Annotated in this window: 60 protein-coding genes and 1 riboswitch (1 of these 61 only partly in view); of the genes, 31 read left to right on the forward strand and 29 right to left on the reverse strand. The window is 64.2% G+C overall.

All coding sequences use genetic code 11. The features are described from left to right. Positions 1-32: 32 nt before the first annotated feature. The 4 genes from dxs to AC0L3J_RS10290 are packed head-to-tail and all read left to right on the forward strand — an operon-like array spanning position 33 to position 4,549. Positions 33-1,961, forward strand: coding sequence for a 1-deoxy-D-xylulose-5-phosphate synthase (gene dxs, locus AC0L3J_RS10275; protein ID WP_027568725.1), 1,929 nt, complete (start codon positions 33-35; stop codon positions 1,959-1,961). Between the two features lie 32 nt (positions 1,962-1,993). Then, positions 1,994-2,548 (forward strand): nucleoside 2-deoxyribosyltransferase, encoded by a 555-nt coding sequence (locus AC0L3J_RS10280; RefSeq protein WP_456765474.1) that lies wholly within the window; start codon positions 1,994-1,996, stop codon positions 2,546-2,548. Between the two features lie 26 nt (positions 2,549-2,574). After that, the gene (locus tag AC0L3J_RS10285; RefSeq protein WP_456769687.1) at positions 2,575-3,309 is read left to right on the forward strand and encodes a TlyA family RNA methyltransferase; all 735 of its coding nucleotides are present in this window, start codon (positions 2,575-2,577) and stop codon (positions 3,307-3,309) included. Beyond that, entirely contained in the window at positions 3,302-4,549 is a 1,248-nt protein-coding gene (locus AC0L3J_RS10290; RefSeq protein ID WP_473346841.1) for a class I SAM-dependent RNA methyltransferase, read from the forward strand. Before AC0L3J_RS10285 ends, AC0L3J_RS10290 begins: the two co-directional genes overlap by 8 nt. Here AC0L3J_RS10290 and AC0L3J_RS10295 read toward each other — a convergent pair whose 3' ends face one another. The 3 genes from AC0L3J_RS10295 to AC0L3J_RS10305 all read right to left on the reverse strand — a co-directional run bounded on the left by AC0L3J_RS10295 (position 4,550) and on the right by AC0L3J_RS10305 (position 7,077). Next, positions 4,550-5,152 carry a hypothetical protein gene (locus AC0L3J_RS10295; RefSeq protein ID WP_456765476.1) on the reverse strand — a complete coding sequence of 201 codons (603 nt, stop codon included), beginning with the start codon at positions 5,150-5,152 and terminating at the stop codon, positions 4,550-4,552. A 247-nt stretch (positions 5,153-5,399) separates the two neighbouring features. Next, positions 5,400-6,032 (reverse strand): hypothetical protein, encoded by a 633-nt coding sequence (locus tag AC0L3J_RS10300; RefSeq protein ID WP_027568720.1) that lies wholly within the window; start codon positions 6,030-6,032, stop codon positions 5,400-5,402. A gap of 175 nt (positions 6,033-6,207) precedes the next feature. Next, positions 6,208-7,077 (reverse strand): DUF1194 domain-containing protein, encoded by an 870-nt coding sequence (locus AC0L3J_RS10305; RefSeq protein ID WP_456765477.1) that lies wholly within the window; start codon positions 7,075-7,077, stop codon positions 6,208-6,210. A 280-nt stretch (positions 7,078-7,357) separates the two neighbouring features. After that, positions 7,358-7,448, forward strand: a riboswitch (Fluoride riboswitch). A 146-nt stretch (positions 7,449-7,594) separates the two neighbouring features. Between AC0L3J_RS10305 and AC0L3J_RS10310 the strand changes: the two genes are divergently transcribed. From AC0L3J_RS10310 to AC0L3J_RS10330, 5 genes are all read left to right on the forward strand, one after another. After that, positions 7,595-8,803 (forward strand): MFS transporter, encoded by a 1,209-nt coding sequence (locus tag AC0L3J_RS10310; RefSeq protein ID WP_456765478.1) that lies wholly within the window; start codon positions 7,595-7,597, stop codon positions 8,801-8,803. A gap of 28 nt (positions 8,804-8,831) precedes the next feature. Beyond that, positions 8,832-9,215: a fluoride efflux transporter CrcB gene (crcB, locus tag AC0L3J_RS10315; RefSeq protein ID WP_247439028.1), complete on the forward strand. Its 384-nt coding sequence runs from the start codon at positions 8,832-8,834 to the stop codon at positions 9,213-9,215. A 137-nt stretch (positions 9,216-9,352) separates the two neighbouring features. Then, positions 9,353-9,658: an ATP-dependent Clp protease adapter ClpS gene (clpS, locus tag AC0L3J_RS10320; RefSeq protein ID WP_456765479.1), complete on the forward strand. Its 306-nt coding sequence runs from the start codon at positions 9,353-9,355 to the stop codon at positions 9,656-9,658. A 546-nt stretch (positions 9,659-10,204) separates the two neighbouring features. Next, positions 10,205-10,456 carry a hypothetical protein gene (locus AC0L3J_RS10325; RefSeq protein ID WP_084462249.1) on the forward strand — a complete coding sequence of 84 codons (252 nt, stop codon included), beginning with the start codon at positions 10,205-10,207 and terminating at the stop codon, positions 10,454-10,456. A gap of 61 nt (positions 10,457-10,517) precedes the next feature. After that, positions 10,518-11,681: an HWE histidine kinase domain-containing protein gene (locus AC0L3J_RS10330; protein WP_456769688.1), complete on the forward strand. Its 1,164-nt coding sequence runs from the start codon at positions 10,518-10,520 to the stop codon at positions 11,679-11,681. 44 nt (positions 11,682-11,725) lie between these two features. On the opposite strand, the gene AC0L3J_RS10335 is transcribed toward AC0L3J_RS10330, so the two are convergent. From AC0L3J_RS10335 to fabI, 4 genes are all read right to left on the reverse strand, one after another. Continuing rightward, positions 11,726-12,916 carry an adenylate/guanylate cyclase domain-containing protein gene (locus AC0L3J_RS10335; RefSeq protein ID WP_456765480.1) on the reverse strand — a complete coding sequence of 397 codons (1,191 nt, stop codon included), beginning with the start codon at positions 12,914-12,916 and terminating at the stop codon, positions 11,726-11,728. A gap of 80 nt (positions 12,917-12,996) precedes the next feature. Continuing rightward, positions 12,997-14,085 carry a chorismate synthase gene (gene aroC, locus AC0L3J_RS10340; protein WP_247290978.1) on the reverse strand — a complete coding sequence of 363 codons (1,089 nt, stop codon included), beginning with the start codon at positions 14,083-14,085 and terminating at the stop codon, positions 12,997-12,999. Positions 14,086-14,173: 88 nt separating this feature from the next. Continuing rightward, positions 14,174-14,773: a histidine phosphatase family protein gene (locus AC0L3J_RS10345; RefSeq protein WP_456765481.1), complete on the reverse strand. Its 600-nt coding sequence runs from the start codon at positions 14,771-14,773 to the stop codon at positions 14,174-14,176. 14 nt (positions 14,774-14,787) lie between these two features. Further along, the gene (gene fabI, locus AC0L3J_RS10350; protein WP_007594677.1) at positions 14,788-15,603 is read right to left on the reverse strand and encodes an enoyl-ACP reductase FabI; all 816 of its coding nucleotides are present in this window, start codon (positions 15,601-15,603) and stop codon (positions 14,788-14,790) included. Positions 15,604-15,776: 173 nt separating this feature from the next. Between fabI and AC0L3J_RS10355 the strand changes: the two genes are divergently transcribed. After that, positions 15,777-16,265 (forward strand): sigma-70 family RNA polymerase sigma factor, encoded by a 489-nt coding sequence (locus AC0L3J_RS10355; RefSeq protein ID WP_375310428.1) that lies wholly within the window; start codon positions 15,777-15,779, stop codon positions 16,263-16,265. A 106-nt stretch (positions 16,266-16,371) separates the two neighbouring features. Then, on the forward strand, positions 16,372-17,142 hold the full coding sequence (locus tag AC0L3J_RS10360; RefSeq protein WP_085361366.1) for an anti-sigma factor family protein: 771 nt from the start codon (positions 16,372-16,374) through the stop codon (positions 17,140-17,142). Positions 17,143-17,471: 329 nt separating this feature from the next. Here the strand turns inward: AC0L3J_RS10360 and AC0L3J_RS10365 are convergent, their stop codons facing one another. Together AC0L3J_RS10365 and AC0L3J_RS10370 are read right to left on the reverse strand one after the other, a co-directional pair. Next, positions 17,472-18,437 carry a DnaJ C-terminal domain-containing protein gene (locus AC0L3J_RS10365; protein WP_456765482.1) on the reverse strand — a complete coding sequence of 322 codons (966 nt, stop codon included), beginning with the start codon at positions 18,435-18,437 and terminating at the stop codon, positions 17,472-17,474. A 109-nt stretch (positions 18,438-18,546) separates the two neighbouring features. Further along, on the reverse strand, positions 18,547-18,948 hold the full coding sequence (locus tag AC0L3J_RS10370; protein ID WP_247290981.1) for an RT0821/Lpp0805 family surface protein: 402 nt from the start codon (positions 18,946-18,948) through the stop codon (positions 18,547-18,549). A gap of 113 nt (positions 18,949-19,061) precedes the next feature. On the opposite strand from AC0L3J_RS10370, the gene pdxH reads away from it, so the two are divergent. From pdxH to AC0L3J_RS10385, 3 genes are all read left to right on the forward strand, one after another. After that, positions 19,062-19,703: a pyridoxamine 5'-phosphate oxidase gene (pdxH, locus tag AC0L3J_RS10375; protein WP_456765483.1), complete on the forward strand. Its 642-nt coding sequence runs from the start codon at positions 19,062-19,064 to the stop codon at positions 19,701-19,703. Between the two features lie 72 nt (positions 19,704-19,775). Next, positions 19,776-20,528 carry an SDR family NAD(P)-dependent oxidoreductase gene (locus AC0L3J_RS10380; RefSeq protein WP_007607375.1) on the forward strand — a complete coding sequence of 251 codons (753 nt, stop codon included), beginning with the start codon at positions 19,776-19,778 and terminating at the stop codon, positions 20,526-20,528. A gap of 16 nt (positions 20,529-20,544) precedes the next feature. Beyond that, the gene (locus tag AC0L3J_RS10385) at positions 20,545-21,312 is read left to right on the forward strand and encodes a class I SAM-dependent methyltransferase (RefSeq protein ID WP_456765484.1); all 768 of its coding nucleotides are present in this window, start codon (positions 20,545-20,547) and stop codon (positions 21,310-21,312) included. A gap of 78 nt (positions 21,313-21,390) precedes the next feature. Here AC0L3J_RS10385 and AC0L3J_RS10390 read toward each other — a convergent pair whose 3' ends face one another. Continuing rightward, entirely contained in the window at positions 21,391-21,609 is a 219-nt protein-coding gene (locus tag AC0L3J_RS10390) for a hypothetical protein (RefSeq protein WP_026233114.1), read from the reverse strand. Positions 21,610-21,795: 186 nt separating this feature from the next. Further along, the gene (locus tag AC0L3J_RS10395) at positions 21,796-22,773 is read right to left on the reverse strand and encodes a magnesium transporter CorA family protein (protein ID WP_275171750.1); all 978 of its coding nucleotides are present in this window, start codon (positions 22,771-22,773) and stop codon (positions 21,796-21,798) included. A 336-nt stretch (positions 22,774-23,109) separates the two neighbouring features. On the opposite strand from AC0L3J_RS10395, the gene AC0L3J_RS10400 reads away from it, so the two are divergent. Next, the gene (locus AC0L3J_RS10400; RefSeq protein WP_456765485.1) at positions 23,110-23,796 is read left to right on the forward strand and encodes a L,D-transpeptidase; all 687 of its coding nucleotides are present in this window, start codon (positions 23,110-23,112) and stop codon (positions 23,794-23,796) included. Positions 23,797-23,833: 37 nt separating this feature from the next. Here the strand turns inward: AC0L3J_RS10400 and AC0L3J_RS10405 are convergent, their stop codons facing one another. Continuing rightward, complete coding sequence (locus AC0L3J_RS10405) at positions 23,834-24,943, reverse strand: extensin family protein (protein ID WP_456765486.1); 1,110 nt, start codon at positions 24,941-24,943, stop codon at positions 23,834-23,836. A 65-nt stretch (positions 24,944-25,008) separates the two neighbouring features. On the opposite strand from AC0L3J_RS10405, the gene AC0L3J_RS10410 reads away from it, so the two are divergent. Both AC0L3J_RS10410 and AC0L3J_RS10415 read left to right on the forward strand, forming a co-directional pair. Continuing rightward, entirely contained in the window at positions 25,009-26,637 is a 1,629-nt protein-coding gene (locus AC0L3J_RS10410) for a fatty-acid--CoA ligase (RefSeq protein WP_456765487.1), read from the forward strand. A 171-nt stretch (positions 26,638-26,808) separates the two neighbouring features. Further along, entirely contained in the window at positions 26,809-27,663 is an 855-nt protein-coding gene (locus tag AC0L3J_RS10415; RefSeq protein ID WP_007594716.1) for a DUF1499 domain-containing protein, read from the forward strand. 7 nt (positions 27,664-27,670) lie between these two features. On the opposite strand, the gene AC0L3J_RS10420 is transcribed toward AC0L3J_RS10415, so the two are convergent. The 4 genes from AC0L3J_RS10420 to AC0L3J_RS10435 all read right to left on the reverse strand — a co-directional run bounded on the left by AC0L3J_RS10420 (position 27,671) and on the right by AC0L3J_RS10435 (position 33,147). Beyond that, a complete protein-coding gene (locus AC0L3J_RS10420; protein WP_456765488.1) occupies positions 27,671-28,594 on the reverse strand; it encodes an MBL fold metallo-hydrolase in 924 nt (307 codons plus the stop codon). A 177-nt stretch (positions 28,595-28,771) separates the two neighbouring features. Further along, positions 28,772-29,986, reverse strand: a complete 1,215-nt coding sequence (locus AC0L3J_RS10425) for an acyl-CoA dehydrogenase (RefSeq protein WP_007594720.1) — start codon at positions 29,984-29,986, stop codon at positions 28,772-28,774. Between the two features lie 181 nt (positions 29,987-30,167). Beyond that, positions 30,168-31,244 (reverse strand): 3,4-dihydroxy-2-butanone-4-phosphate synthase, encoded by a 1,077-nt coding sequence (gene ribB, locus AC0L3J_RS10430; protein WP_473346842.1) that lies wholly within the window; start codon positions 31,242-31,244, stop codon positions 30,168-30,170. Between the two features lie 175 nt (positions 31,245-31,419). Continuing rightward, positions 31,420-33,147, reverse strand: a complete 1,728-nt coding sequence (locus tag AC0L3J_RS10435) for a cation:proton antiporter domain-containing protein (RefSeq protein ID WP_456765489.1) — start codon at positions 33,145-33,147, stop codon at positions 31,420-31,422. A gap of 67 nt (positions 33,148-33,214) precedes the next feature. Between AC0L3J_RS10435 and AC0L3J_RS10440 the strand changes: the two genes are divergently transcribed. Both AC0L3J_RS10440 and AC0L3J_RS10445 read left to right on the forward strand, forming a co-directional pair. Beyond that, positions 33,215-33,742 carry a DUF3124 domain-containing protein gene (locus AC0L3J_RS10440; protein WP_456765490.1) on the forward strand — a complete coding sequence of 176 codons (528 nt, stop codon included), beginning with the start codon at positions 33,215-33,217 and terminating at the stop codon, positions 33,740-33,742. A gap of 65 nt (positions 33,743-33,807) precedes the next feature. Continuing rightward, a complete protein-coding gene (locus AC0L3J_RS10445; protein WP_456765491.1) occupies positions 33,808-35,040 on the forward strand; it encodes an aminotransferase-like domain-containing protein in 1,233 nt (410 codons plus the stop codon). 4 nt (positions 35,041-35,044) lie between these two features. Here AC0L3J_RS10445 and AC0L3J_RS10450 read toward each other — a convergent pair whose 3' ends face one another. Continuing rightward, positions 35,045-35,317: a helix-turn-helix domain-containing protein gene (locus AC0L3J_RS10450; protein WP_219678604.1), complete on the reverse strand. Its 273-nt coding sequence runs from the start codon at positions 35,315-35,317 to the stop codon at positions 35,045-35,047. A gap of 158 nt (positions 35,318-35,475) precedes the next feature. On the opposite strand from AC0L3J_RS10450, the gene AC0L3J_RS10455 reads away from it, so the two are divergent. Together AC0L3J_RS10455 and AC0L3J_RS10460 are read left to right on the forward strand one after the other, a co-directional pair. Further along, a complete protein-coding gene (locus tag AC0L3J_RS10455) occupies positions 35,476-35,928 on the forward strand; it encodes a hypothetical protein (protein ID WP_473346844.1) in 453 nt (150 codons plus the stop codon). A gap of 96 nt (positions 35,929-36,024) precedes the next feature. After that, positions 36,025-36,252, forward strand: coding sequence for a hypothetical protein (locus AC0L3J_RS10460; protein ID WP_026233110.1), 228 nt, complete (start codon positions 36,025-36,027; stop codon positions 36,250-36,252). Between the two features lie 69 nt (positions 36,253-36,321). On the opposite strand, the gene AC0L3J_RS10465 is transcribed toward AC0L3J_RS10460, so the two are convergent. The 8 genes from AC0L3J_RS10465 to AC0L3J_RS10500 form a co-directional block, all read right to left on the reverse strand. Further along, entirely contained in the window at positions 36,322-37,140 is an 819-nt protein-coding gene (locus tag AC0L3J_RS10465; protein ID WP_456765493.1) for an aldo/keto reductase, read from the reverse strand. 148 nt (positions 37,141-37,288) lie between these two features. Next, positions 37,289-38,854, reverse strand: a complete 1,566-nt coding sequence (locus AC0L3J_RS10470) for an alkaline phosphatase D family protein (RefSeq protein ID WP_456765494.1) — start codon at positions 38,852-38,854, stop codon at positions 37,289-37,291. A gap of 118 nt (positions 38,855-38,972) precedes the next feature. After that, on the reverse strand, positions 38,973-39,392 hold the full coding sequence (locus AC0L3J_RS10475) for a hypothetical protein (protein WP_473346846.1): 420 nt from the start codon (positions 39,390-39,392) through the stop codon (positions 38,973-38,975). 107 nt (positions 39,393-39,499) lie between these two features. Beyond that, positions 39,500-40,501 carry an NAD(P)H-dependent flavin oxidoreductase gene (locus AC0L3J_RS10480; protein WP_456765496.1) on the reverse strand — a complete coding sequence of 334 codons (1,002 nt, stop codon included), beginning with the start codon at positions 40,499-40,501 and terminating at the stop codon, positions 39,500-39,502. Between the two features lie 93 nt (positions 40,502-40,594). Then, positions 40,595-42,214, reverse strand: coding sequence for a DHA2 family efflux MFS transporter permease subunit (locus tag AC0L3J_RS10485; protein WP_473346848.1), 1,620 nt, complete (start codon positions 42,212-42,214; stop codon positions 40,595-40,597). Next, positions 42,211-43,365, reverse strand: a complete 1,155-nt coding sequence (locus AC0L3J_RS10490) for an HlyD family secretion protein (protein ID WP_456765497.1) — start codon at positions 43,363-43,365, stop codon at positions 42,211-42,213. Before AC0L3J_RS10490 ends, AC0L3J_RS10485 begins: the two co-directional genes overlap by 4 nt. Before the next feature lie 200 nt (positions 43,366-43,565). Then, the gene (locus AC0L3J_RS10495) at positions 43,566-43,724 is read right to left on the reverse strand and encodes a hypothetical protein (protein WP_456765498.1); all 159 of its coding nucleotides are present in this window, start codon (positions 43,722-43,724) and stop codon (positions 43,566-43,568) included. Positions 43,725-43,748: 24 nt separating this feature from the next. Beyond that, complete coding sequence (locus AC0L3J_RS10500) at positions 43,749-44,123, reverse strand: PRC-barrel domain-containing protein (protein WP_456765499.1); 375 nt, start codon at positions 44,121-44,123, stop codon at positions 43,749-43,751. 156 nt (positions 44,124-44,279) lie between these two features. Between AC0L3J_RS10500 and AC0L3J_RS10505 the strand changes: the two genes are divergently transcribed. The 7 genes from AC0L3J_RS10505 to AC0L3J_RS10535 all read left to right on the forward strand — a co-directional run bounded on the left by AC0L3J_RS10505 (position 44,280) and on the right by AC0L3J_RS10535 (position 49,581). Then, complete coding sequence (locus AC0L3J_RS10505) at positions 44,280-46,067, forward strand: thiamine pyrophosphate-requiring protein (protein WP_456769689.1); 1,788 nt, start codon at positions 44,280-44,282, stop codon at positions 46,065-46,067. 8 nt (positions 46,068-46,075) lie between these two features. Then, on the forward strand, positions 46,076-46,303 hold the full coding sequence (locus AC0L3J_RS10510) for a hypothetical protein (protein ID WP_456765500.1): 228 nt from the start codon (positions 46,076-46,078) through the stop codon (positions 46,301-46,303). Between the two features lie 87 nt (positions 46,304-46,390). Next, positions 46,391-46,942: a DUF4142 domain-containing protein gene (locus tag AC0L3J_RS10515; protein ID WP_027516522.1), complete on the forward strand. Its 552-nt coding sequence runs from the start codon at positions 46,391-46,393 to the stop codon at positions 46,940-46,942. Positions 46,943-47,163: 221 nt separating this feature from the next. Then, positions 47,164-48,054 carry an SDR family oxidoreductase gene (locus tag AC0L3J_RS10520; RefSeq protein WP_456765501.1) on the forward strand — a complete coding sequence of 297 codons (891 nt, stop codon included), beginning with the start codon at positions 47,164-47,166 and terminating at the stop codon, positions 48,052-48,054. Positions 48,055-48,164: 110 nt separating this feature from the next. Then, on the forward strand, positions 48,165-48,749 hold the full coding sequence (locus AC0L3J_RS10525; RefSeq protein ID WP_456765502.1) for a phosphatase PAP2 family protein: 585 nt from the start codon (positions 48,165-48,167) through the stop codon (positions 48,747-48,749). Then, positions 48,746-49,093, forward strand: a complete 348-nt coding sequence (locus tag AC0L3J_RS10530; RefSeq protein WP_456765503.1) for a DUF3147 family protein — start codon at positions 48,746-48,748, stop codon at positions 49,091-49,093. Before AC0L3J_RS10525 ends, AC0L3J_RS10530 begins: the two co-directional genes overlap by 4 nt. Beyond that, on the forward strand, positions 49,093-49,581 hold the full coding sequence (locus AC0L3J_RS10535; RefSeq protein WP_456765504.1) for a DUF3147 family protein: 489 nt from the start codon (positions 49,093-49,095) through the stop codon (positions 49,579-49,581). The genes AC0L3J_RS10530 and AC0L3J_RS10535 overlap by 1 nt, the downstream gene beginning before the upstream one ends. On the opposite strand, the gene AC0L3J_RS10540 is transcribed toward AC0L3J_RS10535, so the two are convergent. After that, on the reverse strand, positions 49,578-49,745 hold the full coding sequence (locus AC0L3J_RS10540) for a hypothetical protein (protein ID WP_473346850.1): 168 nt from the start codon (positions 49,743-49,745) through the stop codon (positions 49,578-49,580). The two genes, AC0L3J_RS10535 and AC0L3J_RS10540, sit on opposite strands and share 4 nt — an antisense overlap. A gap of 175 nt (positions 49,746-49,920) precedes the next feature. On the opposite strand from AC0L3J_RS10540, the gene AC0L3J_RS10545 reads away from it, so the two are divergent. Continuing rightward, a complete protein-coding gene (locus tag AC0L3J_RS10545) occupies positions 49,921-50,169 on the forward strand; it encodes a hypothetical protein (RefSeq protein WP_456765506.1) in 249 nt (82 codons plus the stop codon). A 136-nt stretch (positions 50,170-50,305) separates the two neighbouring features. On the opposite strand, the gene AC0L3J_RS10550 is transcribed toward AC0L3J_RS10545, so the two are convergent. Continuing rightward, positions 50,306-50,512, reverse strand: coding sequence for a hypothetical protein (locus tag AC0L3J_RS10550; protein WP_007594775.1), 207 nt, complete (start codon positions 50,510-50,512; stop codon positions 50,306-50,308). Between the two features lie 314 nt (positions 50,513-50,826). Further along, positions 50,827-51,021, reverse strand: a complete 195-nt coding sequence (locus tag AC0L3J_RS10555; RefSeq protein WP_456765507.1) for a hypothetical protein — start codon at positions 51,019-51,021, stop codon at positions 50,827-50,829. Positions 51,022-51,117: 96 nt separating this feature from the next. Between AC0L3J_RS10555 and AC0L3J_RS10560 the strand changes: the two genes are divergently transcribed. Beyond that, positions 51,118-51,630: a DUF4142 domain-containing protein gene (locus AC0L3J_RS10560; RefSeq protein ID WP_456765508.1), complete on the forward strand. Its 513-nt coding sequence runs from the start codon at positions 51,118-51,120 to the stop codon at positions 51,628-51,630. A 17-nt stretch (positions 51,631-51,647) separates the two neighbouring features. On the opposite strand, the gene AC0L3J_RS10565 is transcribed toward AC0L3J_RS10560, so the two are convergent. Further along, the gene (locus AC0L3J_RS10565; RefSeq protein WP_456765509.1) at positions 51,648-51,929 is read right to left on the reverse strand and encodes a hypothetical protein; all 282 of its coding nucleotides are present in this window, start codon (positions 51,927-51,929) and stop codon (positions 51,648-51,650) included. A gap of 279 nt (positions 51,930-52,208) precedes the next feature. On the opposite strand from AC0L3J_RS10565, the gene AC0L3J_RS10570 reads away from it, so the two are divergent. Next, positions 52,209-54,255 carry the beginning of a HAMP domain-containing protein gene (locus AC0L3J_RS10570; RefSeq protein WP_456765510.1) on the forward strand. 4,241 nt of this gene lie beyond the right edge of the window, so the window shows 2,047 of its 6,288 coding nt (coding positions 1-2,047); the start codon lies at positions 52,209-52,211; its stop codon lies off the right edge, out of view.

The following is a 54,255-nucleotide window of genomic DNA, read 5'->3' on the forward strand; positions in this document are numbered from 1 at the left end:
GATCTTCCGGCGCTGACAAATTGGAAATCGCCGTGAACGCATACAGTAAAACGCCGCTTCTCGACACCATCCGGACGCCGGACGACCTGCGCAAGCTCAAGGTCGAGCAGGTTCGCCAGGTCGCCGACGAGCTGCGTCAAGAGACCATCGATGCCGTCTCGGTGACCGGCGGTCACTTCGGCGCAGGCCTCGGCGTGGTCGAGCTCACCACTGCGATCCATTACGTCTTCGATACCCCGCGCGACCGGCTGATCTGGGACGTCGGCCACCAGGCCTATCCGCACAAGATCCTCACCGGCCGGCGCGATCGCATCCGCACGCTGCGCACCGGCGGCGGGCTGTCCGGCTTCACCAAGCGCAGCGAGAGCGATTACGATCCGTTCGGCGCCGCGCATTCCTCGACCTCGATCTCCGCCGGCCTCGGCATGGCGGTCGCGCGCGACCTCGCCGGCGGCAAGAACAACGTTATCGCCGTCATCGGTGACGGCGCGATGTCGGCGGGCATGGCCTATGAGGCCATGAACAATGCGGGTGCGATGAACTCGCGCCTGATCGTCATCCTCAACGACAACGACATGTCGATCGCACCGCCGGTCGGCGCGATGAGCGCCTACCTGTCGCGGCTCTACTCGGGCAAGACCTACCGCACGCTGCGCGATGCGGCCAAGCAGATCAACAAGCGCTTGCCCAAGATCATCGCCAGCCGCGCCAACCGCGTCGAGGAATATTCCCGCGGCTTCATGATGGACGGCGGCACGCTGTTCGAGGAGCTCGGCTTCTATTACGTCGGCCCGATCGACGGCCATAACCTCGACCATCTCCTGCCCGTGTTGAAGAACGTGCGCGACATGGAGACCGGCCCGATCCTGGTTCACGTCGTGACGCAGAAGGGCAAGGGCTACGGCCCGGCGGAAGCCTCCGCCGACAAGTACCACGCCGTGGTCAAGTTCGACGTTGCGACCGGCACCCAGGCCAAGTCCAAGCCGAATGCACCGGCCTATCAGAACGTGTTCGGCCAGAGCCTCGTCAAGGAAGCGGAGAAGGACGACAAGATCGTCGCCATCACCGCGGCGATGCCATCCGGCACCGGCGTCGACATCTTCAACAAGGCGTTCCCGGACCGCACCTTCGACGTCGGCATTGCCGAGCAGCACGCAGTGACGTTCGCCGCCGGTCTCGCCACCGAAGGCTACAAGCCGTTCTGCGCGATCTACTCGACCTTCCTGCAGCGCGGCTACGACCAGATCGTGCATGACGTCGCGATCCAGAGCCTGCCCGTGCGCTTCGCCATCGACCGCGCCGGCCTCGTCGGCGCCGACGGCGCCACCCATGCCGGCTCGTTCGACAACGCCTATCTCGGCTGTCTGCCGAACATGGTGATCATGGCCGCGGCCGACGAAGCCGAACTGGTGCACATGGTTGCAACTCAGGTCGCGATCAACGATCGTCCGAGCTCGCTGCGCTATCCGCGCGGCGAAGGCCGCGGCATCGAGATGCCCGAAGTCGGCATTCCGCTCGAGATCGGCAAGGGCCGCATCGTCCGCCAGGGCAGCAAGATCGCCCTGCTCTCCTTCGGCACGCGCCTTGCCGAATGCGAGAAGGCCGCCGACGAGCTCGCAGCCCACGGCCTTTCGACCACGATCGCGGATGCGCGCTTCATGAAGCCGCTGGACACCGAGCTGGTGCTCAAGCTCGCGCGCGACCACGAGATCCTCATCACCATCGAGGAAGGCTCGGTCGGCGGTTTCGGCTCGCATGTCGCGCAGTACCTGAGCGACCAGGGCGCGCTCGACAGCGGCCTGGTGCGGTTCCGCACCATGGTGCTGCCCGACGTGTTCCAGGACCACGACACCCCGGCGGCGATGTACGGTCGTGCCGGTCTCGACGCCAAGGGCATCGTCGCCAAGGTGTTCGAGGCGCTCGGCAAGGACGTCAAGGCCGAGACGGTCAAGCTCGCCTGACAGCGAGCTTCGACCTTCCGTAAAGCAGCTCGATGAAAATCTATCTGGCAGGCCCCGACGTGTTCCTGCCAGATGCGGTCGAGATCGGCCGGCAGAAGGCCGCGATCTGTGCTGCGCACGGCCTCACCGGCCTCTATCCCCTCGACAACGAGATCGACCTCGCCGCTCCCGACGCCTCGCGGCAGATCTTTTGCGGTAACGAGGCGATGATGGACGCGGCCGATGCAATCATCGCCAACCTCACGCCGTTCCGCGGCGCCGGCTCCGATCCCGGCACCGTCTACGAGCTCGGCTACATGGCCGGCCGCCGCAAGGTTTGCCTCGCCTATTCCAACGACGGCGCCGACTATGCCGACCGCCTCGGCCGTTTCATGGACGTGACGTCCAAGGACGGACGGCTGGTCGATGCGCAGGGGCTGACGGTCGAGGATTTTGGCCTCGTCGACAATCTCATGATGATCCATGCGCTGGAGCTGCATGGCTGCCCGTTGGTGACGCCGGCGCAGATGCCGATCGACGTCTGGCACGATCTGGCCGCGTTCGAGGCTTGCGTCCAGATGGCGGCCGCGCGATTGATCGCTACATAAGCGCCTCAGGTGTCTTCGGAGAGATGATGTCCCCTGCCCGCAAGCGCGCGGATGTTCTGCTGGTCGAGCGCGGCCTGTTCGAGAGCCGGGCGCGGGCGCGCGCGGCGATCGAGGCCGGGCTCGTCACCGCCGACGACAAGCAGGTCGCAAAGCCGTCGGAGACTATCGCCGAGGACGCCGTGATCCAGGCCGAGCCCGCGCACCCCTACGTCTCCCGCGGCGGCGTCAAACTCGCCGGCGCGCTGGAGCGCTACCCGATCGAGATCGAGGACCATGTCTGCCTCGACGTCGGCGCTTCCACCGGCGGATTCACCGAGGTGCTGCTGGCGAACGGCGCGAGTCTCGTCTTTGCCGTCGACGTCGGCACCAGCCAGCTGCATCCCTCGCTGCGCGGCCACTCCAAGATCGTGTCGATGGAAGAGACCGACATCCGCGCCTATGACGGCAAGCGCCTGCCGGCGCGGCCCGATGTCGTCGTGATCGACGTCAGCTTCATCTCGCTCAAGACGGTGCTGCCCGTGGCGCTGTCGCTGGCGGCCGCTCCGATGAGCCTGCTGGCGCTGATCAAGCCGCAATTCGAGGCGGACCGGAAGCACAACAAGAAGGGCATCGTCCGCGACGCCGCCGTGCACCGCGAGATCTGCGACGACATCGCCGGCTTTGCGGCCTCGCTCGGCTGCACCAATATCGAGGTATTCCCGTCGGCGATCACCGGCGGCGACGGCAACATCGAATTCTTCCTGGGCGCGCGCCGTGGTTGAGCGCGTGACGATCGATCACGTCGGCCATCGCGGCGACGGCGTCTCGCTCGACGCTGGCGATGCCATCTATGTGCCCTACACGCTCGGCGGTGAGACCGTCGAGGTCGATCATGTCGTCGGCAATCATCCTGACCGCCGCAAGCTGCTGGCGGTGGACGTCGCCAGCCCCGAGCGCGTCGCGCCGTTCTGTCCGCATTTCGGCGTCTGTGGCGGCTGCGCGATCCAGCACTGGGCGGCTGAACCTTATCACGCCTGGAAGCGCGGCATCGTGGTCGAGACCCTGGCCCAGGCCGGCATCGACTGCGAGGTGGCGTCGCTGGTCGATGCCCACGGTGCGGGACGCAGGCGCATCACGCTGCATGGCCGGTTCGGCACCCATGACATCCTCAAGGTCGGCTTCTCGGCGGCGAGCTCGCACGACGTCATCCCGATTGATCGTTGCCCGATCCTCGATCCCGGGCTCGAGGGCGCGCTCGATGCCGGTTGGGCGCTCGCCGAGCTGCTGACGTCCAAAATGCCGGTGACGAAACCGCTGGACATCCAGGTCACCGCGACCGCCAACGGTCTCGACATCGACGTGCGCGGCTCCGGCCCGCTGCCAACGCCGCTCGTGACGGCGCTGTCGCGCGTCGCCGAGCAACATCGCCTGGCCCGGCTGACACGGCACGGCGAACTGGTGCTGCAACGCCTGCCACCGACCGTGCGGATGGGCCGCGCCGAGGTGACGCTGCCGCCGGGCTCGTTCCTGCAGGCGACCGTCGCCGGCGAAGAGACGCTTGCGTCGCTGGTCGCCGAGCGCATCGGCAAGGCGAAGAACGTTCTCGACCTCTTCTGCGGCGTCGGTCCGTTCGCGTTGCGGCTCGCCGAGAAGGCCCGCGTCACCGCCCATGACAACGACGCCGGCGCCGTTGCAGCGCTCGAAAAAGCCGCGCGGACGCCGGGGCTCAAGCCGATCAAGGCCGAGCCGCGCGATCTGTTTCGCCGTCCTCTGGTGGGTCCGGAGCTGCGCGATTTCGACGCCGTCGTGTTCGACCCGCCGCGCCAGGGCGCGCAGGCGCAGGCCTTGAAGCTCGCCGCGAGCAGGGTGCCTGTGGTGGTCGCGGTCTCCTGCAATGTCGCGACCTTTGCCCGCGACGCGCGGCTGCTGATCGACGGCGGCTACAAGATGGATCCGGTGGTGCCGGTCGACCAGTTCCGGCATACGCCGCATGTCGAGCTGGTGGCGAAGTTCACGCGCTAGTTAGCGCCTAAGGCCGCCCAGGGCCGGCGACTCGCCGGGCAATATCGACGAGTTGATGTCGCTGTCCATGCGCCCGGATTGCTGCTGGGTGAAGCCGGCGCCGAACGACAGGCTGAGGTTGGAGGTCGGCTTGAACTCGACACCCGCAAATGCGCCATAGCCGGGCGAGGCGCTGGAGGTGAGCGGCGCAAGCGAGCTGCCAATGCCGCCCCCGTATTTCAGCGTGTCGAAACCGGCAAAGAACGTGACGGGCATGCCGCCAGCGGTCTTGGTGTTGTAACCAAATTGCGTGCCATCGTAGGAGAGCGCGCTGAAATTGCCGACGGGCCCGCTCTGGCTGAAACCGTTCAAACCGAGATTGCCGCGCTCGCTTCCGACAAAGAACCCGGGACGAAAATTGTAGCTTCCGTCGGCATCGCCGGCCTTCAAGCTTGGAAAATTGCCGTAGGCATCGGCACTCTGGCCGACACTGCCACCCCAGCCGAAAGGACCACCCGGTATCCAATACCTCACGGGCGCCACCTGCGCATGAGCCGATGCTCCGCCGAGGCAAAGCGCGGCGAAGAGAATTGCGAAGGCGCGGGAATCTGTGAGGCTGGACATTGAGATGACCGTCAAGGAAGTGCGGAAATTATACGCGACGGATGCCCCGAAGGCCAGCGGAGCCGACCGGAAGCGTCGTTTCAATCAACTCCCGCATGCGTTCCCGAGGTCTTGCTCGGTTCCCACGGTGACAAGAAGGTCGAAAGCGTTCCGCCGCCGCGACCGCTCGCTGCCAGATAGGTCGAAAGCGTTCGATTGCAGTACCGTGGCGGCGCTGACTCAAGCCGCGGCAAACGACGGCGGGGCGTTATGCCGTCCTGTCCACCGAGGACGATGTATCCGACGGCGGATATTTCGTCACGGGCACCACGAAGGACTTGTTGCGGACCTGGTAGATGATCTTGCCGTTCTGCCCGTCGTCGGTCGCAATCTGCGCCTGCCCGAACATGATGACGTTCTTGTAGACGGTGCCGGTGCCCTGACGCGTGACGCCATCGGTGGTGACGCTGACCTGCGCTTCGTTGCCGTTGACAGCGAGCACCCTGAAGCTCGCGCTCTTGCCATTGTCACTGGAATAGCCGCCCCAGCTTCCCATCAGGCGGCTGTCGGAGGCTGGCGGCGCCTGCTTCTCGAGAGTCGCGGTCTGCTTGCCCGCGCCTGCAGATGACAACAGCACCAGACTCTTGCCGTCCTTGGTGCCGACCGTGACCGTTCCGAAGGTGAGAAGCGAACCGGCGACCTCGCCAAAACCGCGCTCCGTGCGTCCGTTATGGGTGTACTCGACCTGCGCCCGGGCACCGCGGATGTTCACGACCTTGAAGCTGACGGGCTGGTTGTTGCCCGCCCAATTGCCTTTCCACTCACCGAGCAGGGAGCTCTGGTGATACACCCGCTCGAGAGCGGGAGAAATCTGGCTGGTGCTCGATGAGACGATGGCCATTGGATTGCTCGGCGGATTTGTCTGACGGGCCCGCTTGGTTTGCGCCCCGACAGGAACGTCAGAACAGTATCCGGAAACAATTGGAAGCAGCCGATTAGGGCCACGCAACAGTTAACGCATGGTTAACATTCCATCGCGGGCAAATAGGGCAAAAGGTCTCGTCCGGTGGCAGCGCTCAGCGACCCCAGCGGTCCGACCAGATCTTCTCGCCGATCATGCAGTTCACACGCGGCTCCTTGTCCTTCTCCGCAACCCGCATCACGGGGCGCTCCGGCATACGGCCCGCAACCTCCATCAGGAGCTTGGTGCGGATGGCTTCCTTGAACTTGTCGCGGTCCTTGATCGTGATGACGAAGGAACCGGGACCGCCGATGACGCAATCCTCATAGTAGAAATCGAGATTGTCGATATCCATGGTCGAATAGGACGGCTCCTTGACCATGATCGGCAGGCCGTTGATGACGATGCCCTTCTCGATCGCCGCGTCGCGCGCAATCGTGACCGGAGTGCCATTGTTGTTGGGACCGTCACCGGAAATGTCGATCACGCGGCGCAGCCCCCGATAGGGATCCTCATCGAACAGCGGCATCGCGAAACTGATCGCGCCGGAGATCGAGGTGCGCGAGGCGCGCCGGATCGGCGTCTTCATGATTTCGGCGGCGACGGCGTCGGCGGTCTCCGGTCCGTCGATCAGGCGCCAGGGGATGATGATCTTCTGGTCGGTCGAGGCGGCCCACTCGAAATAGGTCACCGCGATCCGGCCGTTCGGGCCCAGCTTCAGCGCTTGCAGGAATTCCTTCGACTGGATCGCCTGCGCATAGCCTTCACGCTGGATCGCGAGCTCGTCCATGTCCATGGAGTAGGAGACGTCGACAGCGAGAATCAGCTCGACATCGACCGTCTGCGCGTCCCTGTCGGCTGCTTGCCGCTGCGGCTGAATTTTAGGCGACTCAAATTTGGGTCCTGGTGCCGCGATGCCCGCGACGTCCCCTCCGGCGAACATGCCGGTCACCAGCACAGCCCCGATCGAGAACAGCAAGCGCATCGCAGCCTCCCGTCGTATGACGTGATGGTGACATGCAATCGCCTTGCCGCAAAGTCCGAAGATCGCTTGCGCTTCACATTCCAGTTAGGGATTTGCGCGTTGGGATCTGCGGGTCGGGAATTGCGAAGCATTACGTAAAGCTGCCGCGATGTTGCCGCGCTCGCGCCGCTGGACTGCGCGATCGCCAGCACCGGCATGCCGTGGTGCGCTCCCGGACAACGGTCCACTGGACAGCGCGCCCTCGCCCACTTGTCCGGCGCGATTTCCATGTTAGGCTGGCCGGACAGATGGGGATGGAGTCCCCCGACAACCGCCCGGCGGCCTTGAAACCGAATCTTGGACCGTAGTGGGCTGATGACTCCTGCTTGAGGAGGGGCAATTTTCAGGCCTCTGCCTTCGGCGGGAGCATGGACAAACCCGCCGCTGGCGGGTTTTTTGTTGCCTGGATGCGAAGGCCAAGGAGAGGCCAAGCAGAGATCAAGCAGAGGTCAAGCAGAGCCGAGGAGAAGTCCTGGACGTGACGACGACAACACCGAATGCTGCACGTGCGGGGCTGCCCAGGGGGATCTGGGTGCTCGGCTTCGTCTCCATGCTGATGGACGTCTCTTCCGAGATGATCCACGCGCTGCTGCCGGTCTATCTCGTCACCGTGCTCGGCGCCTCCACGCTTACCGTCGGCTTCATCGAGGGCATTGCCGAGGCGACCGCCTCGATCACGAAAATCTTCTCCGGCGCGTTGTCCGACTGGCTCGGCCGGCGCAAATTTCTCGCCGCGCTCGGCTACGGGCTCGCCGCGCTGACAAAACCCCTGTTCCCGCTTGCCCCCAGCGTCGGATGGCTGGTTGCCGCGCGCTTCATCGACCGGGTCGGCAAGGGCATTCGCGGCGCGCCGCGCGATGCACTGATCGCCGATATCGCACCCATCGGTTTGCGCGGCGCGAGCTTCGGCCTGCGGCAGTCGCTCGACACCATCGGTGCGTTCATCGGGCCGCTCATCGCGATCGGCCTGATGTGGTGGACGGCGGACAATTTTACGGCGGTGTTCTGGGTGGCGGTGCTGCCGGCGTTCCTGTCGTTCGGACTGATCGCGTTCGCGGTGAGCGAGCCGGAGCCGGACCCAGGCCGGGAGCCGTCAAGGAATCCGCTGAACATGGCCGCGATGCGCCAGCTCGGGTCCGTGTACTGGCGTGTCGTCGCGGTCGGCGTCGTGTTCACGCTGGCGCGTTTCAGCGAGGCCTTTCTGATCCTGCGCGCGCAGAATATCGGGCTCAATGCGATGTGGGTGCCGGCCGTGCTGGTGCTGATGAACATCGTCTATGCGTTGTCGGCCTATCCAGCCGGCGTGCTCTCGGACCGGATCAACCGCACCGGCCTGCTCGCGCTCGGCCTCGTCTTCCTCGCCGGCGCCGATCTCGCGCTCGCACTGCTGCCAAACCTTGGCGGCCTCGCGCTCGGCGTCGTGCTGTGGGGACTGCATATGGGGCTGACGCAAGGCCTGCTCTCGGCCCTCGTCGCAGACGCAGCGCCACCAAGCTTGCGCGGCACTGCGTTCGGCTATTTCAACCTGTTCACCGGCCTTGCCTTGCTGGCCGCAAGCGTGATCGCCGGTGCGCTGTGGGATGCCTATGGTCCGGCCGGCACGTTCCTGGCGGGGCTCGGCTTCGCGCTGGTCGCGCTGATGGGACTATTTGCCGTCGGCGGGGGGCTGGTAAGGGAGGATACATGATGGAAATGGCAAACGGGGGAACGAGACGTTGAACGTCCAATTCATTCTGGCGGTCGCCGCTGGTGGAGCGCTTGGCGCAGTCGTGCGCTATCTCGTTGCGATCGGTTCAGGCCGAGCGTTCGGCACCGATTTCCCCTGGGGCACCCTGATCATCAACGTGACGGGATCGTTCCTGATCGGGGTTTTCACCGCGATGTTCGCGACGAGGTGGAACCTGCCGCAAGCCGTCCGGATATTCCTGACGGTCGGGATTTGTGGCGGATACACCACATTCTCGACGTTCTCGCTGGATGCCTGGTCTCTGGTCGAGCGTGGACAGACATGGGCCTCGGCCGCCTACATGATTGGATCGGTAGTGTTGTCGGTTGCAGCCCTCATCGCCGCAATGCAACTCGTCCGCGCACTTCCGTGATAGGCGAGCGCAGCGGCGCATTCCTGCTCATCCGGAGCCGCATATGACAAGCGCGCCTACCATCTAGGAGAAGGGCAGCGTCCTGCAATATGATCGGCCGGCTGGAAGCTCAACTGCACCAAGGCGTTTCGGAAGCGATGGCCGACACTGTTGTAAAACCGAAGACCAGAACGAAGACCAAGGTCGAGCGGCCGAAGCTGCACAAGGTCATCCTGATCAACGACGACTTTACGCCTCGCGAATTCGTCACGATGATCCTCAAGGCCGAGTTCCGCATGACGGAGGATCAGGCCTACAAGGTGATGATCACCGCCCACAAGCTCGGCGCCTGCGTGGTCGCGGTTTTCACCAAGGACGTCGCCGAGACCAAGGCCACCCGCGCCACCGACGCCGGCCGCACCAAGGGCTATCCCCTGCTGTTCACCACGGAGCCGGAGGAATAGTTGCACCGGTCCGCCTTTGGTGCGCCGTCTTTCGATTTCGGCGTCAAATCTGCCCTGCTGAATAATGTATCTATTGGCCGCCAACAGGCGCATGGTGAGCCATCACCGGCCCATCACGGCATCTATCGGTGACTGAGAGAGTCTTTGCGCTCCCGCCCAATGCGGCGCGCCCTATGCAAGACACCACCAAGAGAACCATCCCGCTGAGCAATCGCCTTGCCCAATTGGCAGCCGAGGCTCGCCGTCGCGCAGAGATTGCTCCGCCCGGCGTCCAGCGGGAAGCGCTGCTCAAAGCGGCGCGATTGAGCGAAACGGCCTCGCACATTCATGATTGGATAAGCCTGCCTGGCTCCAAGACACCGAGGTAGTGGTAGCCAACCTGGTCGGCGGCCTGTTCACGTCGAGTGACGATCCGGGCCGAGGGCGGCATCCGCCCACAAATCACACCTCAAATATAAGTTGTATGAAATGAACTATATTTCATTTTGGTTGTTGTAACAGCGTCCCCAAACAAAAGGGGGCGGTCGACAGCCAAAGCAGCCCCAAATGATGAAATCTCTTATCGCGTTCGCGATATTCGCGCTCCTCGGAGTGTCCGTAATGGTGTTGCCCGGTTTTGCTCCGCAAGTGAAAGCGCGCGAGACAGTTGCTTTGGCGAAGGCGGACCGGCTGGCGAGCCATCCGGTGGCCACGAATTGCGGTAGCCAAGTCTGGCCGGACTTCGAAGCATCGTGTCTGCGCCGAGGTGAATCCGATGCCAGGGTTCATGAAGCTCGCTTGGTGACGGCGCGCCGCTAGACCAACAATCGCAAAGCGCCGACCGGCCTTGTCGGATGATCCAGGAAAGTGTCGTGCACAGATGTCTACACCTCCAACCTCCTTGCCGAACGTTCTCGTCGTCGAAGACGAGATGATCTTGCGCATGCGCGCAGTCGATATCGTGGAGGATGCAGGCTTCTGCCCTGTGCAGGCCGTCAATGCCGACGAAGCTATCGCAATCCTCGAGTCGCGGTCGGACATCTCGCTTCTGTTCAGCGACATCCAGATGCCCGGGACCATGGACGGCTTGAAGCTGGCCCACGCGGTGCACGATCGCTGGCCTGCCATCAAGATCGTGCTGGTTTCCGGTCAGGTAAAGCCGTCTGAAAACGAAACGCCGGCGGACAGCCGCTTCTTTCGCAAGCCGCTCGCCGTCGACGAAATGATCTCGCAATTGCAGACGATGATCGGAGCGGGCGCGCTAAAAATCCTTCCGACCACAACGACGGATCCTGGGGACAACCTTGCTCGATCGCCACAGGAATCGGTTCTCGTAGCCGAGAACGACAATCTGCGCCTGTTGCTGGAACAGGCCGACACCGACGCCAAGGTCCTGCTCGCTCAAGCCGGCATCGAAGCCCACGAACGCGAGGCGGCCGACAAGTTGCAAAAGCTCATCCTCGGAGAGTTGCATCATCGCATCAAGAATACGCTTGCGACGGTGAGCGCAATCGCAGCCCAGAGTTTCCGGGCCGCGATCAATCTCGAGCAAGGCCAAAAAGCCATGGATGGCCGCTTGCTGGCGTTGGGGCGTGCCCACGACCTGTTGATACAGGTCAGCTGGTCAAATGCGAGCCTCACTCACACCTTGAGCGGCGCCACCGATCCCTTTGACAGTCAGGGGGGCCGACGATTCCATTTCAACGGCCCGGACCTCAGGATCACATCCGGTGCCGTGATAGCGCTCGCGATGACGTTCAATGAGCTCTGCACCAACACGACGAAATTCGGCGCGCTGTCCAGTTCCTCCGGCCATGTCGAGATCGCATGGACGGTGGACGAGATCGAGCAAAGGCTGCGCCTGAAGTGGAGCGAAAGCGGCGGCCCCGTGGTGGCGCCGCCGACGCGACGGAGCTACGGCACCCGGATGATCGAGTCGCTCGGCCAGCAACTGAACGGACAGGTGCGGCTGGCCTACGAACCATCCGGATTTGTCTATCAGCTGGATGTACCGCTGAAGTCGGTGATGGCGTCGAACGCCTGAATTCTGCTCGCCAGGTTGACGGCGGCGGACATCCGAGGACGACCTCAGGCCATCATCCCCGGCCTCTCCTCCGTCAGCCCGTACACGCGCTGCGCCTTTGAAAAGCCCGCGATCGGGAATTCGCCGAGCTCGTGCCAGTCGTGGCGGCAGACATTGGCGAACATTTCCGAGGCCACGACGGTCCGCCCCAGGCGACCCGTGATCTTCTCGAGCCTGGCGGCGAGGTTCACCGCGGGACCGATGCAGGTGAAGTCGAGGCGGTTGCCGCCGCCGATATTGCCGTAGAGGATATTGCCGACGTGGAGCGCGACACCGAAGCGGAAGCGCTCGACGGCGTCGCCGACAGGATACGCGAGCGCCTCGACGCTGGCGCGGGATTCGCGCGCCGCCTCCAGCACCCGCGTGCAGACATGCGCGGCATCGCCGACATATTCGTCGATCGGGAACACCGCGAGCAGGCCGTCGCCCATGAATTTCAGCACCTCGCCGCCATGGCCCCGGATCGCGGCGACCTGACAATCGAAATAGTGATTGAGGATCTCGACCACGGTCTCGGCCGGCAGCCGGTCCGACAGTGCGGTGAAGCCGCGCAGATCGGAGAGCCAGATCGCAGCCTGCATGGTGTCGTTGTGGCCGCGGCGGATCTGACCGCCAAGGATGCGCGCGCCGGCACGATTGCCGACATAGGTGTCGAGCAGCATCTCGGCGGTGCGGCGCAGGCTGATGATCTCGGTGATGCGCGCGAGCGGTTTGATGATGGCGTGGATCGCCGCGATGTGTTTCTCGGTGAATCCGCCTGGATGGCGCGTGGTCCAGCTCGTCGCGTGGACCGAGCCGTCGAGAAACTGCATTGGCGTCGCGACGTAGTCGGTGACGCCTTCGGCACGCATATCGTCGAAAAAAGGGAAATGCTTGCTGCCGGGATCGTCCATGCGTCCCCGCACCTCAAGTCCCTGCTCGAACACGACCCGCAGCGGACTTCTGGCGAATTCCGGCGTCTGCAGGATCTCGAAATCGACCGTGCCGATCTCGACCTCCTCGCCCTCCCGCCAGATGAAGTTGCGACCGAAAATTTCGGGATGCAGCGTGCGGATGAAGATGCCGAACCGCCATAGCGGCAGACCGGCTGCGACCATCCGTTCGCAGGCTTCCGCCGTCATCTCGGCCGGGGTCTTCGACGACCAGGTGCCGTCGATCAGCCAGCTGGTGATACGTTGGAGCTCGGAGCTTTCCATGCGCGCATTTGCGGACGAAGTTGTGGGATCGTCAAGCTGCGCGGCGGGCTAGTGGCGCGGTACAAGCGCCTCGCGCAACGCTACCGCCCGACCTGGCCGCGGTCGCGCAGGAAATGATCCGCCAGCACGCAGGCCATCATGGCTTCGCCGACGGGGACGGCGCGGATGCCGACGCAGGGATCGTGGCGGCCCTTGGTCATGATCTCGGTGTCGGCGCCGTTGCGATCGACGGTGAGACGCGGCTGCAGGATCGACGAGGTCGGCTTGACCGCGAAACGCACCACCACCGGCTGCCCCGTGGAGATGCCGCCCAGCACGCCGCCGGCGTGATTGGACAGAAAACGCGTGCCGTCATTGCCGGTGCGCATCTCGTCGGCGTTCTCTTCGCCGGTGAGCTCGGCCGCGGCAAAGCCGGCGCCGATCTCGACGCCCTTCACCGCATTGATGCTCATCATTGCGGCGGCGAGCTCGGCATCGAGCTTGGCGTAGATCGGCGCGCCAAGGCCGGCCGGCACACCTTCGGCGACGACCTCGATCACCGCGCCGATCGAGGAGCCGCTCTTGCGGATGCCGTCGAGATAGGTCTCGAAGAACGCGGCCTTGTCCTTGTCCGGACAGAAGAACGGGTTTTTCGCAATCTCGTCCCAGTCCCACTTCGCGCGGTCGATCTTGTGCGGCCCCATCTGCACCAGCGCGCCGCGCACCTTCACGTCGGGCAGCACCTTTCGCGCGATCGCGCCGGCGGCAACGCGCGTCGCGGTCTCGCGCGCCGACGAGCGGCCGCCGCCGCGATAGTCGCGCAGACCGTACTTCGCTTCATAGGTGAAGTCGGCATGACCAGGGCGAAACTTGTCCTTGATCTCGGAATAGTCCTTCGAGCGCTGGTCGGTGTTCTCGATCAGGAGCCCGATCGGCGTGCCCGTCGTCACCTGCACGCCGGTCTCCGGATGCGCCATCACGCCCGAGAGGATCTTGACCTGGTCCGGCTCCTGACGCTGGGTCGTGAAGCGCGACTGGCCGGGCCGGCGGCGATCAAGATCACCCTGGATGTCGGCCTCGACGAGCGGGATCATGGGCGGGCAGCCGTCGACCACGCAGCCGATCGCCACCCCATGGCTCTCGCCGAAGGTCGTGACGCGGAACATGTGGCCGAAGGTGTTGAAGGACATCGCTGCTCGCAGGCTCGGTTCCCGCGTGTGGTAACGCGCGGGGCGCCGGTGGTCAAACCCGCAGCCGCCACGGAGACGGCGAGCCGGCTTAACTAAACTTCTCCAGCCGCCCGTCGCGGAACACGTAGACGGCGCCCTGCTCGATATAGAGTTCGGCGGCGCTCGCCGGCGTCTCCAGGCCGAGTGAAACCATCAGGGCCCGGCAGGTCCCGCCATGGGCGACCGCGACGGTGTCGGTCCGCAGCTGGTCGTACCAGGCGCGCACGCGGACCTGGACATCGGCGTAGGTCTCCCCGCCCGCGGGGCCGACCGTCCATTTGTCGGCGAGGCGCCGGGCGTAGATCTCGGGATCGGAGGCCTCGCTCTCGGCCAGCGTCAGTCCCTCCCAGGTGCCGTAGCCGATCTCGCGCAGGCGATCGTCGAGCGCATAGTCCGCAGTCGGCAGTTCGAGCTTGCTCCGCGCCAGTTCCATGGTCTCTCGCGCGCGGCCAAGCGGACTCGACACGTAGGGTAATGCAGCCTTGTCGCGGCCCTCGCGCTTGAACAGATCGGCGAGAATACCGCCGGCCTGCACGGCCTGACCGCGACCGCGCGCGTTCAGCGGAATGTCCTTGATGCCCTGAAGCCTCCCGAGCGCATTCCACTCGGTCTCGCCGTGGCGAAGGTAATAGATCGTGGGCACGGGCATTGCTGGGTGAAAAGTTAGTCCTTCCCGCCGAACGAAATGTCCGGCGCGTCCGGGCGCTTCATGCCGAGTACGTGATAGCCGGAATCGACGTGGTGCACCTCGCCGGTGACGCCGCGCGAAAGGTCGGAGAGGAAATACAGCGCGCTGCCGCCGACGTCTTCCGTGGAGACGTTGCGCCGCAGCGGTGCGTTGGCCTCGTTCCACTTCAGGATATATCTGAAATCGCCGATGCCGGACGCAGCGAGCGTCTTGATCGGCCCCGCCGAGATCGCGTTGACGCGGATGTTCTTCTCGCCGAGATCGGCGGCGAGGTAACGCACGCTCGCTTCGAGCGCCGCTTTCGCGACGCCCATGACGTTGTAATGCGGCATCCACTTCTCGGCGCCGTAATAGCTGAGCGTGATGAGGGAGCCACCGTCGGTCATCAACTTCTCGGCGCGCTGCGCCACCGCCGTGAACGAGTAGCAGGAGATCAGCATGGACTTCGAAAAATTCTCCTGCGTGGTGTCGACGTAGCGGCCGTCGAGCTGCTCGCCATAGGCGATCGCATGCACCAGGAAGTCGATCTTGCCCCACTTCTCCTTCAGCACCGCGAACGCTGCATCGATGGTCGCGGCATCGGTGACGTCGCAATGGCCCAGCACGAGCCCGCCGATCTCGGCGGCGAGCGGCTCGACGCGCTTCTTCAGCGCATCGCCCTGATAGGTGAAGGCAAGCTCGGCGCCGGCCGCGTGGCATGCCTTGGCAATGCCCCAGGCGATCGAGCGGTTGTTGGCAACGCCGAGGACCACGCCCCGCTTGCCCTGCATCAGACCTGAATTCTGCGCCATTTTGCTAACGTCCCGTCGAGCTCCCGGTGAGGTTTGGAGGTACACCAGCCCTCCGTTGCGGTACAGTCCTAATACGCGGCGTTAACGCTGTTTCAAGCGCCGGAATAGCCGTTCCGCTCGGGTGTTATGATCGTTGTGGCGCTCGCGCCGAACATCAGGACGTCAAGACCGCAATGAGTGCGTTTCGCCAAAGCGTTGAAGCCATGATCCCGGCGTTGCGCCGCTACGCCCGCGCGCTCACGCGCGAGGCGGATGCGGCCGACGATCTTGTGCAGGATACGCTGGTGCGGGCGCTGCGTTCGGAGCGCCTGTTCCTCGGGGGCGATGTCAGGAGCTGGCTTTATACGATCCTGACCAACCTCAACAAGAACCGGCGGCGCTCGCTGGCACGGCGGCCGCAATTCACGCAGCTGACGGAGAACAACCCGGATGCCAGCGGGACCGAAGCCGAAGGGCGCGATATCGAGAGGGCGCTGGCGACGCTCGTCGAGGAGCAACGCTCGGTGCTGCTCCTGGTGATGCTGGAGGGCATGAGCTACCGCGAGGTCGCCGACATCCAGGGCGTGCCGATCGGCACCGTGATGTCGCGCCTGGCACGCGCCCGCGCCCACGTCAAAGCCTCGCTGGAGGGTGAGCGCCCGGCGCTCAGGCGGGTGAAATGATGGCAGGATTGATGCATCGCGCCGGTCGTTTCTCCTGCATGGCATGGGAAGCGGCGCAGTTGAACCACGAAGAACATTTTGGGCCGCAGAGCCAGAGACGATCGATATGAACGACCGCAAGATCCCAGTGACCGAGGACGAACTGCACGCCTATGTCGACGGCGAGCTGCCGGCCGAGCGCCGCGCCGACGTCGAGGCCTGGCTTGCCGCGCAGCCTGAGGATGGCGAGCGCGTGCAGTCCTGGCGCGCCATGGCCGAGATGCTGCACGCCCGCTACGATTCCGTCGCCCAGGAGCCGGTGCCGGCGCGGCTCGAGCTCGAACGGCTGGAGCGCCGCCCGCGGCACTGGCTCTATGGCGCCGCCGCGGCCGTGCTGGTGGCCTTCGTCGCCGGCGGCACCGCCGGCTGGCTGGGGCATGGCGCCGCCAACGCGCCCTCGACCTTCCAGAGTTTTACGACTGACGCGCTCGACGCCCACCGCCTCTATGTCGTCGAGGTTCGCCATCCCGTCGAGGTCGGCGGCAACGAGCGCGACCACCTCCAGGCTTGGCTGACCAGACGCTGCGGCTGGACCGTGTTTGCACCGAACCTGGAGGCGAGTGGACTGAAGCTCGTCGGTGGCCGGCTTTTGCCGGGGCCGAACGGGCCGGCGTCGTTCCTGATGTATGAGGGCGCCTCGGGCGAGCGGTACACGATCTACACCGCCAAGACCGAGAATGGCGCGACGCAGATGCGCTACGCCAGAACGGACAAGGACGGGGCGCTGTTCTGGTCGGAGCGCGGCGTCGGCTACGTCGTCAGCGGTGGCGGCGACCGGGATCGGCTGACCAAAGTGGCGCAGGCGGTCTACGACCAGGCAGAGAAAAGCGGCACCTAGACAACCACGCAAACGCGGTGCCTCGATTCCGACATTGAAAATTTGGAATCAAGACATCGGCGCGTCTCATTATCGCACCGGATGATCACGCGAAAATGAGCAGCGTTCGATCCGCCGATCGACGCGGGCGGCCTCGATTGGGGTTTTTGGTACCGCGCTGGTCCCCCTCTCGAGGCCGCACCTTTTTATCGGCTACCCCGCCGGACAGCCGACACGTCGAGCACGTGGACCAAGAAGGGCTACCACGCCTCGGGCATATGATGAGCATCATCTCGACGGACGACGCTCTCAGTCTTTAGGAGAACCCCTTCACATTTTCCGGATCACGCTTAACCAAGCCCGCTACGTGGATTGTAGGGGTGCTGGTCCCGCCACTTCTCCATCAATGCTTCAAGCTCGGCGTCGTTCCCGTCCGGTAGCATAATCCTGATGGTGACGAAGAGATCCCCGGTTCCACCAGCTTTTGGCAGTCCCTTGCCCTTAAGGCGGAAGGTCCGACCGCTGGAGGTGTTTTGCGGGACCGACAGTTCCACGGCATTGCCGAGGGTGGGCACGCGGACCTTGCCGCCAAGCACCGCCTCGTAAAGCGTGACCGGCAGGTCGATCCTGAGATCGGCGCCCTCGATCTTGAAGAACGGATGCGGCGCGATGCTGATCGTGATCAGGAGATCGCCGGGCGGATGGCCCTGAGCGCTCTCGCCCTGCCCCCGCAACCGGATCTGCTGGCCCTCGGTGACGCCGGCCGGAATCTTGACGTTGAGTTCCTTGCCATTCGGCAGCCGGACGCGCTTCTCGCCGCCCTTCACCGCCTCCTCCAGCGAGACGGTCATGGCGACATTGACGTCGAGATCGAGCCCGATCCCGCCGGTGTCGAATTCGAACTGGGCACCGCCGCCGGCCCCGGGGCGCGGACGCGGCCCACCGCCGAACATGCTGTTGAGGATGTCCTCGAACGCGCCGCCGCCCGGACCAGGGCCCGCGCCGCCGCCGCGGAAAGTATAGCTCTCGAACCCGCCGGGACCCGCACGCCCGCGCGGTCCACCGCCGCCGCCCGGAAAACCCTGGAAGCGCGGCTTGCCGTCGGCGTCGATCTCGCCGCGGTCGAATTGCTTGCGCTTGTCCTCGTCGCCGAGGATCTCGTTGGCCGTATTGAGCTCAGCGAAGCGCTCGGCCGCCTTCGGGTCGTTCTTGTTGCTGTCGGGATGGTGCTTCTTGGCAAGCTTGCGATAGGCGCTCTTGATCGCGGCAGCGTTGGCGCTCCGCGGCACCCCCAAGACCTCATAGGGGTCGCGCATCCGTCACGTCTCCTTCAAGAAATCGAATTGTTCAAAGGGCTCCCCGCCCCACTTGAGCCTCATGTGGGGGGCGAGTGGTATTTTTGCAACTAGCCTGGTGAAGCGATTCCTAGCTCCGCCACGGCTTTAGCGTATGAATCTCCCAACTGCCACGGCTGCTTTGGCAGCCCGCACCCTGGAGCCAGCTTTCGGTGCTGCCGTTGACGTAGCTCGCCAGGAAGTCGCGGCACTTGCGGCCGTCTTCAGCGGCATAGGATTGCGCGATCGGCGTGACCGAACCGCGCGCCCCGGTTTCGGGATTCTCCCAATGCTGGCTGGAATCCTTGTCGTTCTTGCTGAGGACGTCGGAGGCAGCGTTGCGGGCGAAGGCCAGATCGGTGTCGGTCGGCGCCTTGGCCGGCATCGCGATCGAGCCGGTGAGGTCGCTGTCGTCGGCCTTGGCGTAGGCACTCTTGTCATTGCGGGAAAAGCTGCAGCCGCCGGCGCCGAGCCCGATCAGAATGATCGTCATGACGAAGCCGGACGGCCGGATCGCCAATAGGCCAACGCGTCCCCATACCCTATATAGGGCGGTAGCAGACAACGACGCGTTTTGGACCGCAGGACGCAACTCGGACCCCAGACATGACCGACACGAGCTCGATGAAACACCAGACACCCTTAACATCCGGTGATTTCACCGCCGCCGAGGAGCCCTTTGCGCTGTTCGAGGCCTGGCTGAACGAAGCCATCAAGAGCGAGCCGAACGATCCGAACGCCATGGCGCTCGCGACCGTCGATCCCGATGGCCTGCCGGACGTGCGCATGGTGCTGATGAAGGGCTTCGATACTGATGGTTTCGTCTTCTACAGCCACATCGCCAGCCAGAAGGGCCGCGAACTCGCCGCAAATCCTAAGGCGGCGTTACTTTTTCACTGGAAGTCGCTGCGCCGTCAGGTCCGCATCCGCGGCAACGTGACGCCGGTGACCGAGGCCGAGGCCGACGCCTATTTCGCGACCCGGCCGAAGCAGGCGCAGATCGGCGCCTGGGCGAGCAAGCAGTCGCAGGAGCTGGAGAGCCGCTTCGCCTTCGAGCAGGCGATCGCCAAGGTCGCCGCCAAGCACATCATCGGCGAGGTGCCACGGCCGCCGGGCTGGAGCGGCTGGCGTATCACGCCGTCGCGTATCGAGTTCTGGCACGACCGCCCATTCCGCCTGCACGACCGCATCGAATTTCGCCGTGACGCGGCCGGCCAGAAATGGTCCAAGACGCGGATGTATCCCTAGTGTTTTGTTCGAGCATGATCTTTTCGGAAAGCCCCTCCGGGTCCGGATCATGCTCCAACCTGAAAGACCTTCATGCCGCAGCCTTCCAATGCGCCGCGCCGCACGCTGCTCCTGACCGGGGCTAGCCGCGGCATCGGCCATGCCACCGTGATCCGTTTCTCCTCGGCCGGATGGCGCGTGATCACCTGCTCGCGGCATCCGTTCCCGGAGGATTGTCCGTGGGACGCGGGCCCTGAGGACCACATCCAGGTCGACCTCGCCACCCCCGCTGATACCACCCGCGCGATCTCCGACATCCGCGACCGTCTCGAAGGCGGCATGCTGCATGCGCTGGTCAACAACGCCGCGATCTCACCGAAGGGCGCCGGCGGCTCAAGGCTCGGCTCGATCGACACCGACCTCGACACCTGGACGCACGTGTTCAATGTCAATTTCTTCGCGCCGATCATGATGGCGCGCGGGCTGATCGAGGAACTGAAGACGGCCAAGGGCTCTGTCGTGAACGTCACCTCAATTGCGGGCTCGCGCGTGCATCCCTTCGCGGGCGCGGCCTACGCCACCTCGAAGGCCGCGCTTGCGTCCCTGACGCGCGAGATGGCCTCCGACTTCGGCCGCGTCGGCGTGCGCGTCAACGCGATCGCGCCGGGCGAGATCGACACCTCGATCCTATCGCCGGGCACCGAGAAGATCGTCGACCAGCAGATCCCGATGCACCGGCTCGGCACGCCCGACGAGGTCGCCAAGATCATCTACGTGCTGTGCACGGACACCAGTTCTTACGTCAACGGCGCCGAGATCCACATCAACGGCGGCCAGCACGTGTAGGCAAGGCGCGCCAAGCATGGGCCGGTTCGCAAGCACTGCCGCACTCTACGAGCATTTGCGGCCGCCCTACCCGAGCGAGTTCTTTCGCAGCGTCGCGGAAAAGCTGGGCCTCTCCACGCAAAGCAGCTTGATCGACCTCGGCACCGGACCTGGGCTGCTGGCGCTCGGCTTTGCGCCCTATGTCGGCCGCATCGTCGGCGTCGATCCAGAACCTGCCATGCTCGATGCGGCGCGACGCGCGGCTGCGAGCGCAGGCCACGCACTCACGCTGATCGAAGGCAAGGTCGAGATGCTCAGCCCCGACATCAGCTTCGACATCGTGACGATCGGGCGCGCGCTGCATTGGATGGATCGTGAGCCGACGCTTGCTCGGCTCGATCGGCTGGTTGCGCGCGGTGGCGCAATTCTGATCTGCGCCTCGTTCTCGGCCACCGACGGCAGAAACCCGTGGCTCGATAGCTACAACGACGTACGCCGCCGCTGGTCGCCGGCCAAGCTCTGGGAGGAGGCAGGCAGGGGCACGCGCACCCATCGCGATTTGCCAGCGTTCTTTCGCGGCAGCGCCTTTCAGCCCACCGAACTCGTTACGGTCGAGACCAGCCACGTAGTTGGCGTGGAGGACCTGACGCGGCGCACGCTGACCTATTCGTCGTCATCACCAGATGCATTGGGCGACAATGTCGAGGCGATCCTACGCGACGTCAGGGAGCAGCTGGCTGCTTTCAGCCGCAACGGGGTCGTGGCCGAGACCATCGTCTCGACGGCGCAGATCGTGAAGCGCTAGCTGATTTGCCGAAGGGCGGAAGCAAGGCGATCCAGACAACGCCGCCGCAAGACCTGGATCGCCCTTGGCTTCCGTTCCTCAATCGAGTCGAATCCGACGTGACCTCTCGCGTGGCTGCGGAGCGGCCGTGCTGATTGCAGTCGAGCAGTCGTCGTCGTTCTCGCCATCGAGCAGCGGAGCACCACAGTGCCGGCACATGCGTGCCGACATCGACGACGCCTTGCCGCTCGTCGCGACGTGGCGATAGCTCGCCAGATCGATGACGTTGGGGGGCGTCGTTATGTGTTTTTCAACCATGGCTGTTCCTCGCGGCTTACCTGCTCCTTATCGCAGACAAGTTTCGCGCAAACGTTCAGCCCACCGCTCAAATTTTACCGGAGGAATTGGGGCGGCGAGCACACATCGCCGTGCGGCCGCAATCCCGCTCTATTCTGCGACACCAGACACTGTGTCTCTGCGTCCCGCGTAAGGTCTCGGTAGCTATTACAGCCACTTCTTCCACTTGAAGATCCAATAGGGAACGATCGCCGCGATCAACATCAAGACCAGCGCGTACGGATAGCCGTGCGCCCATTCGAGTTCCGGCATCGCTTTGAAATTCATGCCGTAGATCGAGGCGATCAGCGTCGGCGGCATCAGGACAACCGCCATGACCGAAAACAGCTTGATGATGTTGTTCTGCTCGAGATTGACGACGCCGAGCATGGCGTCGAGCACGAAGGTGATCTTGCTGGAGAGGTAGGAGGCGTGGTCGGTCAGCGAGACGACGTCTCGCTGCATGGTCTTGAGCTGCTCACGCATGTCCTTCGACCATTTCACGCCCTCCACCACCGCCGAGAGGAAGGCGACGACGCGGCCGATCGAGACCAGGCTCTCGCGAACCTTGGAGGTCAGGTCGCCCTTGCGGCCGATCGAGATCAGGATTTGCGAATATTGCTTGGCGTGACCGTGGCGCTCGCTCTCCGGCTCGAAGATGTCATGCGAGACCTGATCGATCTCGGCGCCGCAGCGCTCCAGGATGTCGGCGCAGCGGTCGATCACGGCATCGAGCAGTTCCATCAGCACCATCTCGCCGGTGATGGCCGGCGTGCAGGAACGGGCCAGCTTGGCCTCGACCAGCGCAAAGGGCTTGGGCTGGTCATAGCGCACCGTTACCAAGCGGTGGTCGCCGAGAATGAAGGTCACCGCCGTGGTCCGGGGCATATCGGTATCGGAGTGGCACATCAGCGTCGCGGTCATGTAGCGCGCGCCGTTCTCCATATAGAGGCGGCTGGAGATCTCGATCTCCTGCATGTCCTCCCGGGTCGGGATCGCGATCCCCGACAGCTTCTCGACGGCTTTGTCCTCGGCCGCAGTCGGGTTGACCAGGTCGATCCAGACCGCATGCTCCGGGACTGCCGCGAGATCCTCGACGATGGCCTTCTTGAGGGAGGACTCGGAGGGAACAAACACAGAAAACATGCACAACTCCAGGAGGGGCCTGCGACAGACTGACAGCCCTTAGCGCGATTCTGACAAGTTGATGATGACAAGCACATTAACGGGGCGTTTGCATTTGTGGCGACGCCGTGGCCCAACTGTGGCACAGAATCGACACATGCGCCCGTTTTGCCCAGAAACCGACTCTGGCCCGCAAAACTTGCGGCAGAAAAGCCACAGGTAAGGTCTTGCAGCGCGGGAGAAGCTTCGTAAGGCTGGAATTGTGGCAGATTTCAACGATAATAGGGCCAACGGAATCGTGGAATTGGGCTTGCTCAAGCCCTGCGAAAGCTTGCTGTTGTTGATTGGAACCAAATCATGTCGTCGCTGAAAGTTACGCTGGGTATTTTGGCCGCTGGCCTGATGCTGTCGGGCTGCATGCAGGCCACACATTACGAGGCGACCGACACCAAGGCGTTCAAGCCGAAAGACAAGGAACTCCTCGCCAAGGTCAGGTATGAGAAAACTGCGGTCGCAGAGCCGTTCCGCCGCGCTATCGTCGATTACCACCGCAAGGAATCGCCGGGCTCGATCGTGGTCGATTCCGACAACCATTACCTCTACTACGTCATGGATGGCGGCAAGGCGATCCGCTACGGCATCACCGTCGGTGAAGAAGCGATGGCTTGGTCGGGCATCGCCAAGGTGGGCAGCAAGACCGAGTGGCCGGCCTGGCACCCCACCCCCGGCGAAATTTCGCGCCTGGGCGTGCCCACCTTCGTCGCCCCCGGTCCGGACAATCCGATGGGCTCCCGCGCGATGTATCTCTACTCCGGCGGCAAGGACACATTGTTCCGCATTCACGGCACCAACCAGCCGGAATATATCGGTGCCTCGATCTCGTCGGGCTGCATCCGCCTGACCAACGAGGACGCGATCGATCTCTATGATCGCGTCAAGGTCGGCACCCTCGTTGTGGTGCTCGAGCCCAAGCACGGCGACTCGCCCTACAATTCACGGCTTGCGCTCGGCAGCAGCCAAACCGGCCAAGCGGGCAGCTACTGATCAGGTTCCTGATCTCAGACATTCAAAAGCGCCGGTTTCACCGGCGCTTTTTTGTTGCCGGCCTGTGTGGCTGGGTTTTGTTGCCGTCGGCCGCAGGCTTGTTCGCGGGCGCAGGAGATGTCTCCGCCGCCTCGTCGTCCATTCCTTGCTTGGCCTCGGGCTTCGCTTCAGGTTTGGCCGCGACCTCACGTGGCGGCGCCTCCTCGGGCCGTTCCGCCGGCAGCAGCGGGGCAACCTGCGGCAGGGGATCCCAGACGTTCCACTGACATATCCGGTAGTCGTTGCGCCGCTGCGCGAGGTCGAGATGGATATGGTCCTCGTGGTACCAGTCCGAGCCGGGGCCGAGCACGGTCGAAAAGCGCGAGCAGACCGAATGCAGCACGCGCTCGCGCACCTCGCGCGACATGGTGCGATCGGTCAGGCCGATCGACTGCCCGTTAGCGAGCTTGATGGCGCGGACATCGATCGCATTGGCCTTGCCGTGCTCGGACAGCATGGCGCCGACAACGCGGTTGCGGCCGCGGCACTCGAAGCTGTCGAAATTGTCGAGATCGCTGATGGTCGAGCCGAGGCTCGCGGCCAGCGGCACCACGTCCTTGCGCACCCAGTCGGCGATTGCGGACGCCATGGTGCAGCGGAGGATCGCCGCCGGCTTGACCGCCACCCTGCGCTTGTCCGGCAGCACGATGGCTTCGAGCCGCACCAGATCCTCACCGCCGCAGGCGCCGGGGCCGCGGATATCCGGGATCGAGGGCGCGATCGCAATCTCCTCGGTCAGCGCGAGGCGGCACGCCGAGGCCTGCTTCTCGGGCGGCGGCGCGGCCTCGGCGGGCTTGGCGGCGCCAGGTTTGTCCGCAGAAGGCTTGCCCTCGGTCTTCGCAGGAGCCTCGTCCGATGCCTTTGCTGAGGCCTTGGGCGCCTCCTCGGGGCGAGGCCTCGGGAGCGGGATCTTGCCAGAGATATTGCCGGAATGAACCGCCGCGCGCGACCGTGGTGCGGCAATACCAAAGATATCCAGCGGGGACCCATATTTGCGCGCCTCTGCCGGGTCTCCGAGCCCGAGCGCGACGGTAACCATTGCCGCGCCGATGGACATATAGCCGCGACAAGACCATTTGCGGCGAAAGGCGGGCAGGCTAAGACTCATGACAATTCTTTGGCCCAACGCTGAGAGCGACAATCCGCCCAGCGGCTTCTCGGAGGAACGACGGAATGCTTGGTTTGATGCAAGACTGGCCCCTGCTCTGCCACCGGATCATCGAACACGCCGCCAAGATTCATGGCAAGCAGGAGGTCGTGACGCGATCGGTCGAGGGACCGATCCATCGCACCACCTATGCCGATATCCACAAGCGGGCGCTCAAGGTTTCGCAGATGCTGGAGCGCGACGGCATCAAGCTCGGCGACCGTGTCGCAACGATCGCCTGGAACACCTGGCGCCATCTCGAGGTCTGGTACGGCATCATGGGGATCGGCGCCATCTGCCATACCGTCAATCCCCGCCTTTTCCCCGAGCAGATTGCCTGGATCATCAACCATGCGCAGGACCGCATCGTGATGACCGACATCACGTTCATTCCGGTCCTGGAGAAGATCGCCGACAAGCTGACGAGCGTGGAACGCTACGTCGTGCTCACCGATAAGGCGCACATGCCGCAGACGACGCTGAAGAACGTGGTCGCCTACGAGGACTGGATTGCGGAGGCCGACGGCAAGTTTAAATGGAAGGACTTTGACGAGAACACGGCGGCCGCGATGTGCTACACATCAGGCACCACCGGCGACCCCAAGGGCGTGCTGTATTCGCATCGCTCCAACGTGCTGCACGCGCTGATGGCCAACAATGTCGACGCGCTCGGCACCAGCGCCTCCGAGACCATGCTTCCCGTTGTGCCGCTCTTCCACGCCAACAGCTGGGGCATCGCCTTCTCCGCGCCCTCGCAGGGCACCAAGCTCGTCATGCCCGGCGCCAAGCTCGACGGCGCCTCGGTCTATGAGCTGCTCTCGACCGAGAGGGTGACGCATACCGCCGGCGTGCCCACGGTGTGGCTGATGCTGCTCCAGCACATGACCGCCAACAATCTGAAGCTGCCGGACCTGAAGATGGTGATCTGCGGCGGCTCGGCGATGCCGCGCTCGATGATCAAGGCCTTCCTCGACATGGGCTCGAACGTCCGCCACGCCTGGGGCATGACCGAGATGAGCCCAATCGGCAGCGTCGCGGCGCTGAAGCCGCCGTTCCAGAATGCGATCGGCGAGGCGCGGCTCGACGTGCTCCAGATGCAGGGCTACGCGCCGTTTGCCGTCGAGATGAAGATCACCGACGATGCCGGCAAGGAGCTGCCGTGGGACGGCACGACCTTCGGCCGCCTCAAGGTCGCCGGCCCGGCCGTCGCCAAGGCCTATTACCGGGTCGACACTGACATTCTCGACGAGGACGGCTTCTTCGACACCGGCGACGTCGCGACCATCGACGAAGCCGGCTATATGCGGATCACCGACCGCTCCAAGGACGTGATCAAGTCGGGCGGCGAGTGGATCTCCTCGATCGAGCTGGAAAACCTCGCCGTCGGTCATCCCGCCGTGGCGGAAGCCGCCGTGATCGGCGTGTTCCACCCCAAATGGGACGAGCGTCCGCTGCTGATCGTGCAGCTCAAGCAGGGCCAGCAGGCCAGCCGCGAGGACATCCTGAAGTTCATGGACGGCAAGATCGCCAAATGGTGGATGCCCGACGACGTTGCCTTCGTCGACGGCATACCCCACACCGCGACGGGCAAGATCCTGAAGACCGCGCTGCGCGATCGGTTCAAAGAATACCGCTTCCCGAACGCGGCGGCGTAGCCGGCCAAACCAAACACCGTCATTCCGGGCGATGCCAACGGCATCGAACCGGGATGACAGGCCGTAACATCCCGGGAACCCTTGAATTTGCCTCGGGGCCGTGGTCTCAACGGCCCATCGTCGTGCCCGATCGGCCGGCATCGCCCTCAAGACCCCGGCAGAGCTCACCCGATGGCCCGCAGGTTTTCCGCTCCCTATCAGTCGGAGCCCGTGTCCAGTCTCGCGAGTTGGGCGCGCAATCTGGCTGTGTTTGCGGTGGTGGCGGTGGTGGTCTCGATCATTATCGTCCGGTTCGGCTTCCTGGAGATGAAGCCGGCACTCGCGACATTCTTCGGCGGGCTCGGGATTGCGGCGCTCTCGATCCTGTTCGGGCTCGCCGGCTTTGCCGCGATCTGGCAGAACGGCTCGCGCGGCATGGCGCGCATCCTGCTTGCCTTCCTGATCGACGGCGCGATCCTCGCCTATCCCGCCTATCTCGGCCTGCAATACCGCAAGCTGCCGGCGATCCACGACATTACCACCGACCCAATCGACCCGCCGCGCTTCGACGCGCTGGCCCGCCTGCGCACCGGCGATGGTGCCAATACCGCGGTGTATGCCGGCCTCTATTCGGCCGAGCAGCAGCGTCAGTTCTACCCTGATATCGAGCCGATCGAGCTCGAGATTTCGGTCGACCGCGCCTATGCGATCGCGCTTCAGCTCGTCAACAAGCGCAAATGGCTTGTCATCGACGAGCGCGCGCCGCAGCCGCCGCGCCGCATCGGCCGCATCGAGGCGGTGGCGCGCTCGCCGATCATGGGGTTCCGCGAGGACATCGCGATCCGCGTCGTGCCCGACGGCGAGGATTCCCGCGTCGATATCCGCTCCGCCTCGCGCTATTTCGAGAGCGACCTCGGCAGCAACGCCGCGCGCGTGAAGAAATTCATCGACGATCTCAACACCGCCGCCGATGCCGACGCACTCAAGCCGGTGAAGAAGACGCCGGTGGCGCCGCCGAAGGCGCCGGCGAAAACTGTGAAGAAGTAACGGAACGCTAGGCGTTCGCCATCCGATAGGTCCCGCCAATCACGGGATCGCCATCCGTCGCCACCACGCCGCGGGCGACCAGATCTTCCAGATGCGCCAGCACGGAATAGCCTGCCGCGGTGGTGAGCCTCGGATCGATGCCGATATAGATCGCCCGGACCATGGTCGGGATGTCGGTCTCGCCCTTGGCAAGGCGGTGCAGGATGGAGGCCTCGCGCGCCTTGCGGTGGCGGATCAGGAAACGCACGAAGCGCGGACCGTCCGGAATTTCGGGGCCGTGGCCAGAGAAATACACGTCCTCCTTGCGCGCGGCGAGACGATCCAGCGATTCCATGTAGTCGATCATCGAGCCGTCGGGCGGCGCCACGATCGAGGTCGACCACCCCATCACGTGATCGCCGACGAAGTTGAATTTCCGCTCGGGCCAGGCAAACGCAAGGTGATTGGCGGTATGACCGGGTGTCGCCACGGCCTCGAGCCGCCAGCCGTCGCCTTCGACCACGTCGCCATGGGCGATCCTGATATCGGGCGCGAAGTCGCGGTCGGCGCCGGATTCCGGGTTGTGCTTCTCGCTCTCAAAACGCGGGCGCGAGGCGCGGTGCGGGCCTTCGGCGTAAACTGGCGCGCCTGTTACCCGCTTGATCCGCGCGGTGTTCGGCGAATGGTCGCGGTGGGTGTGGGTGACGAAGATATGGCTCACCGTCTCGCCGCTGACAGCATCGAGCAGCGCCGCCGCATGCGCCTCGTCGTCCGGACCGGGATCGATGATCGCGACATTGCCCCGGCCCACGATGTAGCTGACCGTGCCGGTGAAAGTGAACGGGCTCGGATTGTTACAGAGCACCCGCCGCACGCCGGGGCGGACTTCCTCGACGATGCCGGGCTTCAGCGGAAAGTCGCGGTTGAACGGGACGTCGTCATTGTCGGACATGGCTTGCTCATATCTTGCTGACTTCGTCATGCCCGGCCTTGTGCCGGGCATCCACGTTCTTCGCGTGGTCTAAGACGTGGATGGCCGGGACGTCTAGCGCGAAGACGCGCTTCGCGCTTCTGCCCGGCCATGACGCAATTCGAGAGTTCAGCCGCATCGCCCATTCGGGCGGTTTGCTCAGAAAAACGCCTGAATGCCCGTGATCGCGCGGCCCAGGATCAGGGCGTGGACGTCGTGGGTGCCTTCGTAGGTGTTGACGGTCTCGAGGTTATGGACGTGGCGCATCACGTGATACTCGATCGAGATGCCGTTGCCGCCATGCATGTCGCGCGCGACGCGGGCGATGTCGAGCGCCTTGCCGCAATTGTTGCGCTTCATGATCGAGATCATCTCGGGCGCGAACTTACCCTCGTCCATCAGGCGACCAACGCGCAGCGAGCCCTGAAGACCCAGCGCGATCTCGGTCTGCATGTCCGCGAGCTTCTTCTGCACGAGCTGGGTCGCAGCGAGCGGCTTGCCGAACTGCTTGCGGTCGAGCGTGTATTGGCGGGCGCGGTGCATGCAGTCCTCGGCCGCGCCGAGCACGCCCCAGGAGATGCCGTAGCGGGCGCGGTTGAGGCAGCCGAACGGGCCCTTCAGGCCGGAGACGTTGGGCAGCAGCGCGTCTTCCGGAACCACGACGCCGTCCATCACGACCTCGCCGGTGATGGAGGCGCGAAGCGACAGCTTGCCGCCGATCTTCGGTGCCGACAGGCCCTTCATGCCCTTCTCCAGCACGAAGCCGCGGATCTGGTTGTCGTGCGCGGCCGACTTGGCCCAGACCACGAACACGTCGGCGATCGGCGCGTTCGAGATCCACATCTTGCTGCCGGTCAGGCGATAGCCGTCCGACACCTTCTCGGCGCGGGTTTTCATGCCGGCCGGATCGGAGCCGGCGTCAGGCTCGGTCAGCCCGAAGCAGCCGACCCACTCGCCGCTGGCGAGCTTCGGCAGGTACTTCTTGCGCTGGTTCTCGTCGCCATAGGCGTAGATCGGATACATCACCAGCGAGGACTGCACCGAGTTCATCGAGCGATAGCCGGAATCGACCCGTTCGATCTCGCGCGCGACGAGACCATAGGCGACATAGCCGGCGTTGGCGCAGCCATATTCCTCCGGCAACGTGATGCCGATCAGCCCGAGCTCGCCCATCTCGTTAAAGATCTCGCGATCCGTCTTCTCTTCGAGATAGGCCTTGGCGACGCGCGGCAGCAGCTTGTCCTGGGCGTAGGCGCGCGCGGTGTCGCGCACCATGCGCTCGTCTTCGGTGAGCTGCTCGTCGAGCAGGAACGGATCGTCCCATTGGAAAGAAGCCGAAGCCGGCTTGTCCTTGGCCTGAGGGCGCGCGGTCATGAAACGTCCTTTCGTCTGGTTCCGTCAAAATTTGCCCGACAACGTAAAGCGCCGCGGCAACAAGTGCAATTGCGTTGCAGATGATCGGGTCTGCGTGAATCCCGGGGACCTGCGAGGCGCGCCTCGGGGGATGCGCTTCGCGCCCCTAGGGATGCGCTTCGCGCACCCTGAGATGACAGCGCTAGCTTTCGAGCAGCTCGTTGGCGACGATCTCGATGCCGAAGCCCGAAAGGCCCTTGTAGTCGTGCACCGAGGAGGTGAGATGCCGGATCGAGGTGACGCCGAGATCGCGCAGGATCTGTGCACCGACGCCGACTTCGCGCCACTGGCGGTTGCGGTCAGCCTCGGTCGCGCTCTCATCGGGCAGCGGCGCCACGGGGACACCGGCAGCACCGTCGCGCAGATAGACCAGAACGCCACGACCCGATGTCTTGAAATGCTCGAGCACCGCCGCCATGCGCTTGTGGCCGGTGAAGATGTCCTTGACGATGTTCGGCTTGTGGAAGCGTGTCAGGACGTTCTTGCCGTCGCCGACGCCATTGTAGACGAAGGCGACGTGGGCGATGGAATCGAACGGCGAGCGGTAGGCATAGCCCTGCAGCGGCCCGATCGGGCTCTCGGTGACGAAGGTCGAGACCCGCTCGATCAGCTTCTCGCGCACCTGGCGGTAGGCGATCATGTCGGCGATAGTGACGTGCTTGAGCTTGTGCTGGGCGGCGAAGCGGGCGACCTGCTCGCCCTTCATCACGCTGCCGTCGTCGTTCATCAACTCGCTGATGACGCCGACCGGCGGCAGGCCGGAGAGCTTGCACAGATCGACCGCGGCCTCGGTATGGCCGGAGCGCAGCAGCACGCCGCCGTCCTTGGCGATCAGCGGGAAGATGTGGCCGGGACGGGCGAAGTCGTTGGCGCCGGCGTTGGGATTGGACAGCGCGCGGCAGCACGAGGCGCGCTCCTCGGCCGAGATGCCGGTGCCGCCGTCGGGCTTATAATCGATCGAGACCGTGAATGCGGTGGTGTGCGCGGAATCGTTGTGGGCCACCATCGGATCGAGCCGCAGGCGGCGCGCGTCTTCGGTGGTGATCGGCGCGCAAACGATGCCGGAAGTGTGGCGGATGATGAATGCCATCTTCTCCGCGGTGCAGAACGAGGCGGCGACGATCAGATCGCCCTCACCCTCGCGGTCATCGTCGTCGGTGACGACCACGAGCTGACCCCGGGCAAAGGCCTGCAAGACTTCCTGGACGTTATCCGGCATTTCCCAATCTCTATCGGTTATGGCCCGGAGGCTTAGCCGGACTTGGGCCGGGGCGCTAGTGTCCCCGGCGCAACCACATATGCCGGACCGCAGCCCTGCCCGACGGGCGGCTTGCACCGGGGAGATCAGGCATATGGGCGCGGAAAAGCCCCGGTGAGAAGCCAGCCGGGCTCGGTCAGGGCAGCACTTCGCGGCGCTCGCCGAGCCGCTGATCGAGCTCGGCACGCTTGTCGGCCAACAGGCCGGCTTGGGCGGCCTCGATCACCGTGAACAACTCATGGGCGTCGCTGAGCCGGGTCACGGTGACATAGCTGGCGCCGGCCGCGTAGAGTTCGTCCACATCCGACAACAGATCGGCCGTGGCAACGATCATGGCGGTCGGGTTGAGGGTGCGGACGTGGCGGACCAGCTTCTCGTTGCTGGCACCCTTCAGAAGCGCATCCGGGACGCTGAGGATGATCATCTCGGACTTGCCGACGCCGGCATGGAGCAGCGTGTCGGCGCTGCTGATATCGCCATAGATCACGTGCAGGCCGCGCGAGAGCAGCGTCTGGTACACATTGGGGTTGAAGTCGATCACGGTGATCTGCTCGAGCAGCACCGGGGCCTGCCGTTCGATCTCGGCCAGCAGCGCGCTCGCCGCACGGAAAAAGCCGAGGATGACGATGCGGCGGGCCTCGCCATGACCCTCGTGCCCTTCCTCGCCTTGGCCATTGCCGTGGTCGAGATCGCGCAGGCCGATCCGCTTCAGGGGGCCGATCGCCCAGCGGGTGATCTCGTCGCTGCGGGTCATTACGAAGGTCGAGAGCACCGCCAGCACCACGAAGGCGAAAGAGGCCGCATTCGCAGTCTCCGCCGCGATGTGATGGTCGGCGACGCCGGTCTGGATCACCACCAGCGAGAACTCGGAGATCTGTGCGAGATTCAGGGCCGGCAACAGGCTGGCGCGCAGGCCCTGCTTCATCAGATAGAGCGGGGCGAAGGTGGTGACGAGGCGGCTCACCACCGTGAACGCCGCGATCATCAGGGCAAGCCCGATCACGGAGAGGCCGGGCACGGGAATGGTCATGCCGAGCGCGACGAAGAACAGCGTGATGAAGAAATCGCGCAGCGTGGTGACCTTGGCCGTGACGTCGAGCGCGTAGGGAAAGGTCGAGAGCGAGACGCCGGCGATCAGGGCGCCCATCTCGCGCGAGAGCGACAGCCGCTCGGCGGTCTCGGCGACCAGGAAGCACCAGGCGAGCGCGCCGAGCAGGATCAGCTCGGGGCGGCGGGCGATCTGGTGAAACAGGCGGGGCAGCACGTAGCGGCTCACCAGCAGTGCCGCGGCGACCAGCACCGCGACCCGGCCGATCGAGAGCAGGATGACGCTGATTTCCAGATTGGCGAGGCTCGGCTGCACCGCCAGAAACAGGATGGCGAAGATGTCCTGGAGCACCAGCACGCCGAGGGTGATGCGGCCCGGCAGCGTGTCGAGCTCGCGCTTCTCGTAGAGCACCTTGACGATGATGACGGTGCTCGACAGCGCGCAGGCGACGCAGAGATAAACCGCGTCGAACTGCCCGCCCCCGAGCGACAGGCCGATGCCGGCGAAGAACAGCACCCCGAGCAGGCAGCCGCCGAGGAGCTGGCCCCCCGCGGCGAACAGGATGACCTTGCCGGCCCGCACGATCTTCTTCAGGTCGATCTCCAGGCCGATCATGAACAGCATGAAGATCAGGCCGAGCTCGGAAATGACGCTGATCGATTCCTGCGACTTGACCCAGCCGGCGCCAAATGGACCAATGCAGAAGCCGGCGATAAGATAGGCCAGGATCAACGGTTGCCTGGAGAAGTGGGCAAGCAGGCCCAGCATCCAGGCAAACAGGATACAGAGAGTGATGTCGCGAATGAGCTCGTGCATGCCAGATTGGTCCGTTTTGCCGCACCCTAGTGATCGAGTGCGGCGCGGCAAGCGAGCAATTCGTCACATGCGGATGGGGCTCGCCATTGCAATGCTGCTATGCCCCCTCGCCTCCTCAGTACCGGCAGCCGCCCAATCCAAGGTCAACATCGAACAAAGTTTTGCCGATTCGCTCACCGCACTGCCGAAGGAAGAACTTGCCGTCTCCGGCGGGTTCTACGTGCCCGCCTATTCCAGCGTCGCGATGAGCCAGGGCAAGCTGCGCGTCGACTTCTCGGTGACCCTGAGCGTGCACAACGCCTCCGAGACGCAAGCACTGGTGGTCAAACGCATCGGCTATTTCGATACCGCGGGCAAGCAGGTCGAGAGCTATTTGAAGGCGCCCGTCGCGTTGAAGCCCCTCGCCACTATCTCGATCTTCATTCCGACCGACGACGTACGCGGCGGGACCGGAGCCAATTTCCTCGTCGATTGGGCCGCAACAAGCGAGATCGCCGAGCCTGCTGTCGAGGCCTTGATGGTTGGCGGCGTCGCCAATGCGCATTACGCTTTCATCAGCCAGGGCCGTCCGACCCGGACGGTCGGCAAGAAATAAGCAAGAAGCACGACTGACCGGCGCAAAGCCGGCAGCCTGACAAGAACAGAACGAGGAACGCTCCCATGACGTCCAGCTTCGATTTTGCGCCCCTGTTTCCCGCAGGGCTGCCGGCCCCCTCTGCGCGCTGGACGGGCCTCGCTAAATACAGTTTTGTCGGCGGCAACAACGACTCCGAGCAGGTGCCGCTCGATCATCTGATCGAAGCGGCTAACCTCGCTCTGCAACGCGAAGGCCGCTCGCTCGCCACTTACGGGCTGGCCCATGGTCCCCAGGGCTATCTGCCCTTGCGCGAATTCCTGGTGACGAAACTGAAGCGCGATGCCGGCGTCACCTGCACGGTCGACGATCTCCTGATCGTCTCCGGCTCGCTGCAGGCGCTCGACCTCGTCAACGCCACGCTGCTGACGCGCGGCGATACCGTGATCTTCGAGCAGGATAGCTATCAGGGCTCGCTGACCCGCCTGGCACGGCTCGGAGTCAACGTGGTTGGCATCCCTCTCGACAAGGACGGCATGCGCATGGACGCGCTGGCCACGACGCTGGCCGACCTCAAGGGCCGCGGCATCCGGCCGAAATACATCTACACCATTCCCACCGTGCAGAACCCGACCGGCAGCATCATGCCGGAGGGCCGCCGCACCGAGCTGTTGCGGCTGTCGGCAGATTACGGCGTGCCTGTATTCGAGGACGATTGCTATGCCGATCTGGTCTGGTCAGGACAGCGGCCGCCGGCGATCCATGCGATGAGCCCGAACGGCGGCGTGATCCATATCGGCTCGTTCTCGAAGTCGATCGCGCCCGCGCTGCGCGTCGGCTTCATCGTGGCGCCCTGGGATGTGATGTCGCGGATGCTGGCGCTGAAGACGGACGCCGGCTCCGGCGCGCTAGAGCAGATGGTGCTCGCTGCCTATTGCAAGCCGCATTTCTCGACCCACGTGCCGGCGCTGACGAAGGCGCTACGCACCAAGCTCGACACGCTGATGGAGGCCGTCAACGAGCAGTTCGGGACGGCCGCCGAGTTCGAGGAGCCGAAGGGCGGCATCTTCCTGTGGGTGAAGCTGCCCGATCAGGTGGATACGCTGAAGCTGTATCAGGCCGCGCTTGCCGCCGGCGTATCGATCAATCCGGGGCCGGAATGGTCGACCGACAAGACCCATGCCAGATCGCGACTGAGGCTGTGCTTTGCGAGCCCCTCGCATCAGCAGATCCGCGAGGGCGTCGCCGTGCTGGCCGAGATCTGCCGCAAGGAGTTCGGCGTGCCGGCCCGCAGTGGCAATGTGGAGAAACGAGCCTGAGCCTTCAGACGATCTGGGGCTGGCTGCCGTGGATCGCGGAGGCCAGCCGCAGCAACAGGACGATCGAGACGTTGCCCTTGCCGGCCTCGATCTGGGCGATGTAGCGCTCGGAAATCCCGGAGCGGCGGGCGAGCTCCCGCCGCGACAGGACGCAGCGCATGCGTGAGGACTTCAAGCGGTCGCCCAGCTCGGCCAGAAACGCGGTCTCGGAATAAGGCGGCACGGCACAGCTCCCCGGCAGCACCTCGCCTGCGAAATCCCTGACTTGATTCAGCATCGGTCTATCCAATTTCGCCTTCGGGAACGCCATCCTACCGGGGAAACCGGCTGCCTCATTGACGCGGATCAAATTCGCGCGCGAATGGCCGTCAGCGTGGACGATCGCGCGCAGGATGTTACACTTCGGAATTCTTCGGAGGTGGGGCTGTTCAGGACATGACGCGTTGTTTGAGCCGCTGGATCGCGGCAGCAGTGCTGTGGGTTACGTTCGCGCCCGCGGCCGGTGCCGAGTCGCTTGCGGCGACCGTCGAGCAATGGGGCCTGCTCGGCTCATGGGCGGTCGATTGCGCGGCCCGGCCCGACCGCGACAAGGGCGCGCTGTTGACCTACGAGATCCGGAAGGACGGAAGGGTGATGTACCGGCGCAATTTCGGCGAGGCCAAGGACGAAAACGAAGTGGTATCGGCGATGGTCAACGCCGACGGCCTGCTCAATGTGATGGTGTACTTCCTCTTGCTGCAGCAGACGCGCGAGTTTGGCCTGCTCCTTTCGAAGCAAGGCAGCTTGCGCGCAATCTACAATCGCAGCGAGCGGGGCGAGTACACGATCAGGGACGGCAAATACGTCGCGACCGGCGCGCCAACACCTGCACAACAGCGCTGCGATTAACCGACCTGAACAGGCGTTCAGAATTCTCCTGCGATTTCTCCGGAACGTTCCCGCGAATGCGCCGTTTAGATTTGCATTCCTTTGGAGGAGGACATCATGAAGAAGATTGGTTATGTGCTTGCCGCTGTCGGCGCGCTCGCTGTTGCAATGCCGACGCTCGCCAGCGCGGAGACGGTGGTGATCAAGCGCGGAGGTCATCATCACGGCATGTATGGCGCCCGCGCCGAATACGGCATGCATCGCGATCACGGCTGGCATCGCGGCTGGCGCCATCGCGACCGCGTCGTCGTGATCAAGCGTGGTCACCGTCATCATTGGGACTAATGCGCAACGCAATATGGAAATGGCCCCTCACGGGGCCATTTCTTTGCGTGTACGATACGTTCCGCGAGGTCAGTCCCATGCCGGCGCGAAACCGGGATTGACGCAGCGCCTGTCCTTCGGCAGCGCGGCGATCTTGTTGCGGTCGGCATCGTCGAGCGTGATCTTCAGCGCGTCGAGATTGGCCTGCTGACTCTCTCGCCGCGAGGCCTTCGGGATCGCGGCGACACCATCTTGGTCGAGCAGCCATTTCAGCGCGACCTGCGCGGCGCTTGCATTGTGCTTGGCGCCGATCTCGGCCAGCACCTCGTCTGACGCGATGCGTCCCTGCGCCAGCGGGCAATAGGCGACCAGCGGGATCGACTTGGCGTTCAGATAGGCCAGCACCTTCGATTGATCGAGCATGGCGTGGTATTCGATCTGATTGCATGCGATCGGCGCCTTGATGTCCTCGACCGCGATTTTGAGCAGCGCCGTGGTGAAATTGGCGACGCCGATCGCCCGCGTGCGCCCCTCCTCCTTCAGCTTCATCAAGGTCTCGAACACCGCGCCCCAGTTCGCCGCCTTGGAGGGCCAGTGCACGAGATAGAGATCGACATGGTCGAGCCTGAGCTTGGTCAAGCTGGTGTCGAAAGCGCGCCGGATGGCGTCGGGGCTGAGGTTCTCGTGCCAGACCTTTGTCGTGACGTGCAGCTCGCCCCGCGGCAGCCGGGCCGCGGCGAGCGCCGCACCAATTGATTCTTCGTTGCCGTACATCTCGGCCGTATCGATATGGCGATAGCCGATCGACAGCGCACTCTCAACCGCCGCGCGACAGGCATCGCCGTGCATGCGGAAGGTCCCGAGGCCGAGCTTGGGCATGCTGATGCCCTGTGTCTTGAGGTGATCCATGAAAAGGCTCCTGACATCGTTAGGCCCGCCGGAGGCCAGCAGCGATGCTGCGTGAGCAGACCCTTCGGGGATGGAAAAGAGGTGGCGGGAGCAGACAGCATAGCGCGGGGGGCGCAATGCGGCCAATCAAGATCGGGTTAGCTCCCCCTTAGGAATGCTGCGCCACCACGGCTGGACGCGCCTGCGGCTGCGGCTCGATATCGACCGACCAGAGGTCCCGGTTGTCGACGTCCTTCAGCGTCACTGTCATCACGCCGGTCCGGCCATCGATATCGACCTTGCCGAAGAACTGCAGTCCGAAACAGGGCGCGAGGTTTTCGCCCTGCGCCTCGCTGCACCCGTTCTGGTACATCGCTGCCGGACCAAAGGTATTGTCGAGCTCGCCCGGGCCCCAGGTCCCGGCGTGCAAGGGCCCCGAGACGAATTCCCAGAACGGTTCGAACTCCTGGAATTGCGCCCTGTTCGGATCGTAATGGTGCGCGGCGGTGTAGTGCATGTCGGCGGTGAGCCAGACGATGTTGCGGATTCCGGCGCGCTTGATCGACGCGAGAAGATCGGCGATCTCGTGCTCCCGCCGGTCGGGCGGCCCATTGCCGAGCGCGACCGCATCGAGACTGACCAGCCCGATCGGCAGATCGGCCGCAATCACCTTCCAGGTCGCGCGCGAGGCCGCGAGCTCACGCTTCAGCCAGGCGAGCTGTTCGGTGCCCAAGATCCAACCGCGGTGATCGTCGCCCTTGTTCCAGCTATCGTCGCGATAGCTGCGCATGTCGATCATGAAGACGTCGAGCGGCGGACCGTAGGCGATCTTGCGATAGACCCGTCCCATTCGCGCGCCGATGTCGCGGATCGGCATGAAGTCGAAGAAGGCGCGGCGGGCGCGCGCGACCAGGCGGGGGGTGCCGTCATCCCCATGGCCGGCTCCGTCATAGCTGCCGGTCGGCGACCAATCGTTGGTGACCTCGTGGTCGTCCCACTGTGCGAACATCGGCACCTCGGCGTGGAAGGCGCGGAAATGCTCGTCGAGATGGTTGTATTTGTAATTGCCGCGGAACTGCGCCAGCGTGTGCGCGACCTCGGATTTCTCCTCGGTCACGACATTGCGCCAGATCTCGCCGTTCGGCAGCTTCTGCTCGGAGGGAATCGTGCAGTCGGCGTAAATGTGATCGCCGGAGTGGATGAAGAAGTCGGGGCGATTGTCGAGCATGGTGCGATAGCTGCGGTAGCCGCCCCGCGATGTGTCGATGCCCCAGCCCTGCCCGGCGGTATCGCCGGACCACAGGAACGAGATCGACCGGCCGGCAGCCGGCGCAGTGCGGAAATGGCCGATGCGGCTTTCGCCGGCGATGCCGGTCGCGATGTCGTCGAAGCGCACACGATAGAAGATGTCCTGCCCGGGAGGCAGATCGTCCAGTAGCAGCTTTGAGGTGAAATCGGCATCGGGCGACGCATCGCGCGAAGCCGACGCGATGACGGTCTTGAAGCTTTCCATGGTCGAATAATCCACCTGCATCCGCGCGGCCCGATCGGCGCGCGCCCAGATCACGGCGGAGCCATCCGAGATGTCGCCGGACTGGATGCCGCCTGCGATCTGCGGACGATCCGCGGCGCGGCTGAGATGCGGCGTTGCGAGCGCGGCAACGGCGAGGCTCGAGGTGGAACGGACCAGGAATTGCCGCCGGGTCCAGGCGCGCGAGGCGCGGAGCGCTACCATTCAGGAAACCTTCGTCGACTAGCGACGGAAGGTGCCTGCGTCGTTTGACCCCCGGCTTACGGTTTCTTGACCGCGGGCCTACGGTTTTACGACGTGCGGATGACGGCTCGGAGCTGACCTAATGCTTCCAGTTGCAGATGCCGCCGTTGCGGCACGGCCAGGTCTGGATGCGGGTGTCCATCGCCTGCGCGTCGAGCGGATTGCCGTGGCGATGCGCGAGCTTGGTGCGTGCCGCGCCGCGCGGCTGCGTGGGCTTGGCGTGCGCAACCCTCGGCTCCGACACGCGCACGCGTTCGGCGGCGACCTTCTTCGGCACGTCGACCGGCTCGGCGCGCGCCTGCGCCTCGCTGCCGCCGCGCGCCTCCAGCGCGACCGGCGCGAACTGAGTTTCGGGCCCGAGCCGCTTCGGCGACAACACCGCCTTCGAAAGATCGAGGCCGAGATATTCGTCGGGCTTGTAGTCGTCAGCGCGCGCGACGCCGCCCCATGCGAGCACGAGGGCAACGGCAATTGCAAAAGGAGCGCTCTTTGGAATCACGGACGCCTCCTGAAATTGATTGTTAAGAGGTAATTTACCTCTATCTAGGAGGCGTCGCGCGCAATTCCAGCGGTCAACTGCCGCCGTGGTTAAGAAGTTTGGCGGTGTCAGGCGACCTTTCGCGGTGCACCCGTCCCTTCAAGAAACCCCATCAGACGGGTACGGATGATGGTTTCCGCCTCAGCCATGATCCTGTCGACAAGTTCCTTGCAGGTGGGGATGTCGTGGATGAGGCCTGCGACCATGCCGCAGCTCCAGGCGCCCGCGTCCATCTGCCCATCCAGCATGATCCTGGGATAGACGCCCGCGACCTGGTCGTGGATGTCGTCGATCTTCAGCTTGTCGCCCTTCTCGCGTTCGATCTCAAGCAGGCGGTCGACATTGGCGTTCTTCAGCACGCGCTCGGTGTTGCGCAGGCTCCGCATGATCAGGCGGGTGTCGAGCTCGGTCGCCGTGACCAGCGCATTCTTGACGTTCTGATGCACCGGGGCTTCCTTGGTGGCGATGAAGCGCGTGCCCATGTTCATGCCGGCCGCCCCCAGCGACAGCGCCGCGACGAGGCTGCGGCCGTCGGCCATGCCGCCGGACGCGACGAACGGGATCTTCAATTCCTCCGCCGCGCGCGGCAGCAAAATCATGTTGGGAATGTCGTCCTCGCCGGGATGGCCGCCGCACTCAAAACCATCGACGCTGACGGCGTCGCATCCGATGCGCTCGGCTTTCAGGGAATGGCGCACCGAGGTGCATTTGTGGATGACCTTGATCCCGGCGGCCTTCAGCGCGGGCATGTAGGCTTCCGGGCTGCGGCCCGCGGTCTCCACGGACTTGATGCCGCCTTCGACGATGGCGGCGATGTATTCCGGATAAGGCGGCGCGGCGAAGGTCGGCAGGAAGGTGAGGTTCACGCCGAACGGCTTGTCGGTCATATCGCGGCAGCGTGCGATCTCTTTTGCCAGCAGCTCCGGCGTCTTCTGCGTGAGACCGGTGATGATGCCGAGCCCGCCGGCATTGGAGACGGCAGCCGCCAGCTCGGCAAAGCCGACGAAATGCATGCCGCCCTGGATGATGGGGTGCTCGATGCCGAACAGTTCGGTGATCGCGGTCTTCACTTAAATTACCTCCCGGGCTTTTGCTTGACGTTCGGACCAGTCTAGCCGGACTTTTGCGCCGCGGTCACCCTTTCTCTCCGAACGGTCGTTGGCTCAATGCCCCCGCGCAGGGGCGCCCAGCTTGATCGGGCGCAGCACCGCGGCAGTCGGGATCATCAGCACCGCGATAATCGCGAGCGTCCAGAACACGTCGATATAGGCGAGCAAATCGACCTGGTGCTGCAAGGTGCGGCCGACCCAGGCGACCGCCTGCGAGGCCGCATCGCTCGCGTTCGAGCCTTGGGCCTGGAAGAAGCGGGTCATCGTCTCGATGGTCTGCTGGTAGCCGATATCCGATGGCGCGGCGTGCTCGATCAGGCGGCTCTGGTGGAATTGCTGGCGCTGCGCCAGAATTGTCTGCGCCAGTGCGACACCCATGGAGCCGCCGATATTGCGGGCGACGTTGATTAGCGCCGAGGCCTGGTTGGTCTTGTCCGGCGGCACGCCGTCATAGGACGCGGTCGTGACCGGCAGGAACAGGAAAGGCAGACCGAGCGCGAGGAAGATGCGCGACATCGCGGCATAACCGTAGGTGATGTCGCCGGTGAGGCCCGTGAGATGCCACATCGAGAACGCGACGATGGTGGCACCAAACATGATGAGGTATTTCGGCTGCACGCTGCTGACGAGACGGCCCACCACCGGCATCAGCACCAGGGTCGCGATTCCGCCCGGTGACAGTGCGAGACCCGCCAGCATCGCGGTGTAGTTCAAATCGCTCTGGAGCAGCTGCGGCAAAAGCTGCGTCGTCGAGATCAGCACCGCGCCGGTCGCCAGCATGACCAGGAAGCAGGCGGCGAACTGGCGGCGGCCGAGCAGGCGGAGATCGACGATGGGATCCTCGCGCGTCAGCTCCCACGGGATCAGCGCAAGCAGTGACACGGCCGAAAGCACCGCAAAGAACACGATCACGTTCGAGCCGAACCAGTCGCTGCGCTGGCCCTCGTCGAGCACGTATTCGAGCGAGCCGAGCCCGATCGCGACCAGCAGGAAGCCGACATAGTCGACCCGCAGGCCCTTGCTCAGCAGCTTCTCCCTCTCCTCCTCCGCGCCCGACGGCTCCTTGACCAGCGTGCCGACCAGGAACAGCGACAGCATTCCCATGGGGACGTTGATCAGGAACACCCAGTGCCAGGTATAGGTGTCGGTGATCCAGCCGCCGAGCGTCGGACCGACCACGGGCGCGACCACGACGGCAACGCCATAGATCGCGAAAGCCTGGCCACGCTTGTGCGGCGGGAAGGAGTCGGCGAGGATCGCCTGCTCGCTGGTCGCCATGCCGCCGCCGCCAAGGCCCTGAAGTATGCGGAACAGCACCAACGCCTGCAAATTCCAGGCAAAGCCGCACAAAAGCGAGGAGACCGTGAAGATCGCAACGCAGATCATGTAGAAGCGCTTGCGGCCGATCACCGTCGACAGCCAGCCCGAGATCGACAGCACGATGGCGTTGGCGACGAGATAGCTGGTGATGACGTAGGTGCTCTCGTCGATGCCGACGGCAAGCCCACCGGCGATGTGACGCAAGGCGACGTTGGCAATGGTGGTGTCGAGCACCTCCATGAAGGTCGCGATCGAGACGACGAACGCGATGAGATAGGGATTGTGACCACCCGCTGCCGAGCGCTCCGGCGACCAGCCGCCCGCGGACGCGCCGCCTTGCGTCGTGTCCGTCATCGCACCCTGGTCCAGGGCACGACCGACATGCCGGGACCGACGGGCAGATCGGCCGGCCAGCTGTCGACCACGATCTTCACCGGCACGCGCTGCACTACCTTGACGTAATTGCCAGTGGCGTTCTCTGCCGGCAGCAGGCTGAACGCGGTGCCGGAGCCCGGCTGCACGGACTCGACATGGCCGGTGAGCTTGCGCCCGGGATAGGCGTCGATGCGGATTTCGACCGGCTGGCCCGGCCGCATGTCGTTGAGTTGCGTCTCCTTGTAGTTGGCGACGATCCAGACCTCGTCAGGCACGAACATCATCAGGCTCTGGCCCGCGTTGACGAAGGTGCCCTTGGCGCCGCTGAGCTTGACGACGCGACCGGACTGCGCCGCAACGACGCTGGTATATTGCAGGTTCAGCTTGGCCTGATCGAGCTGCGCCTGCGACTGCTCGAGCTGCGCCCGGGCGCCCTCGAGCTGCGCTTGCAGCGTCTTGATGCCGACTTGCGCGGCCGTCACCGCGGTCTTCGCGCGCTCGGTGTTGGCCTGCTGCGCCTGAAGATCGGAGCGGGTCTGCTGCTGGCGCTGCACGGTGCCGGCGCCCTTCTCGACCAGATCCTGGGCGCGCGCGAATTCTTCCTGCGAGAACTGGAGCTGGGCCTGGGCCTGTTCGAGCTGCGCCTCCGCCTGCTTGATCTGCTCCTGCTGCGAAACGATCTGCGCCTCGACATTGGCGATGTTCGCCCTGGCGACTGCGACCTGCGCATTGGCCTGATCGATGGCGATGCGATAGTCGCGCTCGTCGATCTTGGCGAGAAGGTCCCCGGCGTTGACATGCTGGTTGTCCGTGACCGGGATGTCGGTCACGTAGCCCCCGACCTTGGAGGCCACGGAAAAGCTGCGCGCGGCGACGAAGGCATCGTCGGTGGATTCATAGTGGCGTACCTGGAGCCAGTAGAGCAATCCGCCGATCAGGGCCGCGAGCAAGACGATCGTGGCAACGGTTGCCAGCAACCAATGCTCGCGAATCCGCTCTCGCAGCGACGGCGCCTTCGCCGGCTTCTGGTCCTCGGCGTCACGGGGCTGATCGGGAGAGGTCTTTGGAGCTTCCTTCGCCCTCTGCGGCTGCTCCGCGGACGGCCCACGCTCCCGGGTCTGAGCATCCACGGTGAACACCTTTCTCGGGGATCAAACTGACGGCAGAGCCGCCAAAAGCCGCTCACGCGCCGCGAGCCCAACTGCAACTCCTGATCATGGTTCCGCTTGTTGCGAGCACCATCGCGTTCGTGAACGCCCTGCCCAAAATAGAAGCGCGGCACAGTGGGTGCCGCGCTCGCCTCGACGTCTCATGGGAACGGCACCTCGTCTCAGTGCGTCTTCGTCGCGTGCCATTTCTCGAGATCGGGCTTCACCTCGTCCGATCCCTGCTCTTTTTCCGGAGTGCCCTTCCAGGGCTTGTCCGTCTGTTTGTGCGAACCCCAGTCGCTCTGCTGCCTGGGATCGTCGTTAGGCGGTTCCTCGCTCATCGAGCTTCCTTTCGGTGGAAACGCTTACGCGAAGGGGACGCCGTAATAGGAGTTGATGCCGCGAACCGCGGCGTCATCACCCCAGTTCCAATCACTCCGTTCGCCGTATTTCGGCGCGCCTTCCAGTTCCTTGGTGGTGATGCCCGTGACGTAACCGCCGAGCTCCGTGTCGTATTTCAGCGACTGCCACGGCAGCGGATAGTGGTCGTTGCCGAGGCCCAGAAATCCGCCGAAGCCGAGCACGGCGTAAGACACCTTGCCGCTGATCTTGTCGATCATCACGCGTTCGATCGAGCCGATTTTGTTGCGATCGGCGCCGTAGACCGATGTTCCCTCGACCTTGTCGCTGCCGATCAACCGACCCATTTCGTCCTGGTCCAGTTCGCCCTGATTCAACATCTCAATTCTCCACTCAGCCAGTGTGGAGACAACCCGAAGACGTGCGCGATCGTTCCGGCATGTTCCGTCAGACTTGAGGAACATCGCCGGAAACGGGCGGTTCTCTCAACTTCAAATCCCGGAAACCAAATGCCGGAAAGCGAAGGGCCGCCCTCGATGTCCCAGACCGTCTCCGACTTCATCGTTCAACGCCTGCATCAATGGGGCGTGCGCCACCTCTTTGGCTATCCCGGCGACGGCATCAACGGCGTATTCGGCGCCCTTCAGCGCGCTGAGGGCAAGATCGGCTTTGTCCAGGCGCGGCATGAGGAGATGGCCGCTTTCATGGCGTCGGCCTATGCGAAGTTCTCTGGCCAGGTCGGAGTCTGCATCGCAACTTCGGGCCCCGGCGCCTCGCATCTGATCACCGGGCTCTACGATGCCCTGCTCGATCACCAGCCGGTGCTCGCGATCGTCGGTCAGCAGGCACGCAATGCACTGGGCGGACATTATCAGCAGGAACTCGATCTGGTCTCGATGTTCAAGGACGTGGCTGGCGCCTATGTCATGCAGGCATCCTCGCCGGCGCAGATCCGGCATCTGATCGATCGGTCGATCCGGATCGCGCTGGCCCGGCGGACGCCAACGGTGATCATCCTGCCCAACGATATCCAGGAGGCGCCCTACGAGGATCCGCCGCGCGCTCATGGCACTCTGCACTCCGGCATCGGCTATAGCGCGCCAAGCATCAAGCCTCGTGACGCTGACCTCGACCGTGCCGCCGAGGTACTCAACGCCGGAAAGAAGGTCGCGATGCTCGTCGGCGCCGGCGCGCTCCACGCCACCGAGGAGGTGATCGCGGTCGCCGACCGCTTGTCCGCCGGCTGCGCCAAGGCGCTGCTCGGCAAGGCGGTGCTCCCTGACGATCTCCCCTGGGTCACCGGCTCGATCGGCCTGCTCGGCACCGAGCCCAGCTACAACCTGATGATGGAATGCGACACGCTGCTGATGGTCGGCTCCGGGTTTCCGTATTCCGAGTTCTTGCCGAAGGAAGGCGCGGCGCGCGGCGTGCAGATCGACATCGACGCCAGCATGATGTCGATCCGCTTTCCCATGGAGGTCGGCCTGGTCGGCGATGCCGCCGAGACGCTGCGCGCCCTGCTGCCGCGGCTCGCACCTAAGACCGACGGCGCCTGGCGCCAGGGTATCCAGGACGACGTCGCGAAATGGTGGAAGACGCTGGATGATCGGGCACATCAACCGGCCGCACCGGTCAATCCGCAGCTCGTCGCCTGGGAGCTGTCTCCCCGCCTGCCCGACCGTGCCATTATCACCAGCGATTCCGGCTCCTGCGCCAACTGGTTCGCGCGCGACCTGAAGATACGCCGCGGCATGACGGCCTCGCTCTCAGGCGGCCTCGCCTCGATGGGTGCCGCGGTGCCCTATGCGCTTGCCGCGAAATACGCCCATTCCGATCGCCCGGTGATTGCCCTCGTCGGCGACGGCGCGATGCAGATGAACAACATGGCCGAGCTGATCACCGCCGCGAAATATTGGCGCAACTGGAAGGATCCACGCTTCATCGTCTGCGTCTTCAACAACGAAGACCTCAACCAGGTGACGTGGGAGCAGCGCATCATCAACGGCGATCCGAAATTCGAGGCATCGCAGCGCATCCCGAACGTGTCCTATTCGCGCTTTGCCGAGCTGATCGGCCTCTCCGGCATCTATGTGGACAGCCCGCAGCTACTAGGCTCGGCTTGGGACCAGGCGCTGGCGAGCGAGATGCCGGTGGTGCTGGAGGTGAAGACCGACCCCGAAGTGCCGCCGCTGCCGCCGCACATCACCTTGCAGCAGGCGAAGAACTTCTCTCTTGCGCTGCTGAAGGGCGATCCCAACGAGAGCGGAATGATCAAGGGGGCGGCGCGACAGGTGCTCGAAAAGATCCTGCCTGGAAATGAATGAGGTGAAGCATGAGCGATTTCCGCGATATCCAGCACGGCGTCAACGATCCCGTGGATGGCCTCGACGTGAAGCGGAAGGTCGATGACAAACGTACGCCGCATGAACGGGCGCAGCATCATGCCGACGTGCGCGCCGAGGCGTCGGCAACGTCCGCCGAGCCCTTCCTGCCCGAACGGCTGCGGCGCAAGGCGACCGATCCAATCAATCCCCGTAGTGGCAGGAAACCGACGGACTGACCATTTGGAACCTCGGCCTATGGTGGGGGTTAGTCGGCGCAACATTCGCGCGGCACCCTGCCGCGCGACAGCCGGAGGGACCGGACCATGAAACGTACCATCATCGCAGCTGCCTGCGTGCTTCTCGCAGGCCCCGCACTCGCCCAGTCGCTCGGGGAAAAAACCGGCGTCAACTCGGCGCTCGGCGTCGCGCCTGCCACCGCCGACTTCGTCAAGGAAGTCGCCATCAGCGATATGTTCGAAATCGAGTCGAGCAAGCTCGCCGAGCAGAAGGGCAACGCGCAGGAAAAGACTTTTGCGCAACAGATGGTGACCGACCACACCAAGACCAGCAGCGAACTGAAGGGCTTGGTCAGCGGCGGCAAGGTGCAGGCGACCCTGCCGACAGCGCTCGACAGCTCGCACCAGAGCAAGCTCGACAAGCTCAAGAGCGCGAATGGCAAGGACTTCAGCTCGGATTACAATTCGTACCAGGTCAGCGCCCATGAGGACGCGGTCTCGCTGTTCGAGCGTTACGCCAAGGGCGGCGACAATTCCGACCTGAAGGATTGGGCCGGCAAGACGCTGCCCGCGCTCAAACACCATCTCGACATGGCCAAGGAGCTCGGCAAGGCACCGAGCGTCGGCCAGACCAAGTAAACTTGTTTCAAGTAAACTTTGTTTGAGGACGCCGGACCTTCCGGCGTCCTCTCGTCTAGCAACGATGCCTCGCGCCGCGCATTGGCGTTCGCAAAAGCGCGGAGCCCCCCATGACGTATCAAGACAAGACTTCACTTTCCCGCCGGCACGTCGTCCAAGCGGCGAGCGCAACGCTTGCTGCTGCTTCGCTGGCCTCTTCGACAGCGAAAGGAGACGCGTCCATGGCTGAGCAGAAACTCGTCGATCCCGTCAGCCGCTTTCCAAAGCCGCCGTTCAAGAAGCAGTCGCAGCCCTGGCCTGGCCTCGCCGGCAAGATGGAGCCGCCCCCGGATCACGGCGAGACCAGCTACAAGGGCTCCGGCCGGCTCGCCGGACGCAAGGCGTTGATCACCGGTGGCGATTCCGGCATGGGCCGCGCCGCTGCGATAGCCTACGCGCGCGAAGGCGCCGACGTCGCCATCAACTATCTGCCGGCGGAAGAGCCCGATGCGCAGGACGTCATCGCGCTGATCAAGAAGGAAGGGCGTACCGGGCTTGCGATTCCTGGCGACCTCAAGGATGAGGCTTTCTGCAAGAAGCTGGTCGAGCAGGCCGTCCAAGGTCTCGGCGGACTCGATATCGTTGTCTGCAACGCGGCGCGGCAGCAGACACGTGCGTCCATTCTCGACGTCTCCTCGGAAGATTTCGATGCGACCATGAAGACCAACATCTATGCGCCGTTCTGGATCATCAAGGCGGCGCTGCCGCATTTGAAGCCCGGCTCGTCCATCATCGGCACGACGTCGGAGCAGGCGTACGATCCCTCCCCCGATCTCTACGATTATGCGCAGACCAAGGCGGCGACGATGAATTACGTCAAGTCGCTGGCGAAGCAGCTCGCCTCGAAGGGCATCCGCGTCAACGGCGTCGCCCCGGGACCGATCTGGACTCCGCTCCAGGTCTCCGGCGGCGCCACCATGGAGAAGCTCGAAAAATTCGGCGGCATGACGCCGCTCGGCCGTCCCGGCCAGCCCGCCGAACTGGCCTCGATTTACGTGCAGCTTGCCGCGGCCGACGCGAGCTATGCGACCGGCCAGGTCTATGGGTCCGCTGGTGGGTCGGGACAGCCGTAGTCACGCGAGTTGGTCTTGGCTGCAGGCTGATGTCTCGAGGCAGAGCCAGGAACCTTCTTTGTGTCCAGGCTTTACAAAACTGTCATAAAGGACATCACGCTTGCAGACCGATGGCATTGGTAGAGGTCAAACCCAGCCGGATCGACACCGCGATCGCGGATACGATCGCTGATCACACCAATTCAGGCGTCGAGCACACGGCGCAGACGTTAACCTGGGCCGCCGACGAGCACGTGCTGCTCGCGCTGGCCGCACTAGGCTGGCTCTATACTCAGATTCGGCAGCCGCAACAGCGGCCCGTGGCAAACCACGTCCTCGCCGTGTCGCTCGCGACGGCCGTCCTGCCGCATGTCCTGAAATCCGTGTTCAATCAGACCAGGCCAGACCGGCTGACCATACGCGGGCACGGGCATGGAGTACCCGTTTCAGGACGGGCGCGCGACGCCTTCCCGTCCGGTCACGCGGTCCATATGGGCGCACTTGCCTCGGCGGCGGGGTTGCTGCCGAAGACGCCGCGCCGATTGCTGCGCACGGCCGCGATCGCGCTGTCGCTGACACGGATTGCGGTGCTCGCACACTGGGCAAGCGACGTGATCGCAGGCTTTGCGCTTGGCGCGGCCGTCGAGAGACTCTTGCGGCCATGGACACTGACGCAATCGTTTCGCAAGCAGATCAATTGGCGGAAACGGCCGTGACCGAATATGTCGTGCGCTTCATCGCCGGTGGCATCATCGTCTCCGCTTTTGCGATCTTAGGCGATATGCTCAAACCCAAGAGCTTTGCGGGGTTGCTCGGCGCAGCGCCGTCGGTTGCGCTGGCCACGCTCGGCATCGCCGTCGTCCAGCACGGCCCGCAATATGCCGCGGCCGAAAGCTGGACCATGATCTACGGCGCGGTCGCGCTCGGCTGCTACAGCGTCGTCGTCTGCCATCTGCTGATCAGATACCGTCTGTCCGCGCTGCCCGCGACCGTCCTCGCTGTTATCGTGTGGCTTGCAGTCGCCTTCGGCCTGCTCGCCGGCTTCGGAGGTGCGGCCTGATGCCGGTCAAGCTGTCGCTCTCCGCGCTGAAGCAGACACGCTGGTACGAATACGGCATTCGTTTCCTGCTCGGTGGCCTGGCGACCGTGCTCACGGGGGTTCTGGGAGCGCGCTTCGGTGTGTCCGTCGGCGGACTTTTCCTTGCGCTTCCCGCAATCTTCTGCGCCAGCGCAACGCTGGTCGAAAGCCATGAACGCCGCACCAAGGAGAAGGCCGGCCTCAGCGGCACGCGCCGCGGGCAAGAGGCCGCCGCGCTCGACGCGGCTGGCGCTGCCTGGGGAAGCATCGGTCTCCTGGCATTCGCCGCCGTCTTTCATTTCACCGTGGCCGCGAGCGTTCCGGGCGCTTTCGCTGCCGCGTTGATAGCCTGGGCCGTCGTTTCGGTATTGGCCTGGTGGCTCAGGCGCAAGCTGCGCATCGTCTCCCGCAAACCGCACCAATCAGCCCATTCGCTATCAGCAAAGGGCTCTCCCCTTACGAAGCGCTAGCCCGCTTTGGCATGCGTCGACGGCTGCAAACTCGGCGGTTGAAGGCCCGAACTGTTGGCCCAGCGCTCGACCTGCTCGATGACCTTCTGGTGGCTCGGGCGCACCGGCTTGGGTGCCTCGCTCTCGTCGATATGGTTACGCAGGAATCTGACTTCGTTCGTCATGACGTCTCTCCCATTTGCCGGGAGCATACACCTGCCCAAGAGCCTTTGCATCATATAACTTATTGATTTTGCTGTATTTTTTGGCTAACTTGGCGTCATAGAAGCATCTTATGGAACCGCGGTGGAATGAGTTCGTTGAGTAAACTACTCAACTTGCTCATTTGGATGATTGATCATGAACGACCTTCGCGCCGAGCGGCTCCAGGTCATGCTGTCACCGGAAGAACTGGCCGCGGTGGACGACTTTCGGTTCAAACATCGCATGCCGACGCGAGCCGCGGCTGTGCGCGAGCTCCTCAAGCTCGGACTGGCCACCGCCGCTGTCGATGCAGGGCCTAATGTCAAATCGAGCCGGTTCGGAGTTTTCGGCCGCGGCCCGGACGGCCACACGCAACCCCATCCGCAGGGCGATGCCGAGGATTAGTCCAGCCTGATGCTCAAGCAAACGGCCCCGGCACGGGTGCCGGGGCCGTCCTTGGAGATTACTTCCGGATCACCGGGGGCATGACAACCGGAAGCAATCCCTCGACTCTTTACGTGCGAATTCGTTCCTGATGGAATTAGCCGCTCGGCGCGTCGCCGGAATCATCCGGCGCCATGCCGGAGCCGGGCGTCTTGCTGTTGTCATTCAGCTTGGGATCGCGCGTGGCCTCGCGAGAGGGCGAGCCCTTTGGCTCCGACTTGTGCACGGTCTGCGCACGCTGCTTGTCCCGCGGCTGCTGTTCACCGCGCTGATCTCTGATGATGCCTTGGTCGGAATGGGCCATGATAGCTCTCGCCTCGTTGCTGTCTCGAAGCGCTTACGCGCCGGAGCGTCGAAGGTTCCGACCCGCGAGATCAGACCGCTAACTGTGCGCTGAGTGCACCGGGGCCGATGCATTTTCATGATGCACCTGCCGCACCGTCGTCACCGTGGCGAACGCGACCGACACCCCAAAGGCGAGGATGAGCGAAAGAAGAGCCAGACGTGGAGCCATTGCAAAAACCTCCTGGAATAGGAAATCAACGCGATCGACTGTTACGAATGATCCTGCTTGCCGTCCGTGAGCAGTCTCACACGTAGATCCACGAAACGAGAGCGTTACGCATCCTGCTTTTGACGGATGCGGGCTGGAACGGGCGGGACCTCGCCGTCGAGCCAATCCTGCTCGTCGGCAAGTGCCGTCCACGCATTCGCCATGCGCAGAAAACGATTGTGTGACGGCTGTCCTTCGGCGCGCTCAGCGAGCTGGAGGCAGTTGTCGGCGTTATCCCTGAAGATCTCGGACTGTTTCATGAAGATGAATTGGGGACGGAACCGTCGCGTCGCAACCGCCCTTACCGGATGGTAACATCTGCGGAACTTTCGACTGCCGTCCGCCATTGGACATCCATGCGGATTCTTCTCGCGATAGTTTTGGCGTTCATCAGCACGGCAGCGCTTGCCGACAGCACAGGAGAGCGGCGGCCGGCCGGCCGCACGCCGACTGCAACGGAGACCATCAGCGACCTCTACAGCTTCAGCCGCTTCCAGCAGGGCCTGCTGGAGAGTACCGACCTGAAGGGCAATGCCGAGGTCAAGAACCTCGCCGCCCTGCGCGCCGAAGAAGCGGCCCGGCGCGACAAGGCCCTGAAGGGGATTCAGGAGGCGATCGGCACCGAACCGCGCGTCACCAAGACGACCCCGGCGAGCGCGAGCCTGGTCGAGCCCGAAACTTCGGACGGACCGACTTTCGTCAGAAGCTTCTATGCCGCGCAGATTCCCGAGTATGAATCGGTGATCGATCTGCTCGAGCGCTATCTGAAGGCGCCTGATAATGCCGCGCTTGCAGCCTTCGCGCGCGAGCAGCTCCCGATGTTGCGCTCGCAGGTCAAGGACGCCGAGCGCACCATGGCGGACAAGTAGGGCTGCCAAGCAACTCCTTACTTTGGCCCGCTCTTCGGCTGCGCGCTGCGGTTGCCCTCCAGCATCTTGTCGCGGCCGGCGTCCCCATTGTCATCCTTGCCACCCGAACTCGACGTGCCGCTACCGCTGGGATTAGACCGGGCCGACGTACCCGTGGTTGGTGTGTCCGCGCGTGGGGTGGCGGAGCTTGCGGCGGGATCGCCGGTCACGGCCCCGCGCCCGCTCGGGGCCCCGCCCTGCGCGAACGCCGATCCGGCCAACAACATCACGGTCCCGATGACGGCAAATCCTGCTTTCATGTGCGCTCTCCCTGCATCTGCGGGCTAACGGCACGCCCGGCGCTCCGTTCCGGAAGGCAGATGACCAAGTCGCTGAAACGAACCGATCTGCCGACCTGGAAATATTGGAACCGGATGGAACCATTCCGGGGGATGGCACTTAGATTAATCGGGCTGAGCAAAGCAGGTTCCACTTCCGGGCGCCGTGACGTTGGCGCTTGATTTCGAATTTGGCTGACGCTCTATTTTGATAATCCGCGTCTTGCCTGGGAATCGGCCGACGCCTGCGGGGGACAAATTATGAGCGACCTCGATCCCGGATCTGCATCACGTTCCGGTCGTCGCGTTCCAAAGCCAAAAACCAACGGCATGTCCGAGCCTGATTCCCGGGCGGAATTGCTGTTGGCCCTGCAGGCCATGCGCAACGGCGATTTCTCCGTGCGCATGAGCGGCGACTATCTCGGCATCGACGGCAAGCTCGCCGACACCTTCAATGACATCATCGCCGCCAATCAGCGCATGGCGCAGCAGCTCGAGCTGGTCGGCCAGGTCGTAGGCCGCGAGGGCAAGACGCGCCAGCGCGTGAAGTTCGGCCTGGCCTCGGGGTCGTGGGCCGACATGGAAGGCTCGGTCAATACGCTGATCGACGATTTGTTGTGGCCGACGCGCGAGGTGACGCGCGCGGTCGCAGCCGTGGCGCAGGGCGACCTGCTCCAGACCGTCAAGCTCGACGTCGATGGACGCCCCTTGCGCGGCGAATTCCTGCAGTCGGCGACCATCGTCAACACCATGATCAAGCAGCTCGGCGTGTTCACCTCGGAGGTGACGCGCGTGGCGCGCGAGGTCGGCACCGAAGGCAAGCTTGGCGGCCAGGCCCAGGTGCCGGAAGTGACCGGCGTCTGGAAGGATCTGACCGAGAGCGTCAACTCGATGGCGAACAACCTGACCAACCAGGTTCGCAACATCGCCGAGGTGACGATCGCGGTGGCGAACGGCGACCTCTCGAAGAAGATCACGGTCGACGTCCGCGGCGAGATCCTTCAGCTCAAGGAAGCCATCAACACGATGGTGGACCAGCTCCGCTCCTTTGCCTCGGAAGTGACGCGCGTGGCGCGCGAGGTCGGCACCGACGGCAAGCTTGGCGGCCAAGCCATCGTGCCAGGCGTCGCCGGCACCTGGAAGGATCTCACCGACAGCGTCAACGCGATGTGCGGCAACCTCACCGCACAGGTGCGCAACATCGCCAACGTCACCACAGCCGTGGCGCGCGGCGACTTGTCGCGCAAGATCACGGTCGACGTGCGCGGCGAAATCCTGGAGCTGAAGGACACCATCAACACCATGGTGGACCAGCTCAACTCGTTCGCCTCGGAAGTGACGCGCGTGGCGCGCGAGGTCGGCACCGAAGGCAAGCTCGGCGGCCAGGCCCAGGTGCCGGGCGTCGCCGGCACCTGGAAGGACCTCACCGACAACGTCAACTTCATGGCGTCGAACCTCACCGCGCAGGTCCGCAACATCGCCGATGTTGCCACCGCCATCGCGAGCGGCGACCTCTCGAAGAAGATCACGGTGAACGTCTCGGGCGAAATCCTTCAATTGAAGGAAACGCTCAACACCATGGTCGACCAGCTCAACGCCTTCGCCGGCGAAGTCACGCGCGTCGCGCGCGAGGTCGGCACCGAGGGCCGGCTCGGCGGTCAGGCCAACGTGCTCGGCGTCGCCGGCACCTGGAAGGACCTGACCGAGAGCGTCAACTCGATGGCCTCGAACCTCACCGCGCAGGTCCGCAACATCGCCGAGGTGACGACCGCGGTCGCGGGCGGCGATTTGTCGAAAAAGATCACCGTCGATGTCCGCGGCGAGATCCTGGAGCTGAAAGACACCATCAACACCATGGTGGACCAGCTCAACGCCTTTGCCGGCGAAGTCACCCGCGTCGCCCGCGAGGTCGGCACCGAAGGCAAGCTCGGCGGCCAGGCCCAGGTGCGCGGCGTCGCCGGCACCTGGAAGGATCTCACCGACAGCGTCAACTCGATGGCCTCGAACCTGACCGGTCAGGTCCGCAACATCGCCGAAGTCGCGACCGCGGTCGCCAAGGGCGATCTATCCAAGAAGATCACCGTCAACGTGTCAGGCGAAATCCTTCAGCTGAAGGAAACGCTCAACACCATGGTGGACCAGCTCAACGCCTTCGCCGGCGAAGTCACGCGCGTCGCGCGCGAAGTCGGTACCGAAGGCAAGCTCGGCGGCCAGGCCGAAGTCCCCGGCGTCGCCGGCACCTGGAAGGACCTCACCGACAGCGTCAACTCGATGGCGGGCAACCTCACCGCCCAGGTCCGCAACATCG

Source organism: Bradyrhizobium sp. Kon37 (assembly GCF_055807535.1).

Bases quoted from the DNA above. Each gene is read 5' to 3' on its own strand.
- AC0L3J_RS10280 (WP_456765474.1), top strand. From the start codon at position 1,994: ATGAAAATCTATCTGGCAGGCCCCGACGTGTTCCTGCCAGATGCGGTC.
- AC0L3J_RS10285 (WP_456769687.1), top strand. From the start codon at position 2,575: ATGTCCCCTGCCCGCAAGCGCGCGGATGTTCTGCTGGTCGAGCGCGGC.
- AC0L3J_RS10295 (WP_456765476.1), bottom strand. From the start codon at position 5,152: ATGTCCAGCCTCACAGATTCCCGCGCCTTCGCAATTCTCTTCGCCGCG.
- AC0L3J_RS10300 (WP_027568720.1), bottom strand. From the start codon at position 6,032: ATGGCCATCGTCTCATCGAGCACCAGCCAGATTTCTCCCGCTCTCGAG.
- AC0L3J_RS10305 (WP_456765477.1), bottom strand. From the start codon at position 7,077: ATGCGCTTGCTGTTCTCGATCGGGGCTGTGCTGGTGACCGGCATGTTC.
- clpS (WP_456765479.1), top strand. From the start codon at position 9,353: ATGGCCGACACTGTTGTAAAACCGAAGACCAGAACGAAGACCAAGGTC.
- AC0L3J_RS10325 (WP_084462249.1), top strand. From the start codon at position 10,205: ATGATGAAATCTCTTATCGCGTTCGCGATATTCGCGCTCCTCGGAGTG.
- AC0L3J_RS10330 (WP_456769688.1), top strand. From the start codon at position 10,518: ATGTCTACACCTCCAACCTCCTTGCCGAACGTTCTCGTCGTCGAAGAC.
- AC0L3J_RS10335 (WP_456765480.1), bottom strand. From the start codon at position 12,916: ATGGAAAGCTCCGAGCTCCAACGTATCACCAGCTGGCTGATCGACGGC.
- aroC (WP_247290978.1), bottom strand. From the start codon at position 14,085: ATGTCCTTCAACACCTTCGGCCACATGTTCCGCGTCACGACCTTCGGC.
- AC0L3J_RS10345 (WP_456765481.1), bottom strand. From the start codon at position 14,773: ATGCCCGTGCCCACGATCTATTACCTTCGCCACGGCGAGACCGAGTGG.
- fabI (WP_007594677.1), bottom strand. From the start codon at position 15,603: ATGGCGCAGAATTCAGGTCTGATGCAGGGCAAGCGGGGCGTGGTCCTC.
- AC0L3J_RS10355 (WP_375310428.1), top strand. From the start codon at position 15,777: ATGAGTGCGTTTCGCCAAAGCGTTGAAGCCATGATCCCGGCGTTGCGC.
- AC0L3J_RS10360 (WP_085361366.1), top strand. From the start codon at position 16,372: ATGAACGACCGCAAGATCCCAGTGACCGAGGACGAACTGCACGCCTAT.
- AC0L3J_RS10365 (WP_456765482.1), bottom strand. From the start codon at position 18,437: ATGCGCGACCCCTATGAGGTCTTGGGGGTGCCGCGGAGCGCCAACGCT.
- AC0L3J_RS10370 (WP_247290981.1), bottom strand. From the start codon at position 18,948: ATGACGATCATTCTGATCGGGCTCGGCGCCGGCGGCTGCAGCTTTTCC.
- pdxH (WP_456765483.1), top strand. From the start codon at position 19,062: ATGACCGACACGAGCTCGATGAAACACCAGACACCCTTAACATCCGGT.
- AC0L3J_RS10380 (WP_007607375.1), top strand. From the start codon at position 19,776: ATGCCGCAGCCTTCCAATGCGCCGCGCCGCACGCTGCTCCTGACCGGG.
- AC0L3J_RS10385 (WP_456765484.1), top strand. From the start codon at position 20,545: ATGGGCCGGTTCGCAAGCACTGCCGCACTCTACGAGCATTTGCGGCCG.
- AC0L3J_RS10390 (WP_026233114.1), bottom strand. From the start codon at position 21,609: ATGGTTGAAAAACACATAACGACGCCCCCCAACGTCATCGATCTGGCG.
- AC0L3J_RS10395 (WP_275171750.1), bottom strand. From the start codon at position 22,773: ATGTTTTCTGTGTTTGTTCCCTCCGAGTCCTCCCTCAAGAAGGCCATC.
- AC0L3J_RS10400 (WP_456765485.1), top strand. From the start codon at position 23,110: ATGTCGTCGCTGAAAGTTACGCTGGGTATTTTGGCCGCTGGCCTGATG.
- AC0L3J_RS10405 (WP_456765486.1), bottom strand. From the start codon at position 24,943: ATGAGTCTTAGCCTGCCCGCCTTTCGCCGCAAATGGTCTTGTCGCGGC.
- AC0L3J_RS10410 (WP_456765487.1), top strand. From the start codon at position 25,009: ATGCTTGGTTTGATGCAAGACTGGCCCCTGCTCTGCCACCGGATCATC.
- AC0L3J_RS10415 (WP_007594716.1), top strand. From the start codon at position 26,809: ATGGCCCGCAGGTTTTCCGCTCCCTATCAGTCGGAGCCCGTGTCCAGT.
- AC0L3J_RS10420 (WP_456765488.1), bottom strand. From the start codon at position 28,594: ATGTCCGACAATGACGACGTCCCGTTCAACCGCGACTTTCCGCTGAAG.
- AC0L3J_RS10425 (WP_007594720.1), bottom strand. From the start codon at position 29,986: ATGACCGCGCGCCCTCAGGCCAAGGACAAGCCGGCTTCGGCTTCTTTC.
- ribB (WP_473346842.1), bottom strand. From the start codon at position 31,244: ATGCCGGATAACGTCCAGGAAGTCTTGCAGGCCTTTGCCCGGGGTCAG.
- AC0L3J_RS10435 (WP_456765489.1), bottom strand. From the start codon at position 33,147: ATGCACGAGCTCATTCGCGACATCACTCTCTGTATCCTGTTTGCCTGG.
- AC0L3J_RS10440 (WP_456765490.1), top strand. From the start codon at position 33,215: ATGCGGATGGGGCTCGCCATTGCAATGCTGCTATGCCCCCTCGCCTCC.
- AC0L3J_RS10445 (WP_456765491.1), top strand. From the start codon at position 33,808: ATGACGTCCAGCTTCGATTTTGCGCCCCTGTTTCCCGCAGGGCTGCCG.
- AC0L3J_RS10450 (WP_219678604.1), bottom strand. From the start codon at position 35,317: ATGCTGAATCAAGTCAGGGATTTCGCAGGCGAGGTGCTGCCGGGGAGC.
- AC0L3J_RS10455 (WP_473346844.1), top strand. From the start codon at position 35,476: ATGACGCGTTGTTTGAGCCGCTGGATCGCGGCAGCAGTGCTGTGGGTT.
- AC0L3J_RS10460 (WP_026233110.1), top strand. From the start codon at position 36,025: ATGAAGAAGATTGGTTATGTGCTTGCCGCTGTCGGCGCGCTCGCTGTT.
- AC0L3J_RS10465 (WP_456765493.1), bottom strand. From the start codon at position 37,140: ATGGATCACCTCAAGACACAGGGCATCAGCATGCCCAAGCTCGGCCTC.
- AC0L3J_RS10470 (WP_456765494.1), bottom strand. From the start codon at position 38,854: ATGGTAGCGCTCCGCGCCTCGCGCGCCTGGACCCGGCGGCAATTCCTG.
- AC0L3J_RS10485 (WP_473346848.1), bottom strand. From the start codon at position 42,214: ATGACGGACACGACGCAAGGCGGCGCGTCCGCGGGCGGCTGGTCGCCG.
- AC0L3J_RS10495 (WP_456765498.1), bottom strand. From the start codon at position 43,724: ATGAGCGAGGAACCGCCTAACGACGATCCCAGGCAGCAGAGCGACTGG.
- AC0L3J_RS10500 (WP_456765499.1), bottom strand. From the start codon at position 44,123: ATGTTGAATCAGGGCGAACTGGACCAGGACGAAATGGGTCGGTTGATC.
- AC0L3J_RS10505 (WP_456769689.1), top strand. From the start codon at position 44,280: ATGTCCCAGACCGTCTCCGACTTCATCGTTCAACGCCTGCATCAATGG.
- AC0L3J_RS10510 (WP_456765500.1), top strand. From the start codon at position 46,076: ATGAGCGATTTCCGCGATATCCAGCACGGCGTCAACGATCCCGTGGAT.
- AC0L3J_RS10515 (WP_027516522.1), top strand. From the start codon at position 46,391: ATGAAACGTACCATCATCGCAGCTGCCTGCGTGCTTCTCGCAGGCCCC.
- AC0L3J_RS10520 (WP_456765501.1), top strand. From the start codon at position 47,164: ATGGCTGAGCAGAAACTCGTCGATCCCGTCAGCCGCTTTCCAAAGCCG.
- AC0L3J_RS10525 (WP_456765502.1), top strand. From the start codon at position 48,165: ATGGCATTGGTAGAGGTCAAACCCAGCCGGATCGACACCGCGATCGCG.
- AC0L3J_RS10535 (WP_456765504.1), top strand. From the start codon at position 49,093: ATGCCGGTCAAGCTGTCGCTCTCCGCGCTGAAGCAGACACGCTGGTAC.
- AC0L3J_RS10540 (WP_473346850.1), bottom strand. From the start codon at position 49,745: ATGACGAACGAAGTCAGATTCCTGCGTAACCATATCGACGAGAGCGAG.
- AC0L3J_RS10545 (WP_456765506.1), top strand. From the start codon at position 49,921: ATGAACGACCTTCGCGCCGAGCGGCTCCAGGTCATGCTGTCACCGGAA.
- AC0L3J_RS10550 (WP_007594775.1), bottom strand. From the start codon at position 50,512: ATGGCCCATTCCGACCAAGGCATCATCAGAGATCAGCGCGGTGAACAG.
- AC0L3J_RS10555 (WP_456765507.1), bottom strand. From the start codon at position 51,021: ATGAAACAGTCCGAGATCTTCAGGGATAACGCCGACAACTGCCTCCAG.
- AC0L3J_RS10560 (WP_456765508.1), top strand. From the start codon at position 51,118: ATGCGGATTCTTCTCGCGATAGTTTTGGCGTTCATCAGCACGGCAGCG.
- AC0L3J_RS10565 (WP_456765509.1), bottom strand. From the start codon at position 51,929: ATGAAAGCAGGATTTGCCGTCATCGGGACCGTGATGTTGTTGGCCGGA.